This is a genomic window from Staphylococcus sp. GDY8P54P (assembly GCF_017892645.1).
GTDB lineage: Bacteria > Bacillota > Bacilli > Staphylococcales > Staphylococcaceae > Staphylococcus > Staphylococcus ureilyticus.
Genome location: NZ_JAESLN010000048.1, coordinates 1 through 57,671, shown reverse-complemented (window position 1 = coordinate 57,671; position 57,671 = coordinate 1). Strand labels below are relative to the sequence as shown.

The following is a 57,671-nucleotide window of genomic DNA, read 5'->3' as shown; positions in this document are numbered from 1 at the left end:
TAAACATTCTTCAACATATTTAAATTTAGTATTTGATATACATCCCACAAGAATGAGGTTCCGTAGTCGTAAATCCGAATTGTTCATACAATTGATCTGCAGGATAATCTGCCATTAAACTCACATAAGTACCATCTTCTGCAACAGATGATATATATTTCATAACATTAGTCATAACCTGTTTACCATAACCCTGACCTTGATAACGTGGTTCTACTGCTATGTCAATAATTTGAAAAGCAGTACCGCCATCTCCAATTACTCTGCCCATCGCTATTAATAAGTCATCATCATATATTGTAATGTCAAAGCATGCATTTGATATCCCTTTTTCTGTCGCCTTTTGTGATTTTTCACTTAACCCAGCTTTTTTTCTCATATTTCTATAATCTTGTACTGTTGGCGCTTCGTACTTTATTTTAACCATGTATTTTCATCCCCCAGACTGCTAAACCATGATTTATAAATATTTTTTCATCACTACTTTATTAGATTCTTTGAATGCATCATTATGACTCGATACATAACCTTCAGGAGCTGCTTCTGGTTCAACATAAAGCTTTGCTAGATTAGCTGCGTTTGCTGCGTCGCTAAAAGCACTCGCGATTAAGTGTGCTTTTGCTTCATGATAAATAATATCACCACAAGCGTATAGACCTTCAATACTCGTTGCAGTGTTACCAAACCCTTTAATATTATATTCACTATGCATATCAACTTGAGTTGTAGATTGTTCTAATAATGTATTTTCTCTATCGAATCCATGACTGACGATGACTTCATCAAAAGCACGTACCTCTTGTTCCCCTGTTTCAATATTTTCCAATATCACTTGTTCTATACGCGACTGGGTAACGTCTCCTATTAATTGATAGATATGTGTGTTGGGTAACTTTTCTACTGACAATCCATCTAATATATTTTTCATTACTTCATAACCCTTGATATCTGCTTTTCGATAAATTAATGTCACACTTTTAGCATAGCCACTTAAATCATTTGCCCAATCTAGAGCAGAGTTACCTGCCCCTGAAATCAATACGTTTTTGTTTTTAAAATGTTTTAAAGATTGCACAACATAATGTAAGTTTGTTAATTGATATCTTTCTGCTCCCTTGATATCAAGTTGTTTTGGATTAATGATGCCACCACCAATGGCGATAATAACAGATTTGGATTTATATATATTTCCTTTATTGGTCTCTACTTCAAAATGACGTTCAGCCAATTTCCTAATATCTATCACACGTTCCTCTAAATTTACTTTAGGATTAAAATGTAGTCCTTGATTAACAGTATCTTGTATAATTTCATAGCAAGGTTTCGGTGCCAATCCCCCGATATCCCAAATAATCTTTTCAGGATACACGTGCATTTTACCTCCTAGCTTATCTTGAATATCAATAATTCTTACATTCATCCCTCTTAATCCAGAATAAAAGCTCGCGAACAAACCGGCTGGTCCACCACCGATAATGATTACATCATCCATAATAATCCTCCTACATGTACTACTTATTAATACCTATTATCCTATTATTGATAATGCTTATCAATTAAAAAGGGTGACTTTTTAATAATTAATTACTTTATATGTATAATGGCTTTAAAATAAAATAAAAAGACGATCAAATTCGTATCGATCGTCTGCTATATCTATGATTGCTATATTTGTTTTAAAAATCTATTTAGAGAAATTATTTTTCTGATTTTTTGACAATGGCGTTTTTAAGCAAGAAGAATAATAAAATAAAACCAGCTGTAATCACTGTATGCCCCATTCCTGCATAGCCAGCAAATGATTCTGGAACTTTAAGTCCCATCACTTGGTAAGTGCCTTTCGTAAACATCATACCAATCGTTACCAATACACCTATATTATACACAATAAAGAACCAATTAAATAAATAATAACTACTCAAATTAAATACTTTTGTTACTGGTAATAAAATGAGATGCATAAACATTCCTAATATTAACGTATGCGTATGTACTACTACTAATTGTGTATCACCTGTAAAGTCATAAGCAAGTGTTAATTCACGATAATAAAAACCACTAAGCAATCCTAAGATTGTATAAATTAAAAAAGCGTATAATATTCTGCGCATTCAAAATCCTCCTTAAAAATTATTATAAAATAAATTTAATTAAAATACAGTGACAATTCACCAAACTTCACAAAAAAGCCAGTAATCAAAATCTGATTACTAGCTTAATCACTTATGCTTTATCTTTCTTTACGAGACTTTTTAAAAATTGCTATGAGCGCTAAAATAATAGCTATGATAGATACAATCCATAAAGCGATAGAATCATTGCCCGATTGATTATTTTCAGAATCAACATCAGCTTTTTTGGATACTTTAGTCATAGGTGATGGTTTTTCTGCGTCTTCATCACCATTCCATTTTACAGTTTCTCCATCGTCATAAGTTTGATAAGCATCCCATTTAAATTCGCCTTCTTTATCAGGATTTGCTACTTGAATAGGTAAATCGACAAATTCATTGGGTCCAATACCTTTATCTTTAGCTGTCCAAGTGATTTTGGTAATATTACCATCGTCATCTTTAGTTAATTTATGATCAAATGTTTCCTGTGGTGCAACACCTACAACATTTACACCTTTGGGTACTTTCAACTCTATTTTTGTCGTGTTCGCTTCTTTTTCTACTGGAACTCTAACATCATATTTTTCATAAGAACCTGGTTCACTTGTGTCAGGATTCATAGTCACATGTGCATGAGCACTTTTGGAAAATACTAAAACAGTAAAACAAACTGGGATGGCTAAAATAAATTGTCTTTTCATCTTTTAAACTCCTATCCTGGGATATTTAATTGACTCATAATTACACCTGCTAATATGAGTAAAATACCTATACTTAGTTCTATGATTAATGCAAATCTATTTGTCTGACGATGCTTACCAAGCGCTCTAGTTGTTTGATAAAATCCTAACGTCATCATCACAAATGTTAACAGAATCTTAATAAGTAATAAAACGCTCCACGTTTGAATATTTTTCCACAATGTTAAGACATTCGTTTGGTCAATTGACATAAGGACACCTGATATGACAATTAACATGACAGCGCTAATATTTACTTTTAATAAAAAAGGTCTCATTTGATTTACTGCAAATTGTTTTTTACCCAATACCATCACCACTAAGTATATCAAAGCGCCTAACCAAAATGAGATTCCAGTAATATGGATCACTCTGATAAAAATCGACCATATTGGTACAGATTGAGACCAAGCATGTCCAGACATACTAAGCGCAATTAATATTAGACTTGGAATGAATATATACCAACTTGTAGCCATATTTTTCAAAGTGAAAAGCAATAATAATATGATAACTGCAATCATTGTTAATATGAATGGTGTTTGCAATAAAGTTGCTTTTTGTAGACTTAACACATCTGACACAACATCAGAAGATAAAGTCATCATATAAATTAAAACTGTGATAACAGAAATCATGACCAACGTCAAAATGGTTGGCATCGTGTATGTTTTAAAATTTAAATGAGGTAAACTTTGTCTTTTAGCTAAGCGGTTGACAAAATAAAGGCCGGTAAGTGTAATCAATAATCCTTCTATTATAAAGCGCGTAACCCCAAACCAAAAATCTGCCTTTTCATAAAACGGTGGTGCTGTATCAATTCCATTTGCTGTCTGTTTTCCAACCGAAAATTCAAAACTATCATTGATCTCATGGCCATCTGCAGACATTGTATGCCATTTTATACTGTGCGTACCTTTATTTAAATTTTCAATAGGAAATGTCAATGTTTGAGAGGAACCTGTTGTACTTGGTTTTACTTCAGTCAATTCAGAACCATTGTCATCATAAATCTTTATGCTTGAATACTTTGAATGGACTGGTTCATTAAATTGTAATGTTATTTCTTTTGGCGCGTTTTCAACCACACTATTTTGTGCTGGAGTAACTTTTTCTAAAGTTGCATGTGCTGAAACTTGCTGAGAACAAGTAACTATCCCAATGATCAACGAAATTATAAATATAACATAAGAAAACTTATGAAGTTTAAATGTTAATTGCACTTTCATCCCCCTTTTTCAAAAAGTTTATATTATCAATGATATTAAATGAAATATATATTCACAATATAAATTTCATTTTGTCATTTTTTGGACAAATAATTATAAATTAAATATTATTGTTCCAATTAATTAGAAATAAAATATTAGTTTTGTTTCCATTAAAAATATTTATAATGTGTTGTTATAAAAATAAGTATTAAACTAATGCTAAATTTGTTTTTATTAGAAATGCTAAGTTACAAATTATGTATAAATTTAAATAGCAAAGGACTAATCCGTTGACTCTCACACGGACTAGTCCTTTGCTTTAATTATGCGCTTTAGGCCTCAACTTCTTATTCTTCAAGAATGATATGGTTTACATAAATATAACGCATTAAAATTCATCTTGTTCAACTTGCACAATTTTATCTACTTTACGTTGAGAACCGCCTTCCCAACTTACATTTAAGTAAGCTTCAACATTTTTTTTAGCAACTTCTATACCAATAATTTGTGCACCCATAGTCAGTATTTGAGCATTGTTACTTAACTGTGCACGCTCTGCAGAATAGTAATCATGCGCCAAAGCAGCGCGTATGCCTTTTAATTTGTTGGCTGTTATCGCAACGCCAATGCCAGTTCCACAAATAAGAATACCACGTTCATTATCTCCTTGTTGGATGCTTTTACCAACTTTAGCAGCAACATCTGGATAATCCGTCTCTGCACAATGATGACAACCAAAATCTTCGACTTCATGGCCCAGTGCTTCTATATGCGTTTTCACTGCCTCTTTTAAGTCATAACCATTGTGGTCTGCACCGATTGCTATTTTCATTCTAACTCCTCCTTATATACTTATCACTTCACTTATACATATGATTTAAATGTATTTAACATCAGATACGCTGACATCGCGCCAGGATCTACATGACCTTGCGCACGATAGCCTAATCGCTTAGAACGGCCTTTATTTGAAACAATATCCTTTGTACTTTCCATACCTTTTTTAGCCTCTAAAAGTGCAATCTCAAATGCTTCCTTGAAATTAATACTTTGATATTTAGATGTTTCTAATGAAAGATAGAATGGTTCAAGTGTATCAATCATCGTTTTATCACCTATTTCAGCTTTACCTCTTGCCTTAATTCCTTTACTGAATGCAATCCAAAATTGATATAAGTCTGTATCATCTAATTCAGTTTTATTTTTCACTGCAACTGCTGACTTTAAAAAACCTGAAGCATATAAAGGACCTACAGATGACCCGACTGCATCCAAAAAGCTTTTACCAACAGCAACACTGATTTTTGCAATATCATCTTGTACTTGTAACTCGTTATGAATCGTACTTTTTACAGCTTGATAACCAATATTCATCGTCACACCATGATCACCATCACCTATTTTTCTATCTAATTCACATAAGTTATCTTTTTGTTCTTCAAACAACTCAGCTAATGCTAGGATGAATGATTTATATGTTTCACTTGTTAATGTCATTACAATTTCCTCCTAGACTTCTTTAAAATTTGGACAATCGACAGGATGATCTATACATGACTTTAACGTCTCGTCCACCTTCATCAATGTTACTGAGAAGCCACCCATTTCCATTGATGTAATAAAATTACCAATATACGATTTGTATGTCTTTATATTATTTTCATTTAATATTGCATCAACTTCTTTATTGATAATATATAATTCCATTTGTGAGGTTGCACCCAACCCATTTACTAACACAACCACCTCATCATCTGATTGATAAAGGCCTTCTTTCAAAATGTTTTTCATAATAACTTGGACGGTTTCTTTTGCTGTGCGAATCGTTGTTTTTTCAATACCTGGTTCACCATGATGTCCTAATCCAATTTCCATCTCGTTATCTTCAAGATCAAAACTTGGTTTTCCTGTTTGCGGTAAATAACAAGGACTTAACCCAATGCCCATCGAACGTGTATAATCATTTGCCAGTTGTGCAATACGACGTACTTCCTTCAAATCATAGCCAAAATCAGCAGCAGCACCTGCAGCTTTATAAACCAGTAATTCACCTGCTATGCCACGTCTCTCTTCAATTTCCTTCGCTGAAGCAACATCATCATTTCCTATTACTACTGCTGTTTCAATATCATCTTCGACTTCTGTCATTTCGCTGGCCATTTCAAAATTCATTAAATCTCCTGCATAATTTCCATAAATATATAACACACCATTGCCGTCATGAATTTCTCTAGTTACAGCTTGTATAGGAATTGGTGAAGGTGAAGCGAAAATATTACCTACTGCCACACCATCAGCCATACCTTGACCAACATATCCGATAAAAGCTGGCTCATGTCCTGATCCTCCACCAATTAAAACACTCACTTTACGATTAGGGTGTCGTTTTTTTCCAATTAATGCTCTTTGATGCAAGTTTGAACGTCTAATATATTCAGGATAAGCAATTAAATATCCGGCCATTAATTCTTCTATAACGTCATCAGGATGATTAATCATCTTTTTCATTTAAAGTCTCTCCTTTTAACTATCTATGTTATCTATCACTTTGCTGTTTTAAGGTACAAGCACAATTTTCAATGACTTATCTCCTTTTTTCATCAATTCAAAGCCTTCTTCAAAATCTTGCAGTGGCAATTGATGTGTTACTACGCCTTCAGTTGGATAATCACCATTTTGTATACCATTTATCACAAGCGGATAAAAGTAAGGTCCTAAATGACTACCCATTAAATCTAGTTCTTTACGATCAGAAATGATGCTCCAATCAACAGTTACTGGATCCCCAAATACAGAAAATTCGACAAATCTTCCTAGTTTTCTAATTGCACTCAAACCCTGTTCAACAGATTTAGGATGTCCTGTCGCTTCAATGTAAGTATCACAACCATAGCCCTCAGTCATATCCTTAATTTCTTTTACTATGTCAACTTTTGCTGGATTCATTACAATGTCTGCACCAAACTGTTTCGCTAATTCTAAACGATCATCTTTCATATCTAGTACAACCAAAGTTTCAGCGCCAGATTTTTTAGCAGCTCCTATCATGCCAAGCCCCAGTGTTCCAGCACCAGATAATACAACGAAATCTCCTAATTTGATGTTTGCACGTTGCACTGCATGTAAACTACAAGCATATGGTTCAATTAGAATTGCTTTTTCTATAGGTAGATCTTCAGGAACTTTATAATTTATTGCTTCTTTAGTGAATTTCATGTATTCAGCCATACCGCCATTGACATTATTTTGGAAACCGTATAAATCGTGTTTTTCACACATCCAATACTCTCCACGTTTACAAAATCTACATTCCCAACAAGGTACAATCTGTTCAGAAATGACACGATCACCTATTTCAAAATCAGTCACATCTTCGCCTTTCTCAACAATACGTGCAATAAATTCGTGGCCCGGTATCATCGGTGCTTTAATATAAGAAGGTTGCGTTTCATCACCCCAAAAACTTGGTGCTCCGCCATACGCTTTAATATCTCCTGCACAAATACCACATGCTTCAACTTTCACTATAATTTCTTTTGAATTCTCAATTGTTGGCGTCTCTACTGTTTCATATTTATAATCCCCTGGCGCATATGCTACAACTGCATTCATTTTGTCTGGATAATTTTTATTCGTCATTTTCAACAACCCCTTCTTTTATTAGAAAACGCTTTCATTTATACCTATAATTCTAATATATATTTTCATTTCTTTCAAATATTTTTTCGTTTATTTTCGTTTTGCTTTTGTTTTGTTATTTTTATAAAAAATTGTGTTAAACTAAATTATGAACATAAGGAGGTTGCGAATCATATGAAAATGTATGCAGATGAACGACGAGAGCACATATATACTTATATAAAGTCACATAAAAGAGCTACTGTAAAACAACTTTCAGATTACTTAAGCGTGACAGAAGCAACAGTTCGGAGCGATTTAAGGCTTTTAGAAAGTGAAAATAAGATTACACGTACACATGGCGGAGCAAAATTAAATGATACGATGACTTCTAAATTAAACTTTTCTTACCGCTTAACACAAAAGCATCGTGAAAAACATAAAATAAGTGAGCATGCGTTAAATAAAATCGAACCGCAACAATGCATACTCATCGACGCAAGTTCAACTACATATGAGCTTGCAAAATTAATATCTGAGACAACAATGGAACTTACGATTATTACAAATGGATTGGAAAATGCAGTACTCTTAAAAGAAAATCCTAACTTAACAGTGCTCGTAGTTGGAGGGTTTGTATCACAAGATTCAAATGCAATTACTGGAAACATTGATTCACAAATTTTAGAAATGTATCATATTGATTATTTCTTTTTATCTGCAAACGGTTTCACCTTAGAAAATGGTTTGACTGATTTTTCATTACCTGAAGTTCAACTCAAAAAGCAGATGGTTCAAGAAAGTGAAAAAGTAATTGCTCTGATAGACCACAGTAAATTTGATATTTCATCTACTTTATCATTTGCTAAAATCACTGATATTACTGAAGTTATTACTGATGAACCCCCCCAAAAAAAATGGCTACAAAACATGCCATTTAAGTTAACTGTTGTTTAATTTCAAAATTAACAATTTAAAAAGCTGTATCAATTAGAATAATTTAATACCTAATTGATACAGCTTTTTTACTTAAAATAATTATCCAATCTTTTTATATACCACCTGACCATCCAACAGTAGTGAAGATATACAACACAATTGAACCTACGATGACCCAAATTAAAAACAATGGTGCCATAAATTTAAACCATGAACTAAAATTAGCTTTCGCAATAGCAATCGCACCTACTGTCGCACCCAATGTTGGCGTAATTAAATTACCTAATCCACCGCCAAAAGATAGTGAAGTTAACAGTATTTGGTCATTCACACCAAGTGTATGCGTAACTGGTTGTAATATTGGAACCATGACACTCATTAAACCTGAACCAGATGGTACTAAAAAATTAAATACTGTTGCTACTAAAAATATTAATATTGATACGACACCGGCTGAAGAACCATCAAGTTGTGTCGTTAATCCGTTGACAATCGTACTTAAAATCTTACCTTTTTCTAGAATGACGCTGATTGTGTTTGCCATGATAATAGCAAAAGCAACCACTAGCATTGGTTTAGCTCCTGCTAGAAATCCATCCACCATTTCACTAGGCCGTTTACTTTTTATTAAGTAAGCAAGCACAAAACTAATACCAAAAACAGTAATGAATACACCATTTCCATATTTCTCAGTCCAACTTAACATGCCGTTACCTATTGCTAATACTATAGGTGTAAAAATCACTAATCCTACTACAACCAAATCTCTCCAATTAATTGTTCTATCTTTCAAATCAATTTCTGTACTTGTTGTTTGCACATTATTTTGTTGCCAAGATGTAGTATTCATCAAACTTTTATTTGGTGATTTAATAACCCTTCTCGCATACCAGATAACATATAATAAAGTGACCAATAAAAACACTGTATACATAATTGCTCTCCCACCATATCCTGAATATAAAGTGACTTCCGGATAAACGATTTGACCAATTTTAGCCATACCTGAAGGAGAAACTGAAAATGCCATATACAAAGGTAGGAAGGTCATGCCAAGGGCAATAATTGGATCTAATTTTAACCTATTCGCTAAAATGACACCGAGCGTAACAAAAACAATCATCTGATCGCCACCTACAAAAAACCCTATAAACGCCATTAAAGAAAATAATCCTATAATGAGTGGTAAAGCACCTGCGTGTTCAAATCTATATATCATATAATTAGTTAACTTTGTCACTGAGTCCAATTGCAACATACCTCCAATTGCCCCACCAACAAATAGCAATAAAGTTACAGTTTGAGCTGATTGTATACCCCCATTTAATATTAAGGTAATTGCATAAAACGGATTAACTGGATTTTGTGAAATAGCATGATAAGTTCCTTGTACAATTTCACCACTTTTTGTCGTGTCAAATTCACCAGCTGGAATGACATATGTCAGTAAACATGCAAACATCATCATCATCAACATCATTAATAACACGTGTGGCAATTGAAATTTTCTTTTTTCTTTTATTTTTAATTGGTCTTGTTCAACATCTGTTTGCGAATGATGTGAAGTTGCACTATATTCAGACATTCTATTTCACTCCTTAAAAATCATTTAAATTAGATATGCTCTACTTTTGTGTTTCGATATCGATTTTCTTTAAACGGAATACCAAGATGATCACGTAATGTACTACCTTCATAAGATTTCGAATAATAACCTTTTGTTTCTAATATCGGTAACACTTCTCTTAAAAATTCATCATATATTTCACCATAGACATGTGGTCCAAAGATAAAGCCATCTGCTGCACCTTGTTCAAACCATTCAATTATTAATGCTGCTACTTCTTCATAAGTGCCTGTAAATGGTGAACGTCTTACAGTTTCTTCTAGAGCAACTTCTCTTAACGTTAAATTTTGTGATTTCGCACGTTCAGCAATTGCATCAGTAGTTGCACGAAAACTATTTTTCCCTACGTCACCTAACTCTGGAAATGGTGCATCTAATTCGTATTGAGTAAAGTCATGGTGATCATAATATCTTCCCAAGTAGTCTAAAGCCTCTTCAATTGTTGCTAATGATTTAAGTTCATTTAATCGTCGCTCTACTTCGGCTTTATCTTTTCCAATGACTGGTGCTAGCATTGGATAGACTTTAACATGGTCGGGATTACGCTCAAATGCTTGGGCTTGTTTTTTAATACTGTCATAATTACTTTTAGCAATTTCAAGTGACTCACCAAGTGTAAAAACGGCATCAGCATATTTAGCTGCATATGCCTGTCCTTTAGGAGAAGCTCCTGCTTGGAATATAACAGGTTGTCCTTGTTCTGACCGACTTGCATTCAAAGGACCTTTAACTTGGAAATATTGACCTTTGTAATCTAAAGTATGCATTTTACTTTTATCAACATATTCACCATTTTCAACATCGAACGTAAACGCGTCATCTTCATACGAATCCCATAATCCTTGTACAACTTGGATATGTTCTTCAGCAATATCATATCGAATATCATGTTCTGGATGTTCTCCTTTACTATAATTGTCAGCACTCCCAGCTAAAGGCGAAGTTACCACATTCCAGCCTGCACGACCTTTACTAATGTTATCAATGGTTGAAAGTTGTCTGGCCACTGTGAACGGTTCACTATACGAAGTTGAAATCGTACCAACTAATCCAATTTGCTGCGTTATAGGAGCAAGAGCTGCTAAAAATGTTAAAGGTTCATGTCTATCTAAAAAATGTGGTATCGATTTTTCATTGATATATAATCCATCTGCTACAAAAACGAAACTGAAGCCAGCTTTTTCTGCTTTGCGAGCAATTTCAAGTTGAAATTCAAAATTTGTACTTGCATCACTTGGAACCTCACTTGATTTCCAAGCATGCATATGACTACCAGGACCGTTCAACATAATTCCAAAATCTATTTTTTTATTTGTCATTTTACCCCTGCTTTCAAAGTCGATTTTTTATATACACGCGCTAATTGCTCTACTGTTTTTAATCGTAATGAATGATTTTGAACGGGCATATGAAACATAAATTCATCAACTTCATCATCTATATTTAATTCATGAATCTGTTGTTTTATGGACTCAGCTGTACCATTAAATACCTCTATTTGTTGTGCTTCAATTTCAAATGTCCTTGAACTTTGCTTTTTAAAATCATCAATTTGGTGTTCACTTGATACCGTTAATTTTTGACCGTCATCAAAGTGTAAAACATAGTTTGTACGCCCTTCTTCAATTAATGCGTACTCCGCTTCGCTATTCGATACAACAGCAGCCAAGGCAACAATTATTCTCCCCTCAGGGTAAAATGCTTTGTATGTACGAATGGCTTTTTGTAAAAGTTCATTATCCGAATTCAAAAAATATGCATAAATAAATCCTACTTTTTCTTCTGCTGCAAAACGCGCTGATCGTTCACTGCCACCTAAAAGAAAAACATGTGGTTTTTCAACCTCTTTATTACGAATCGTTGTTTTTAAATTTGAATATGGATTTTCTTTAGGAAAGTTTCCATTATTAAATTGATTTAATAGATGAAATTTATCATTGAAAGATGTAGGTGAACTTTTGATATCTTCTTGCAATGCTTGTGTCGCTAGAGGAAAACCACCAGGTGCTTTACCTATACCTAAATCTACTCTTCCCGGAGCGATTTGGCTCATAAAATGAAACTGCTCAATCACTTTAAATGGACTATAATGCTGTAGCATAACCCCACCAGAACCAATGTTTATTCTATTTGTTTGGTTTAATAGATGTGTAACTAATATTTCAGGACTCGTACCAACGACTTCTTGTATATTATGATGCTCTGCAACAAAATATCTTGTATAATTCAGGTTTTCTGCTAATTGAGCGAGTTCAACTGTTCTCTTTATCCCGTCGCTAACTGCTTCATTATGATCTATCGGACTTTGATCTAGTATACTAATAGATGTCATAAACAATCCCCCAATCGATTTCTGAAAATTATATTAGTTTCAATCTTATGCTCACGGTAACATTTTGTCAAGTATCCTTATCGTTTTACTAAGGATTAAGAGAGGGATTGCTTTTGCCATCTCGAGTACTCCATTTTTTACATACCATTTATCATTTAAATTGAAAATTGTTAACCAAGTACACTTTTCTCATAAAAAAAGAGCAGAGTAACATCACCCTTTAATAAAGTGATGTTATTCCGCTCTAATTTAAAAGACTAAGCATAAAATTTATTTCTGTTATGGCTTGCCTCATTATATGATATTAAATTTTGCATACATTGTGGTTAAAATAACTTTTTAATATGACCAACCCAAAGTATGTTCCACTTCATCATCCTCATGTTCAATATTATCTATATCAATCATAGATTCTGAAATGTTTCTAGAATGGTAACCAATACGCTCTAAGATAGCTATCATATCTAGATATAGCAAACCACCTTCTAAAGAACATTCTCCAGAACTTAAGCGCTTGATATGTTTCTTCCTAAGATCATGTTCTAATGTATACGAATCGTTACTCAAACGAACGATTTCATCTTTTTTAACTCTGTCATATACGTTAAACATATCAATTGTTTTTTCAAGTGACGCATCGACATGGTCATATAGTCTTTCAATACTTTGTTCTGCTTTTGCAGATATTTGAATTGATTCTGTTTCTTTTTTCTTTAAATCCAATAAATAAGCTTCTGTTAAACTTGCTACTTTAATAAACGTTCGATTAACATCGAATAACACAGACATTCTTTCTGCATCTTGTTTGGATATCTTCTTCTCAGAGATTTTTGTTAAATATTGTCTTACATTGTCATACATACTTTCCACAGCTGCATGCTTCTGAATTATATCTTTTTCTGTTTTATCATCATAGTTCTTAGCATATCTAAACATATCGAAAGTCATATGACCTATATTTTGAATTTCATCTTGAGCTTCTTGTAATGCAATGTTAGGAGCTCTGTTGATTAAATTTTTATCTAACATTCTTGGTTTATATTTTTCATTCAAGTCTTCGCCTGGTACTAACTTCGTCACTATCCATGCTAGGATGAAAATAAATGGCAATTGAATAATTGTGTTTGTTACATTGAACGTACCGTGTGCAAATGCAATAACCATTTCAGGCTTTAAATTCATAATCCCTTGCATCCATTCAATAACTAATTGATAGAGAGGCATGATTATTAAGAAAATGATAGCGCCAATTACATTGAAAAGTACATGTACAGCTGCCACACGTTTTGCCGCCAACGAGCCTGCTAAACTGGCAAGTACTGCCGTGATTGTCGTACCAATATTATCGCCTAAAAGTACAGGAAGTGCACCGTGTAAACTAATTAAATCATTGGCAAAGAATCCTTGTAAAATACCAATTGTGGCACTTGAACTTTGGATAATTACTGTTAATAATGTACCTGCTACCACACCATATAATGGATTCGAAGACATATCTAACATAATTTGTTTAAAAGAGTCTAAATTTGCTAATGGTTTAACTGCACCACTCATAAGTTCTAAACCATAGAACAATGCACCAAAACCAAATAAAATCATACCCACATTTTTCACTTTACGTTTTTGAATAAAGAAAATTAGAAATGCACCAATTGCTAAAATTGGCAGCGAATACTCACCGATATCAATACCTATAATAAATGCAGTAACTGTAGTACCAATATTCGCTCCCATAACTACTCCAATTGCCTGACGCATTGTCATAAAGCCTGCACTAACAAGACCTATAGTAATTACTGTTGTGCCCGAACTACTTTGAATTAATATCGTTACAATCATACCAGCCAAGACACCCATTAAAGGGTTACTTGTAAAAGTATTTAAAATGCTTCTTAATCTATCACCAGCTGCGGCTTGTAAACCGTCTCCCATTTGTTTAATACCATATAGAAAAATACCTAATCCACCAATAAAGGTAAAAATAATCTCCATTACAGAAGAATCCATCGTTACACCTCTTTAAAATATTTGTAAACTATGTGAAGTATAACTAATTTTTGTTAAGCTAATGTTAATTTATCATTAAAATTACATCGTATTTTCTCAACATTTCTGTAATCTTATTTCACCAATACATGCAAACCTTTCCAAATTCGTTAACCATGCAGATTTTACAATATGATACTTATAACATCCTTAAATTAATTCTTTTTATAAGTATTACAATTAAAATTGAAAGATACTTGTCAACCGCTCTAATCTTCGCTAATATAATTAAGAATTTAATGAAGGGAAGATTTGTATTGTGATTACTGCTTATAAACATACTCAAACACAAGAAATAATAACATCAACTTTAGACCATGATGCTTCATGGATCAATGTCGTTGACCCAAATTGGGAAGAAATAGAACATTTAATAGATTTATACCATTTACCAGAAGATTTTATTAGAGACCCTCTAGATACTGAGGAAAGTTCTCGTGTTGAATACGATGAAGAAACAGGCTATTCCCTCATAATCCTTGATTTGCCAGTTGTTAATGATACAAATCTTAATGTGCTCTCGTTTATAACAATTCCTCTAGGTATTATTATTGGTAATAAAAAAATATTTACTGTATGTAATGTGGAGAACGAATTTCTAGAAAAATTTAGCCATCAAAATTTAAATTTACATTTTCATAGCCGATTCGCGCTCAATATATTATTAACGATCGCGAATCATTATAATAGAAACCTTAGATTATTAAATAAAACGAGATTACGTATAGAACGTGATTTAAAAAATAATGTTACAAACAAACAACTATATAATTTAATGGAAGTTGAAAAGAGTTTAGTTTATTTCTTAGCAGCATTAAAAGGTAATGAAACGATAGTAAAGAAACTTTTCAGATTACCTGCAATTAAACGATTTGAAGAAGATGAAGATTTGTTGGAAGATTTAGTCATAGAAAATAATCAAGCTTTAGAGACCACAAGATTATACACGGATATATTAGAAAGTATTACAACTTCATATGCATCACTACTTTCAAATGAAATGAATAATACGATGAAAACATTGACATTATTTACTGTCTTTTTAACATTACCAACTTTAGTATTTAGCTTTTTCGGCATGAATGTTCCATTACCTATTGATGAACATAGCTATGTCTCTTGGGTTATCGTGATCGCTATTTCACTAATTATCGTTTCATGTGTAGGTGCATTTCTATGGCGAAAGCAAAAGTTTTGATATAGAGCAAACACACATTTAAAAATAACTAGATATAAAGCTTATGCTCAATATGAAAGATTCTATCATGTGTTATTGTACTGAATCTTGAAATTTGTACTTTGGTTTTCTGTAATATTCTAAAAGCTTGTTTCCTCAAAAATTTAGGAGACATGCCTTTTAAATTTATTTCACTTTTTTTATTAAAATTTATATATTGAGAATAGCTTGTCACATCAGGTTAATTTTCAAAAATAAAAACGTCAATTTCTATATGATTAGAATTGACGTTTTTAAATATTATAATCCAAACTATTTTTTGCTGATGGTAAAAATGAATATTAGCTGACTTTAATTTGATACTGGCCTTAACCTAAAGGCATAATATCTTCTTTAGTAATATCATCGTAATAATATTTTATTTTATAGATAAAATAATCTTTCAATCTATTCATGTTTTCCAATGTGCTTGAAGCTTGTTCCAAATGAATTAACCACGATCTTGCTGGACACTCAGTATCATAAAATTCTTTATGGATTCTTACTGTTTCTCTATTAACAGGCAATTGATATTTCTTTAAAATTGCAGCTGCTAGCCAAAAGCTAACCTCTTCTACCTTCATAAATGCACTATCTGTTAATATACCATTGATTTTAGACTGACATCTCTCGATACCAATATAATGCGTATTGGCAAATATATTTCCGCAGTGCCATTCAGTATATTGTGTTGGATGAAACCAGTAACATGTGTCTTGGTCGATGTAGACGCTCGCCCATCCTTTTTCTAATTCGTTTTTTTCAATGCGCTTATTTAACCATGTAATGTAATTTTTGGCACAATAATTTTCGGCATCATCGTGTAGAACGACACCTAAAATATCTTTTTTTCGTTCAGTGATTTTCTCTTCTATTTCATAATAATTTGAGTATATATGCTCCATTATTTTCCCTCTTTAATATTTAAATATTTAAATTTTTACATCATTAGTTCGTTTAATTTATTTACTCCAAATTTAATGATGTGCACAATTTAATTTTATCGATTGAATTAGCGCTTAAAATAAGAAAATAGTTATATTTAATATATTAATATTCACAACTATTTATTATATAATGTAATTTAGTCAATATAACAATATGTTATCAGGAGTTGCTAGATAGAATGGAACATGCCACATTATGTATCCACGATTTTTTAACTACAGACACGCAACGTTGTATCAACCAAGTCATACTGTTATTTTCATTAAATAGTAAATTGAATATCAATATTAATGGTAAACAAACTTCGGTTGAAAACAATATCGCTATCATCAATCATAGTGATTTATTTTGTATAACTCACGCAGAACAACTTGTTGAACTAAAAATACCAATACAACAAATCATCCCGCTTAATCAATTATTTTTTAATTGTTATTATGATGCAAAAGCATTGCATGCTCAAGAATACTTGAAGTATTTAATACTAAACATGATTGAAAAATTAAATACTATGAATTCAATGGAATTACCTCAATTAACTGAGCTTATTTCTACCTTAGAGCAAGAAACTAAAAAATCAACTGATTATGCTTATATACCGACAATCCATTCTGAAAATGAACTTTTAAATAAAATATCAGATTATATTCAAAAGCACATTACACAACATATCATGTCCAAAGAAATTTCTTCAATTTTTTATATTTCTAGTTCATACATATCGATTTTATTTAAAAAATATTTAGGTATTAGCTTTAAACATTATGTAGTAAGTTTAAAAATTGCGCTTTCTCTTAATGAACTTATTAATAGTAACAAAACCATTTATCTTATTTCTGAAAATATGGGTTTCAATCATTATGCTAACTATACTCATCAATTCAAATATCATCTCAAGTTAACACCGCTTGCTTACAGAAAAAAGCTTAATATATTGCACAATAATCCTATTACGTTATTAACTACTGATATTAGCGGATATTCACACTATTTCAAAGCCTACTTAGATGACCATAATCAATCACTTGATAACGAAATTATCAATTTAGACCACTTAATGTATAATGATTTGGCAAAACAACCTACCATCTTTATTCATATTGATAATCTAATGGATATAATTCAAACAAATTTAAATCAAAAACTTAATTTTAGTGACCTTACAAACTGCTATTTACTTATAAATAATGTGAGCAATCTAGCATCAGCTTCACTCAATTTAAATGGAATTGTCAATTTTATCGATGCTATTTTTTCTAACTGTATAGGCGTAGTTATTAGAATTAAATCCATGGAAGAATATAAAAAAATAGAACAAGTGATTTCCCAATTTTTAATATTCAAACCTAAATATCATGCTAATGGTAATATGTATAACTTTATGATTCTATTTGATTCAGAATACTTAAAGTTAAATGATATAAACAGATTGTACATTAAAGTCAGAAGTTTAAATATTAATATCAAATTAGCAATCAATGTAGAAGGCGTGTTAACCCAAACTCAAAGCCTTAAACACACTTTTACACTCTTACATAGATTTAATTTTGACTTTAATTTTATTGATGTAGAACGTAGCGAATTACGTACAATGTTATTAAAGCATAGCCATCAATTCGATAATGTATCAAGTTATAGTGATTATTATAATAAATTCGTCACACTTTCTAAGCTACAACCTAATAAATGTGTGTACTCAAAACTTACTAAAAATCACTTCACTCAATATAATCAAAAAGCGCCTTTAGGAATATCAGAAATTATGCAACATACAATACAATTGATTAAAAATGGTTCTGCTGTTGGCTATGAACTAATGAATAAATGTATATATGACGTTGCATTAATGAATCATCACGGCATATATGAACCCATTGTATATATAATGCAATTCTTAAAGCCATTTTATGGAAAAGCGATATTAATGCAACCTAATTATTTAGTTGCAAAAGATAAACAATGTACACATTTACTATTATTCAATGCCAATACGCACACAACGTTAAACAAGCGAAAGTTTATATTAAAACAACAAACAATTATTTCAAAATTAATTTTATTTATACGTACGTTAAATAGAGAACATGGTTTTATAGATTATGCTTTACCTCCTATATTTAATGATATTTTCATTGAACAATCACTGTTAAAAAATATAGAGCGTTCAAATATGCCGAAATCAGAATTACGACATACTACCTATCCACACACACCTATTGAGTTTGATATTGGTCGAGATGAGGTGAAATACATTCGCTTATCACCTACAAATAAATAATAGTGTAGCATAGACATGAAACTTTAAAAATAAGTACATATTAGCACAATTTAATTTAAAAGTTTTGTCATCGCTTATACTTCAATTGCATTATGCTAAAATATCAGATATAACTGAAGTAAAGATATATAAAGGAGAATCTAATTTTGAAAAATAAAATGTTTGCAATTATTATCAGTGCAGTAATGGTGATTGTAGCTATTGTCTTAGTTATTATGATGGTTTCTGGTGGTCAAAAAGAGACATACTTCGGCTACATGAAAAATAGTACAACTGCTGATAAAGTAGTGAGTGAAAAAGACCATGAAGTAGAGGAAAATGTAAAAATACCTTCTAAATCAGGATTTAATCCTAAAAAAGGTGATTTTGTAAAACTTATTAAATCTGAGGACGAAGACACTTATAGTAAAATGGAAGTCGTTGATCACGATGACATTCCGCATGGTCTAATGATGAAAATTCACGATATGGACATGAAAGGCATGTAAATAAGTAAAACCGCGTCACAAAACAGCCCCAAAAGCACTGCTTAGAAGTGAAGTGCTTATGGGGCTGTTTGTGCCTTAAATAACATTAATTTTGTTTAACCCATCACTTGTTTTCAAAAACATCCTACTGTTGTTGTTTTATAATTAACATAATATAACCGTAATTAACAAAAAAGCACTGAATAGATTTATTTTCTATTCAGTGCAAAATGTCAGAATTTTAATTTAGTTTATATCGATTTTAGATAGGCTTGACCCTTCTCTTTGTCATAAGCATTTTCCCATTTTGCAATAACAATGGTAGATAATGCGTTACCTAATACATTTACACAAGTTCGTACCATATCTAATAGTCTATCGACACCGATAATCAATGCCAGTCCTTCAGCTGGTAATCCCATTGTTGTCAATGTTGTAATAAGTACTACAATTGATACTCCTGGTACGCCCGCCATACCTTTTGAAGCAACCATCAAAGTAACCATTAACATGATTTGTTGGCCGATGGACATATCGATGCCATACATCTGAGCAACAAATAAGGCTGCTATTGATTGATATAATGCAGATCCATCAAGGTTAAATGTATATCCAATTGGTACTACAAATGAAGTAATATCTTTTGGAGAACCAAAGTTTTCCATTTTTTTCATTATTATTGGTAACACAGATTCAGAACTTGATGTTGAAAATGCTAATACTAGTTCATTTTTTAGTATTTTAATAATAGAGAAAATACTAATACCGCATAATCTAGCTACGATACCAAGTACAACAATAATAAAGAATATCATTGCACCGATAACCACTAATAGTAATTTTAATAATGGTATTAATGCTGAAGCACCAAAAGTCATAATTGTCGTACAAATAAATGCGAATACGCCAATAGGTGCTAATTTCAATATTTTATTAATCATCCAAAACACAGCTTCTAATGAACCACTTAAAACCGCTTTTACAGGTTCTGCTTTTTTACCAATTGCTGATAATGCAACACCAAAAAACACTGCAAAGAAAATGATTGGTAGTAATTCACCTGAAGTCAATGCCTCGAAAAGATTTTGAGGCACAATGTTTACAATTGTATCGATAAAGTGATTTCCATATGTAGATGATTCGGCAGCTTTTGCCGAGGATTCATATGTTGAAATATCACCTTTGGGTAATTTATCTGGATCTAAACCTTTCCCTGGTTTAAATATATTCGCAAAAAGTATACCTAGTCCTATAGCTATTGTTGTTATAATTTCAAAATATAAAATTGTTTTAAAACCGTAACGTCCCACTGTTTTAGATTCACCTACATTGGATATAGATAATGCTAGTGAACAAAAAACAACTGGAATTACAATCATTTTTATTAAATTCAAGAAGACATCGCCAAAAGGCTTAATGTAATTTGCAATTTCATCGTGCCCATAAAGTAATAGGCCTACGATAACACCTAATACCAAAGCGATAATAACTTGCATTGGTAAACTGATTCTTCTTATAATTGCCATGATGTTTCTCCCCTTTTTCTGACATTGCTTAATTATATCAAAATAATTTTTATATAGATATAAATTTTTTCAGCAAAAAGAGTTGATATTACACTTAATTTTTATTTTTACTCATTTTATATATATATAAGTAACATAATTATTTTGACAAATATACAAAATTGGCGTTAAAGACTATGATATCACGCTATGATCGCTTACTAAAAGTTAGATATAATGATATAATCACAAATAAAACCACTACTCTTTTAGTCTATTTTTTATTTGAGTAACATAAGAAATCGGTATGATTTTTATATACATTTCACTTGGAATAGTGCTCAAAATGCTTATGTTTTTTAATTTTTACTAAAGTAATCTATACGATAAAAGCATTCAATAAAAAATGGCTGATGCCATAAATAAATACGGTACCAGCCAACTTTATCTTGTTTTGCTTTAATCTATAAAATAATAACATCATTAAAAATAACTTTTATTCTTTAGGTTGATATTTTTCTTTAAAAGCATTATGTTTTGCGCCTTTGACATTTTTCTTAGTTTCTGGATCAAAACCTTGCACCAAAATACCTTTATATGTACTAATCGGTTGAACGACATAAGTATGATCTGAATCATCTTTAAATTTAATTTCTTTATAATACAAACCTTTTTTAGCACTATATAATGTTTTCTCTGTTTGGATTTTATCAGTTAGATGAGTTTCATCTAAATAGTTATCAACTAACTCTAAATTTTTGTGACCTTGATAAGTTCTTAAACCAAAGAAAAAAATTACAGCCAAAATTAACGAAATAATTAATAGTCCTAGTATTTTCAAAAACGTCTTCATTATTTATCTCCTTTTAAGTAAAAACAATTATTATACATACTCCATTGTTAATCCTCATACTCTTAAATTCCTAGACTACTTATTAAAATTCATAATATTAATATTATGAACGATAACAAATAAATTATAAAGTATTATTACCTTTTGTAACAAAATGTTCTTAATTTTTCGCTTATGTATAACTGTATATATTATAAAATATACATATATTCTTTATTACTTTTTGAATAATCCGTTCAGGACAATTTCACCTAACTTTAATATGAATGAAATTAATAAAATAACTCAAATAACACTTTCACAACAGTATAAAAATATTATGAATAAAGACACAACTGTTCCTTGACAATGTACGTAGTTCATAATAAGGTTAAATTTCAAAAGGGGTGATTAAATGGAGGACAAATTAAGTTACTTAGAAGAACAACTGTGCTTTCTATTTTATGTTTCATCAAAAGAAATAATAAAAAAATATACTTCATATTTAAAAGAGTATGATTTAACATATACTGGTTATATTGTTATGCTCGCAATTAAAAAAAATGAAAAAATCAACATCAAAACACTTGGACAACGCGTTTATCTTGATTCAGGTACGCTAACACCATTACTAAAAAAATTAGAAAAAAAAGGGTTTGTTAGTAGAACACGTGAGATTGATGATGAACGTAATTTACAAATTGCACTTACCGAACATGGTGCAAAAGTTCAAGATTCATTATCCGGTGTCTCTAGAAAAGTTTTTGGTGAATTTGATATGGATATCGATGAAGCCGTTCACTTAAAAGAAACACTACAAAATTTTGTGAATAAACATTTCACTAAAGAAATTTAATATATTAAGAGGCAAAGAAACGTTTAAAGTGTGTAGTTTATTTATGCTATTTTAAACTTAAACTTGCCTCTTTTTTATTTTTTCTAATTATACTTATGTTAACAATCATTGATACGCCATTTTTGATATGATCATACATTTAGAATAATCAACGCTCATAGTTTGACTTTGACTTTCTTTGACTAATGTATTATAATATTAATATAAGGTTAAAGGAGAGGTGAAAAATGATGAAAAACACTCAAAATCTTTCTACAGATATTCTAGAAAATTTATTAACCGAGCATCATGATTTTAACGTAGATGTATATGAATCAAGTAATGCATATCAAGTCATGGCTGAACTGCCAGGTTACAGTAAAGAAGATATAGATATTCAATTTGATGAAAAGACTTTAACAATCAGTGTTACAAATACTTCTACAACAACTCAAAACCAAGATAATTACTTGATTAAAGAGCGCAATTTTAATAATCAAAGTAGACAATTTATATTTAAAAATGTAGATGAACCTAATATTAAAGCAATGCTAAACGATGGTATATTAAATGTTACGTTACCTATTAAACATACAAAAAAACAAATTAATATTGATTAAATCGTAACAAAATAAATTTATTATATAAGGAGAGATGCTTTATGGCATTCAATATGAAACCATTCGATAATTCATTTTTCGATGCAAATCCTAGTGATTTATTCAGAGACTTTGGACGTCAATTTTTCGATCAATTTCCAGGAAGTAATAGCATTAAAACAGATGTCAAAGAACTTGAAGATGCTTACGTAGTAGAAGCAGAATTACCAGGTATGAAAAAAGAAAATATTAATCTTCAATTTGAAAATAATGTTTTAACAATAGAAGGTAAACAATCATTTGAAAATAATAAAGAAGATGAAAATGGACGCATGATTCATCAAGAACGCAGCTTTAGTGATGTAAAACGTCAATATCAATTTGATAATGTTGATGAAAATGGCATTAAAGCTGCTTACGAAAATGGCATGCTAAATGTGACGCTACCTAAAAAAGAGAAAAAAGAGTCTTCTTATAATATTCAAATTGATTAAACATTAAAAGCAACACTTCATAAAAGTGAAGTGTTGCTTTTTTTATGAAATTTATAGTTTTAGTTTACATTTTTAACCATTCTCGACATTGTTATTAATGCTATAATTCCAAATATCGCTAATAATAAAAAACGCTAAATGACTGGAACCTGTGACTATTGTGACATAAGAAATAACAATGGGTGGGAAGAATCCCCCCAAACCGCCCATCATAGAAACAATACCGTTTGCAGTACCTGCCTCTTTACTAAAATATAAAAATAGGAAATTCCCTTAGCTAAAACCTAAAGGAATCCCCTACTACAAATCATCGCTTAAAATGGCGGTTGTCCTAATACTTCTTCATCAAAACGATCTGGAATTAATACTTTTCTCATAATAACGCCTAAATCACCATCGTCATTTTCATGTTCTGCATATACTTCATAACCTCTTCTTTTGTATATATCTAATAGCCATGGATGTTTGCGTGCAGATGTACCCAATGTCACTGCTGGTACCTTAAGCGTATCTCTAAGGAAGGTTTCTTCAACGTATTTTAATAACTTGCCGCCCAATCCTTGACCATCATACGAAGGTTTTGTAGCAAACCACCATACAAACGGATAAATAGAAATACGTCGTTTTGCCTCCCAAGGATAACGTACAGTTATCGTTGAAATAATTTCCGTGTTATTTTCCAAGACAAAAGTCGTACCCGTTTGTAAATTTTTTTCGACCATTTCAACACTAGCGTTGACAGATGGCCAATCAATACCTAATTCTCTTAATGGTGTAAATGCTTCATGCATTAATTTTTGCAATGCTTCAGCATCATCTATTTCAGCAATTCTAATATTATAGTCAGACATTTTGTCACTCCTTAGCGTTTCTCTTAAAGCTTCATTTTATTAAATCTCAAACATTAATTTACAGTAATACAATATGGTTTCTTGATAAATGAGTCAATTTTTTTGTTTTATAGATAAAAAATAAAAGACAATACGATTTCATTAACGAAACCGCATTGTCTTTCTACTTTATCTTAAAATCAACTGCGCAAACTATCGCGTTTACCGTTTAAATAAGCATAAACCAGCCCAACAAATATACCTCCACCAATATAATTACCTATAAAAGCAAAGACTATATTTTTTAAAACGTGTAGCCATGCGACAGCGTCAAGATTATAAAAAACCATACCAGCATATAAACCTGCATTAAATACTACGTGTTCATAACCCATAAATACAAAGACAATAACACCACAGGCTATGAAGAAAGCTTTAGATAAACCATCTTTAAATTGAATTGATACGTAAATTCCAATATTTATGAAGAAATTACAGAAAATGGCTTTTACTAAAATGGCATACCATGTCGTATCTATGGTCTTTCCATCTACAAGCGTTGTTAAACTTGTCACCATTTCCGTTGTCATTATAGGCGTAAACTTCATTAACCCAAATAATACAATACCTCCAATAATATTAAAAAAGAAGCATACTAACATGATGAGTAACGCCTTGTTCATACCGATAAGTTTATAATACCATCCAACTGTTAAATACATAAAATTACTCGTTAATAATTCTGAATGTGTTAGTACGATTAATACTAAGGCTAAACTGAATGAAATAGCGCCTATTAAGTTAATGAGTCCTTCATTTGCACCATCAAATTGTGTTTTTATTGCAAGCATGAAAACTGTTACAATGGCTAACAAAAATCCAGACATAATCGATTTTAATGCATAACGTCCAGGTGTTTGGTCAAACATTACATCCTTCATTTGAACTTGATTATTAATGTTCTTAATTGTTTCGCCTGACATATATGTATCTTTGATGGCTTTATTATTCTCTATCAACATCGACACCCTTCCCCTTTAAAATATTTAGATTTCAAACTTACAGATTCATTGTATTATTTTTTATTCAAATTTAATAGACGTACTTCTATTTTACATAAAAAAACACCTCCGTATAAATTCTTATTAATGTGAATTCAACGAAAGTGTCTTTATTTCACTCCAAATATTAGAGACAGTTCATAACGAATTTGCGCTCATATTGGAGCGTGGATAGCTCTAACTTAATCGCGCTGCTTGCTGTTATTTTTTAAATTTTGTTAATATATGTAGGCCATAAGCAAAAATACCATAGCCTGTTAAAGTACGTAATAACCATTTGAATGTACTGCTACTTAAACATTTTTCATTTAACATCATAGCTGGTACAAGCGTACTTATCGTATATAACCCTAATACTTTTAAATAACGTTTATTCAATACACTCACCTCTTTTCACTTTTATTATAACTAAAAGCTAAAGTGTACAAGTGTTTCAATTCTTACATATCTATGACTATTTATTTTTTAAAAGTGTTTCTAAATTATCAAATGTGCTATTCATACCCGCTTCTACACCCATATCAAGTAATTGTTGTGCTGATTTAGGATCTGGTAGTTCTGCAGTGGATATAATACGTGTTGAATTCTCACCTTTCTGTTCTAATTGAATGACATTACGCATACTAGCCATATTTTTATCAATATTACCTTCTTTATCAGTAAAGTAATCGTTATAATCAATTAAATAAGGTGCTTTGACTTCATTATACTTTGTTAATGTATAACTTGTACCTTGATCAGTATATATTGCAAAAAACGCTTGACCTCCAGTCACAATATTAAATTCGAACACTTTTGTTGTTGCACCTTGAGGGTGAAACCATTGTTCAAATAAAGACTGCTCAGTATATGCGTCAAATATTTCTTCTGCAGTTGCTTCAAAATCTCTTTTAAATATAATTTTATTTTCATTTACTTCTATACTCACTTAAAACGCTCCTTTTTATTCATCATTCATAATTACATAAGATGTCACTGTTTTAATTTTGGCATTTTTACGATTGCTTTCAAACTCAATAAAATCCGCAAAGTAGACTGCTGTGCCATCACTATTTAACTGAGTACCATGCATTGCACCAAACTTTCCGTGTGTTAAATTATGCGTCACTTCTATTCTTTTAATATCTACTTTATGCGCTTCAATTTCATTGTGAAATTCATCTAAACTGTTCAATTCAAAAGCACCAGGCACTTGCCACTTGAAATTTGACACAACTGTTTGTGATAACTTATTCTTATCAGCTAATGCAGATCCAATTAGAAAATCTAACATGATTCGCCGTTTGGGTGCATTATCACACCCTAAATCTCCAACCATTTCAAATGGAAATTCTGAAGCCGCTTCATTTTTAAATGATAGTCCTGCTTCTGTTAACGCATTTTCTAATATGCTGATCGCTTTAGGTCCTACGCCATGAGTATCTAATATAGTAGTTCGTTCATATTTTGCTAATTCTTCTAAAGTATTTATACCGATCGAAGCTAACGCATTCGTTGCTGGACGACCAATTTTAGGTAACATTGTTGCCACTGAAATCCCCCTTTTTAATACTTTATACCCGCATAAGAAGATTTTAAATTTTATATAACAAAAAAAGATCCAAGACAAACATCAGTCTTGGACCTTTTTACTATAATTTTTGTTATTAATCTTCTAATGCAAATTCAAGGCTTACTTGGAAGTTTATATACTTACCAATCATTACGCCACCAGTTTCAAGTGGTTGGTTAAATGTCACACCATATTTTTCACGGTTAATTGTGCCATTAGCGATGAATCCTGCTGTTGTAGCTCCATTTAATGGGTTTTTACTTTGACCTTCATATGATAATTCAAAAGTTTCTTCTTCAGTTACATCTTTAATTGTTAAATTACCAGTAACTGAATTTCCATCTACTTTTGTTACATCAAATTTAATTTCAGGGTAGTTTTCAACATCTAAGAAATCACCACTTTTTAAGTGATTATCACGATCACCAACGCGAGTGTCAATTGAATCTGCTTTGATTGTTAAACCACCTTTAATTGTACTTAAATCATTTAAATCTCCTTCAAGTGAAGCTTCGAATTCATTAAATCTACCTTTTATATTTGAAATCACCAGGTGTTTAACTGAAAATTCTACTACTGAATGTGCTGGATCAAAATTAAATTTTGTCATAAAAATTCATACCTCCAAATTATTAACTTTCTATTGATACATTTATTATATCAGGTATATTTTATATATCAATAGAAAAGCTCATATTTGTGTTTCTATGAAAAATATTCCCGTAAAACAAAATTTTACTCATTATCTATATAAATAATTAATTTCACTTAAATCCACACATTGATTTAGACTTTAATGTGCTAACATTTCTTTTTTAATTTGTGCTTTTGTTAATTCACTTGAGTAATATGTTGGCCAATTGTCTAATTCTTTTAATACTTTTTGTTTATTATCTCCCATAAATATATGGAAATGTTCTGCTTTTTTAGGTGCAATATTATGATCGCTAAATTGTACATATTTTGGTAAATCTTTATTATCGCCTACTCGTTTAAATGAATATCTGACACCTCTATTACCTTTTTCATATTTCAAAATATCTTTCCCATCGTATTTGTATTGGCCAGTTAAGGTCTTACCGTCTTTTTTAAAAGTAATCGTATCCTCCGTAATATTTATATTACTAATATTTGTCTTATATCCTTTTTGGTAATATGCTTTATATTCTTTTGCAGTCATTTGATTATCTTCTTTTGCTTTGTGTTTCATGACATCATCTAACGTGCCATCTTTTAAAAACGGATAAACTGATTGCCATTCTCCTTCATAATCAGTTAATTTTCTATCTTTTACTTGACTATCCTTAAAGTAGCCATCAGCAATTGCTTTTTCATGTTTATTATGTGCGTGTTCATCATCTGTTTTAACATCGTCATTTAATGCCATATCAAGATGTTTTATATTTTTTTCCATTAGGGATTGATATGTCAGTTTATTATCTTCTGCTTGTTCTTTTGATAATGACTCCATGTTATTAAACTTCAATGGTTTTGCTTTTGTTTCTTTGCGAATCGTATCTGTGACTTTATTAGAAACATTGGCTTCATACAAAATGTATTTTGCGCCTGAATCATTAATCTCTTTCACAATTTTTGCTAATGCTTTTTGAGATGGATCTTCAGCATTCATGTTTTGTATACCTTTTTGGACAAATCCATATCTTTCTGAAAGATAACCAATAGATTCATGTGATATATATACGGTATTACCTTGCTTATCTTCAGTGATGTTTTGCATTTTTTGATCTATGCCCATCAAATCTTCTTTCAACTTATTATAGTTCTTTTCATAATAAGATTTGTGTTTAGGGTCTTGCTTTATTAATTTATCTTTGATCTCTTTTGCAAAGACTTGATTAAATTTTGGGTCTAACCATACATGAGGGTCATAGCCGCCATGATGATGTCCATGTTCATGATGGTGACCATGTTCTTCGTCGTGTTGATCAGTTAATAATTCGCTTTTATCAATTTTATCTCCTAACGATACCTTTTTATCATCCTTTTTAATTGTTGCTGCCACTTTTTTAGCAATAGGATCCAAATCGTCACCTGTATACAGGAACATATCTGCTTTACTCGCATTCATAATATCTTTTTGTGTTGGCTCATATGTATGTAAATCTGCACCAGTAGGATAAATAGATTTAACTGAAACATACTTTCCTCCTATTTGATTGGCAAATGATTTTAATGGAAATACAGTAGTATTAATTTTTATTTTGTCATTATCTTTTGATTCGTTAGACTTTGTGGCACTACAAGCAGTAACGATGATCGCTAATATAATGACAAATGACAGTATGTATATTGACTTTTTCATTCTTATTCCTCCTCAGATAGTAATCATTACGATTTAAAATTATAACTGTACTTTTCGAGATATGCAATACATATTTTGATTTTTTCGTAATTGTTTCGATTTAATAAGTTAGTCCTTCTTTTTCATATAAACTAAAAAGCCCGTTCCTAAATGTTTTATAAAACGTTCAGGAACGGGCTTTTGATATTAAAGTTTAAATCTAAATTTTAATATTTAACTTTCTTCAAGTATTTTTTTATAGTTCTTATATTTATACGGGTCCTCTACTTTTTTACCTGCTACAAAAACTGTAGGTGCTGTTTCAATATGGTTTTCTTTATATTGTTTTTGATCTTGTTCGGCTGCTTTCCATGATTTACTATCTTTTGTTTTATAACTCGCTTTTATCTTTTCTTTTTTATCATTTGAAATTTCCAATTGATTTATTTGTTGATCAACGAGTTGTTCGGTAATCCATTTTTTTTCTGAGTTCGGTTGTTGCTTAAACATTAACTTTTGAAATTTTAAATATTGTTTAGGTGCATATTGCCTTACTGCATGACCTGCCCTTGAACCTATAATTGAATCTTTTCCTAAAAATGCCATATTAACAAATTGATAATCTACTTTTTTCGTATCAATATATTCTTTTTTTAATTTAGGCATAATATGTTCTTCTACTTTTTTACAATATGGGCACTTAAAATCACCATACTCAATAATTTTAATCTTTCCACCTTTTCCATATTTGTCATCTTGATGTACATTTTGATTGTCATTCGAACATGCGGAAACAAAAATGACTACTGCCATTAATAACAAACTTAACCAACATTTCTTCATTTGTTAAAAACACACCTTCTTATCTTGTTTTATTCTTCTAAGTTCATATTTTCTTCTTTATAATCCGCATCATGTGCATGTGAATATGATTTTGAATTAAAGTTTTTTAAGTAATGTGCTTTACCATCTGTTATTTTATATGTATAAAAATGAACTTCATCATCATCTTTTAATGGTTTATAAGCAATAGTCACATATTTACCTTTGTCATACACATAGATATTCGCATTCTTTTTTTCAAACTTAGATTCCACATCGCCATTTTGCTTATCAGCTAAAATCTTTTGTTGTTTTTTCTGTTGATGCACTGCTTTGTCAATCTCATCAGCATATTTCCCACTACTGCACCCAGCTATAATGATTATTGAAATGAACACCATCGTCATTAATTTTTTCATATTTACACTCCTAATATTACTTCTCATATCTAATATTATTTAACCATAAGTTTTATCTTACAACGAAAATCTTTGATGTGCTAGAACTATAACATTATTTTTATATTTATATAAAAACACTTCCGAAAAATTCATTCATAAATGAATTTAACGAAAGTGTCATATTTACCGTAAAAAATTAAATTTTCACCTATGGTACAACTTTATCCTAGCTATAACTCAATTAATTTCATTTTCATCATATTAGTGCCACTTTGATTGCTAATGCACCGTAATTAAGTTCATCTGTTTGTGAATAAATTTGATATATAGCCGCTAATTTTTGAGAAAGTTGATCATCTGCTTTCGCTCCAACTTCTTCATTTGTATATTGATTCAACAGTGACTGAAACGAAGAAAACACTACAATTTCCTTAACTTGGACTGTTAATGTTTCTTCATTCATTAAATTTTGGAATACAATATAATCGCCGCTTTTAATTTCTTGTCTTTTTTCATCATTCAATCTAATTTCAATCGTTTTGACTTCGTTTTTCATTAATTGAAAAGGTTCATTATTTAAATGCATCGAGTGTTCTATAATCCATACGCTCCATTCATAATATTTATATTGATATCAAAGTATCATAATATTAATATCATTTACAAGACAATTTCGCTTAATGCAGTACGATGTCGCAAATTTAATTATTCAGCATTCTTTTCTTCTAATTTAAGTTGTCTTTTGCTTTTCAACATAAACACACTTATTAAACTGATAATTGATATAATGACTGCAAACCAAAAGGCACCGTGATACCCACTTAACAATGCTTGATGTTGAATTTCTGCTGTCATTTGTTTTTGGCTCATATCTTTAAACTCAGACATATTTGGTGTGTAGTTTTTAGCAACCTGACTCATAATTGTAATCAAACCTGCTGTACCAATTGATGCAGATATTTGTTGTATAGTATTTGTCATCGATGAACCATGGGCATTCATTTCTGGCGCTAATTGATTCATTGTATGTGTCATTAATGGCATTAAACCAAGTGCGATACCAATCATACGAATAGCATATACAGTTGCTAATATCGCTGATGAAGTATGTTCATCCATGATTACAAAATAAGAAGTTGTTACAACTACAATAAACATACCAATGAATGCTAATATTTTAGCACCATATTTTTCATAGAGTAAACCTGAAATCACTGACATAATCCCCATTACGATAGCTCCAGGTAATAAAATCAATCCTGATTGAAGTGCTGAGTCATTCATAATATTCTGCACAAACATCGGTAACACAGTTTCAGAACCAATCATTGAAATCATGGTAAAAGCCATTATGATAATACCTACGGCAAATTGACTATCTTTGAATACTGAAAAATCAAGCAGTGGATTTTCCAAACGTGTTTGACGAAATATAAAAGCAGCAACTAAAATAATGCCACCAATTACAGTAGTCCATACAATTGGATCGTTCCAGCCATCACGAGAAATTGAACTTGTACCGTATAGCAAACCACCAAAACCGAACACAGATAAGATTATTGATAAAATATCAATACGTGTCTTTCGATTAGTACCAACATTTTTGACGAATTTAAGTGCACCAATGAAAGTAAGTGCAGCTATTGGAGCAACGACATGGAATAATGAACGCCAATTTAAATACTCTACTAAATAACCAGACAGTGTCGGACCAATTGCTGGAGCTAAACCAATCACCAAACCAAAAGTCCCCATATATTTACCTCTTTCATGAGGTTCAAATACATCTAAGATCGTCGTCATCATCAGTGGCATCATGATACCAGAACCAAGTGCTTGAACAATTCTTGCACTTAATAAAACAGAAAAGTTTGGACTAAATCCTGCAATTAAAGTCCCGAAAAAAAAGATAAATATTGCAGTTAAAAATACTTTTCTTGTTGAGTATCTTTGAATAATCATTGCTGACAATGGGATTATTACACCATTGGTCAATAAAAAGGCCGTAGTAAGCCACTGTACTTGTGTGTAATCTATTTTAAAATCTTTCATTATGCTTGGTAATGCTGTAGTTAATAAGGTTTCATTTAATAATCCGAAAAATCCACCACACAACATCATCAAAATCATTATAATTTTCGTCTTTTGATCCATTTTTGTACTCCTATTTTCTATTAATTTATCAACTCTTTTTAGTCGCATTTCTGCATTATACATATTTTAGTTTAATTTATCATTAAAAATACTTAAAATATTAGTTTTATTTTAATCTTTTATTTTGAGAGATTTAAAAAATAGTTATAAATCGTAATAATTACTATTTACATTTCAGGTTTTTTCTTACATAATATCTATAGATAAAGGAGGTCCTCACCATGAAATTAGATTTACAAACAGCACGTCGTAATTTAAATAGTCCTAATATTAAAACACGGAAACGTGCACGCAAAATTATCCAACAACATAAGCGCAATAAATAAAAATAGAAGTAACACTTCAAAACCAATGGTAATTTGTTTCTGGTTTTGTCGCATTACTTCTAAAATGTGGCTTGATTCCTGAAAATATACATTTATATACTTCAGGATCAGCCATTATTTTATTTAAACGATTCATTATCTATTTATGAGGTCTTTTTTTACTTACATTTATTGAAAAACTATAAGTAATATTTATTTATTACTTTTAAATCATCTGTTAAATCATAAATCAAAGGCGCTCCAGTTTTAATTTCATATCCTACAATATCTTCATCTGATACATCTTCTAAATACTTAATTAATGCACGTAATGAATTTCCATGTGCAGAAACAAGCACAGTTTTTCCATCTAATAACTGTTGTGAAATTTGGTCGTTCCAATAAGGAATCACCCTAATTAACGTGTCTTTCAAACTTTCTGATTCAGGCATAACTCTTCTATCTAAATGTTCATATTTTCTATCATTTAAATAGTCTTTTCTTTGTTCTTCACTTTGTTCAGGTGGTGCTATGTCATATGAACGTCTCCATATATGTACTTGTTCTTCTCCAAATTTTTCTCTTGCTTTATCTTTGTTTAAACCTTGCAATCCACCATAATGACGCTCATTTAAGCGCCAAGATTTAATAACAGGAATAAATAACTGTTGAGATTCATCTAATAAGTGAAATGTAGTTTTAATGGCGCGTTGTAATAAAGACGTAAAGGCGATATCAATCTCTATACCCTGTTCTTTTAATTTTTTTCCCGACGTTACTGCCTCAGTTCTTCCCTGTTCTGATAAATCTACATCAGCCCAACCTGTAAATAGATTCTCAGCATTCCAAACACTTTGTCCATGTCTACATAAAATTAATTTTGGCATAATATTCCTTCTTTCCATTGAATAAAATTATATTATCACCCGTTTTACAAAAATATTACAGTGATATACAGATATAAATCTTGTTACGACAATACTTTATCTATAATTTCTCATGCCATACATTAAAATTATAACAATTTACACTAAATTTTGAAATGATTGTATTCATTTATTCATAAATGACTTTTTATTTTTATTTTACTGTAACCTGTCTATAAAAAAATGATGTTATAGTTGTAAACGTTGATAAACCGAGCAATACGACAGACAAAAATAAGCACTTTTAAAACAACTATGCAGATTAACAAATACAATTTGAAATTATTTAAAACAAACAATTATTAGGAGGATTTTTCAAATGAAAAAATTATTATTAGCTTCATTCGCATCAGTAACAATCGCTACTGCTGGTGTTGGTTTAACTTCAAATACATCTACAGCTGATGCTGCAGAAACTACTCAAGCAAACAATGATGTATATAGTGAATTTATTGCTGCTGGTGGTACAAAAGCACTTTGGGATAACATTGTAATGCCAGAATCAAGCGGTAACCCAGATGCGGTGAATGAATTAGGATATAGAGGTTTAGGACAAACGAAGGAAGCTTGGGGTACTGGATCTGTAACTGAACAAACAAAAGGTATGATTCAATACGCTGAAGAACGTTATGGCTCAATTGATGCAGCAATTGAATTCCGTGCTGCAAATGGTTGGTGGTAAAACGAATTTTATGCATTTCTTCAATATGTAAAAAAATAAAGCCCCACTTCTCAATTTATTGAGTTAGTGGGGCTTATGCATGGGCTGAATCTCAGGTGTTCCTCTATATTTTTTTAAAATTCTAGTCATTCTTGCCAGGGTGGAGCAGTGAAATCTTTTTGATAAAAATAGATTTCTGTTCCACTCGTTTTTTTTACTATAAAATAAGCTAATAAAATTTCAGTTTATACATCAATATTCATTAAATACCTTAATTCAGGTTATCCTTTAGTAGTTTATTAACTTAATATGAATATAAGTCATGATAATAATCAAAATTATTTACTTTCTCGACATCTTAGTTACTGTATTGACTGTGGCTCAGGATGCACATAAACTGAAGAAATGCCTTTGCTATGCATATGTTGTTCTACTTTGTCGCAAATGTGATGTGCTTCCTCTAAAGACAAATCTGATTTTACTACAATCGTTACATCTACAAAAACACTACTACCGTGGTAACGACCTTTAATATTTTGTACTTCTATTACATCTTCAATTTCTAACACATAATTTTTATAAGCTTCTAATTCTTGCTCGTTAAAACCGTCACTTAATGTAAAAATTGATTCTTTAAAGATACCAAAACCAGTATATATTATAAGTAAGCCTAAAATAATGGCTAATATCGTATCAATGATTGGAAATCCAAATTGTGTAAATACTAAACCAATTGCAGTTCCTAAACTCACTAACGCATCCGACAAATTGTCCTTAGCTGCAGAATTCAGAGAACTACTTTGGGTATGATTAGCAATTCTTTGATTAATATAAAACACAGCTAGCATAATCAAACCACTAATGACACTGACATAAATATTTATAATATTAGGAGTATGATGTTCGTTTGTGAATAATTCAGGAACATTCTCTATAATGACTTGAATACCTACAAACATTATAATAAATGACACGAGTAATGATGATATATTTTCAGATTTCAAATGTCCATATGGATGGTTTTGGTCTGCAGGTTTAATAGAAATTTTCAACCCAATAATTACGGCCAAAGAAACAATAATATCTGTCATGTTATTTAAACTATCTGCTTTTACAGCTGCAGAATCATATAAATAACCTACAATAAATTTAGTCACTGATAATATGATATAGACGATTAAACTTAAAAAGGCACCTTTTTGTGCTGTTTCCAATTTTTCTTTTTGACTCATCTTACGTTCCACCTTCAGTATGATTGAATACTTATTATGACTCAATACAAACATATTTACAACGATTTTTATTCAAAAATTATTTAATATAAATAAACTAATTATTTTTTTAGCCAATCCTAATATTAATTATAAAATTGAGCAAAAATAAGAGACCAAGTTTGAAACAAATCATATTTTTGATTCCGAAACTTGATCTCATAAAAATAACTATATTTAAAATGTTGGTCTATTAATCATTTAACTAATCTCTCAAAATATATTTAGAGAGCACAAATGTTATAGGTATCGTAATGATAAGCCCTGCAAAAGGTGCTATCACAGATGATATACCAAACCATTGTACAAAAATGTACAATAATAAAGTTTGCATGCCCATATTGACAACTTGAGTTAATGGAAACTTTAGGAATTTACTCCAAGTTGGTGTCACTTTATAAACAAAGTAACAATTTAAATAATAAGAAATAACAAAACTAATGATAAATCCACTGATATGACTAACTAAATAATTCATTTCTAATAACTTCAATAAACAAAGATAGACAATGTAATAATTTAAAGTATTCATACCGCCTACAATCACAAATTTAATCACTTCATAGTGTGTTTTAGTCAAATTCATTTTTTACTCCTTAGTAAATTTCCATGTCTTTTTGAATAATTGCTATTAAAAACATATTATTAACGCGCTATATCTAGTATAATACTTTATCATATAAATGTATGTTTTGTATTATATTAATAATTACAACGAGCTCAATTAATATGCTCGCTTTTAAGTATACATGGTATTTAATATATTACTTTTATAAGTAGTTACAAAACGAGATAACATGTTTATAATTAAGTATTAGAGAGTATTTTAAAGGAGTTTCAAACATGGACAAGATTTCAAATCGTCAACTGCCAATTATGGTCATTATTGTGTTAGGTATCATGACTACATTTGGTCCTTTAACCATAGATATGTATGTGCCATCATTACCGAATGTGCAACATGACTTTAGTACATCTGTATCTCAAGCACAGCTTACTTTATCATTTGCAATGATTGGTCTTGCTATTGGACAATTTATATTTGGACCTTTGTCTGATACATACGGACGAAAAAAAGTTGCTTTATTTATCATTTCAATCTATGCGCTCGCTTCTTTACTGGCGGTTTTCACAGCTTCCATGGGTGTCTTACTCACTTTGCGACTAGTTCAAGGTTTAACTGGCGGAGGTGCAATAGTAATCGCCAAAGCTACTATGGGGGATCAGCATGAAGGAAAAGCGTTAGCTAAAGGACTAGCATCATTACTCGTAATTAATGGAATCATTACGATTATTGCGCCAATCATAGGTGGATACGCACTAACGATATCCAATTGGAAAGCAGTATTTGTAATTCTGACCATCGTAAGTGTTATTATTTTATTTTTGTCGATTCGCCATTTAGAAGAAACACATCAACCAAATCGAGCAAAACTTAATTTCAAAGTTATTTTTAAAGATTTTGCTCATTTGTTAAAAACACCTGCATTTATTATTCCAATGATTTTACAAGGTTTAACGTACGTAATGTTATTTAGTTTTTCATCAGCGGCACCGTTTATTACACAAAAAATTTATGACATGACGCCTCAACAATTTAGTTATTTGTTTGCTTTTAACGGCATTGGCCTTATTATTATGAGTCAACTTACAGCCAAACTTGTGGCATATATGAATCGCTACTTTTTGCTAATTATGTTAACAATCGTTCAAATAATTGGCGTTGTACTTATTATTGTGGCATTAACACTGCATTTGCCGTTATGGGTATTAATTATCGCATTCTTTTTAAATGTATGTCCTGTAACAGGTATCGGACCTTTAAGCTTTGCATTAGCAATGGAAGCTCGTACTGGTGGTAGTGGTAATGCTTCCAGTTTACTAGGTCTATTTCAATTTATACTTGGTGGTATTATGTCTCCATTAGTAGGATTACAAGGTGAATACAGTATCTTACCATATACGATTATTTTACTAATCACTGCAGTGTTAATCATTGCGTTAGAAATTGGGTTAAAATCCTTTCTTATTAATAAGCATATAACATGAATTACAGCTTAAAAAATACATTCAAAGCATTACCAACATTCACAATTAATTTAATAACATATGTATTGATTTGGAAAACTTAGGTTAAAAAATTAATATAGACGCCGCTAAATTCATGTTTCAACATGCCATTTAGTGGCGTCTTTTCTTTTGCTTGCTCAATATACCAATCTATAAAATACTATAAACACAATAAATGTCCAATTCTACTTGACTTGAAATAGAAATGGACGATTACATGACATAATTGTGTTTATATTTCCAACATCGTTGATTTCAAACTTCTATTCTACTATTTGATTGGAAACCAAATTTCAGTAATATAGTCGTTTGAATGTAATTCACCTGGTTTATACAACTCAAAAAAAGGAGCGCTTCGCAATTCATAATCTAGAGTATGTAAGATTTTTCTATGAATGGTTTGCATTGCTTGTTTAATCGATTCTGGAACTGGACCTTTGGCATCAAATACTAAGTATCTGCCTTCTACTAATTCTACTTGTTCCCAATCACTTTGCGTTTCCTCATTTGTCACACCTATTAAATAATGCATTTCGCCATTTTCTTTAGGAAGACAAACACCTAATAACCCTTCGAGGTATTGATTACTTTGTGATATCAAGTGATTTTTGTAACCCATTGCTTCAAATTCCATCCAAAACTTAAAAATATTTTCTTGTGCTTTTTGTCCAGTTGCATATGCTCTTTTTACCCCTACAACTGGCACTGGAATGTCGGATAATGTTTCTATTCTATAATCCATTGTTTTCAACCCCTTTCGCACATTATAACCATTTTTATTAAAATATATCTAATATTAACTATGATTTAAGCATCTTTGTAGTCACTTAAATCGATATAGATATATAATAAAAGCAATCATCAATGTTAATAAATCTTTAATATTCGATACAGGAGTCTCTATCTATGAATAAAAAAATATTAGCCGTTAAACCAATTAGCCAATTGTTCCCGATACCTATGATTATGGGGTGCGAAGGCATAGCAAGTGCAATGATATTACAATTCAATAATCACAAAATACCAGCAACACATATCATGAAACACTGGCCGAAACACGCCAATAATCCATATAAAGGCTATGTAGGTCATCACTTATGGGTAAAATGGGGTTATCATCAAACGATTTTCCCTACAGCCTTAGCACCCTATTTACAAACGTATGATAAACGTATTGTTAATAGTACTGGGAAATCACTGGCTTCATTATGTGACGTCATTGATAAAGGGCAACCTGTCATCATTTATCACACTGTTTTAGGTCAAAAGCCTTTTAGCAAAACATTTAAAATTGATAATACACATCATCAATTGGTATCAAACATTCATGTTACCGTGCTGATTGGTTATGACGATAACCATTATTATTATATTGATCCATTATGGTCTAATTTATGGAAATCAATTATTATACCTGCTATTTTTCCGAATAAATATCAAATTATAAAAATTAACAAACAGAAATTAGAAAGCAGTTATAATGCTCCTGGACGTATGAGCATTCATTTACAAAAATGATTAATTAATTTCTATTTTGTGTAACGCATGGTTGATTTCCTGTTCTATATCTGGTGTACGCCATTCCCGTTGATAGCCTAAACACGGACAAATATATGTCACGTTGTTTTCTTCAAAAACATTTCGAAAATGAACATGGCCCATAATACTATATCTAATATCATATTGGGTATAAATTTCATCAAAATCCGAAGTACCTATAAATGCATTAAAATAATCAAATATTCTATGTGGCATTGGTACTGCGAATTTACGATGAGTCACGATGTGTGTCATTAATATAATTTTTTTATCTTTTACTTTTTCAATATCCTTCATCGCTTGTTTGGCCGCTATCATTGATAATTTTTGGTCTTCAATTTGCCAGTCTATTTTCACTTTATCTTGCCAAGTAGCGCCATAATATTTCCTACGTGCAATGCGTTCCAAAGAGAATTTAGAGTGTGCATATGTATAGTCATACCAACCTGTATTACCTACAATCGCCCACGCTTCATTTATGACAAAAGGATCATCTATTAAGCAATTATCCATTTTGATATAAGTATCCAAGATTTCAGAAGAAGTCGCCCCAGTATCCGTTGACCAAAAATCATGATTTCCCGGTACAAACAGTACTTTTATCATTGTTTGTATCTCGATTTCCTTCACAAATGATTGCGTTAACTTATAATGATTTGAAACATCTCCAGCGATAAGTAATAATTCAATTTTTTGTTGCTTAATTACTGTAACTAATGCCTGTTCATAATCTTTGGGCGTTAGTTTATTATGTCTATCGATATGTAAATCTGAAATCATGCCTATTAACATATTTATCACATTCCTCTACTCGTTTAACAATTTCATTATGACACAACTTCACTTTATTCTTTAAATGTTCCGCTTGTATTCATATAAGTTTCGTTCAGCAAATCATTCTGTATATCAAACATACCTGTAAGTCATTCATTAAAATGTTTTTCGAAATTATTTAAATAATATTTAAAAATTGTATGCAATTGTGTTAAAGTTACATTGTTCAAAACCCGAGCAGGAGGAAATAACATATGAAGAAAAATTGGATTGTCTTAATGATGACGATGCTACCTTTACTTTTAACTGCTTGTGATTATTCAAAACAAGAGGATAGAAGTGGCTGGTTTTACTTTATTTTTGTAAAACCCATTGATATGTTTTTGCATGGATTGGGAAAGTTGTTTAACGACAATTATGGGTTAGCCATCATCATGATTGTACTGACCATACGCCTTATCTTAATGCCGTTTATGTTAATACAAGTTAAAAACATGCATCTGATCAGAGAAAAAACAAAGATAGTACAACCGCAAATTGATAACATCAAACAACGCGTAAGAGATGCGCAAACACAGGAGGAAAAACGTGAAGCTAATAGAGATTTGATGACCACTTATAAGCGTTATGACATTAATCCAATAAAAAGCGTTATCGGTTGTTTACCAATTTTAATACAGTTACCCATATTATTTGGTTTAATCGTGACACTTAAATTTCCTAGCAGTGGTGGAATAGATCAATTCCCTCATTTTTTATGGTTCAATTTAACAAAACCTGATTTATGGATGTCATTAATTGCAGCTGCTATTTATTTCATACAACCTCTTGTAAATGCAATGCATTACCCTAAAAATCAACGCAAAACATATTATGTGATGATGATATTATCACCTATTTTTATAACTTACATATCTTTACATTCTGCAGCAGCACTTGGTTTGTATTGGACATTTAGTGGTTTGTTTTTAATTTTACAAATGCACTTTGCTCATTCATATTACAGTAAACAAGCAAAACAAGAAGCTTTAAAACTTGCGGATTCCCTCAATTAAACAAATATTGACTAAACAATGAGTCATGTTACTTTATTGAATTTTAAAATGCTTTCATTTACTTGTAATGAATTCAAAAATTTCTTTTACACATCGTTAGATGCTATAATAATTACAATTTGATAAACAAAGGGGGAAGATGTATGGAGTTTACAATAAGAGCATTAACTGAAGCAGATAAGTATGGTAAAGCACTTGTCCACTATGAAAGTTGGTTGGAAACTTATGACCATTTATCTAAAAATAATTACTTAGAAAACCTAGACAAAGCTCAATTTATCAGAAAGTCTTATTTGCACAATGTTCCGACATTAGTTGCCCTCGTCGAAAACGAAGTAGTAGGTTTCATATCTTATGGCAAAACGGAATCCTCATCTTCTTCTGACGACTGGAGTGAAATCTTCGCACTTTATTTATTGGAAGATTATCAGCGTCATATGATTGGTTATGCACTTACACAACGTGCCTTGGAATTATCTTATCCTGACAATGTAACCCTATGGGTAGTTGAAGAAAATAAAAATGCAATTCATTTTTATGAGCAAGTTGGATTTAAGTTGAGCAATGATAAACAAGCTACTTATTTTGGAAAAACTTATTATGAAGTTCGTATGAATTATTCAAGAAATGAACACGATTATTAAAATAACAAGTTACGACTTTATTACTACATTGTTTTACGCACTTAAAAAAGCAATGACACCCGCTATCATCATAGTATGTGTCACTGCTTTTTTATTTTAATATATATTCTAAAAATAATTTAATGCGTTTCACCTAAAGCAATTTTAATATCCTCATCTGATTCTATAATCGCTTTGAGAGCAGCTTCCAAACCTTCTGCAATCGTTTGAATAGACATGGATGGTTTTTCAGGTTTGTCTGTGACTTGTTGAGGAATAAAAGGCACATGTATAAATCCAAATTTAATATTTGGAAATTGTGTTGCTTGTAAAAATCCAAGTTGATACAAAATATGATTACATACAAAAGTACCTGCTGTATTAGACAATCTCGCTGGTACCCCTGCAGACTTAATCGCCTCTGTCATACGTTTAACTGGTAAATTGGAAAAATATGCGGCATCACCTGATGATTGAATAACTTCATCTATCGGCTGGTTACCTTCATTATCAGGTATACGCGCATCATCAATGTTTATTCCTACACGTTCTGGCGTCAATTCAAATCTTCCACCTGCTTGTCCAATTGCCAATACAACATCATATTGTTCTTGTTTTAATTTATTAACTATAGTTTCTTTGCTTTTATTAAAAACTGTAGGTATTTCTATCTTATCAATCTGATGTGTTTCAATTTCATTTGGCAATAATTTAACAGCTTCCAATGCTGGATTAATCTCTTCTCCACCAAAAGGATCAAACCCTGTTACTAATATTTTCATCATTAACATCCCCTTTTCATTTTTTAATTTATACTTTTTACATTTTAAAACGCCCAAACATACATTAATCCTATATGCACCAAAATTAATATAAGTGCAATGGGCGCTTGCGCTTTAATCACGCCGAATTCTTGTTTCATTTCTAATAAAGCAACTGGTAAAGTATTAAAATTAGCTGCCATAGGTGTCAATAATGTACCACAAAATCCACCAGTCATAGCCAGTGCACCGGCTATAACAGGATCTCCACCTTGGGCGATAACAAATGGAATACCGATACTCGCTGTGATAACGGTAAATGCAGCAAATGCATTACCCATTAACATTGTAAAAAGCACCATGCCAATGACATATGCTGCCGCACCTATAAGATGATTGCCCTCTGGTAAAAAAGAGGATATGCCTTTGGAAATAACATCCCCCACACCACTCACTGTAAAAAGTACGCCTAATGCAGCCAAGAATTGCGGTAGTATACCAACTGTTCCAATTTGTTGGGTTAGACGGTCACTGTCATAAAGTATATATTTACCATTTGGCTTAATAACAAAATATGCAGCAAGTAACCCTAATATCGAAGAAACACCTAAACCTATTGCTCCTCCTAATGGTGTCCAATTAGAAACGATAATCGCAGCTATAGCTAAAACAATAGCGGGGATAAATAATTTATTTCCATATTTTTGTGAACCTAAATTTCCCTGTGCTTCGTTGACATCTATAATATTTTTAATAACCACTTGTTTACATAGCGTTAATATTCCCATAACTATGATAAATATGCCATTGATTACGTTAGGTATATAAGGACCGGCAATAAATAAAATAGCTAATAAAATCCAAAATAAAGCTGTACCATATTTTTTGCTATTTGTTGATGCTTTTAACACGCGATATGCCGTATAAAGTAATTGTAAACCAATTAATATGTAAAATAGTTCTAAAATTTGATTTAATGTATGCTCACTCATGTCTTTCCACCTGCTTTTTACCATATTTCCGATCTAAATATTTATCAAATCTAATATTATTTATCCACACAATAAAAAAGACAATAACAGCTATAGGTAATGACGCTAATACAAGATCAATGGCATTCACTTTAATATCTAAAGACTGAAACGTACCAACCATTAACAATACACCCGCTGCCCCTACAAACAAATTTTGACCGAAGAAATTACCATAATTTTCCATCGCAGAAGTCTGCGCTTTAATCTTTTCGATATCCTTTTCGTCTACTTCATGTTCTTGCAAATGATAGCGTGTTCTTAACGCACCCTGTACCATTGGATTAATCAATGGACGTACAAACTGTGGATGTCCTCCGATACGTATTGATGCAACACCTGCTAATTCTCTAATGAATAAATAGATAGTCATCAATCGCCCACTCGTAACTTTATTCACCTTACCGATCATATTCGAGGCCTGCTTTTTTAAACCAAAACGCTCAATTAACCCCACCATAGGTAATGTTAAAATAAAAAGTGTAACTAAACGATTATCAACAAAAGCTTTTCCTAATGTGTCAAGAATAACGTACAAATTTAAACCTGATACAAGTCCCGTCGCTACAGCGGCGATTAAAATCACAGCAATCGTATCAATCTTGAATAAAAAACCAAGTACTATAATTAAAATTCCAATCAATTTTAACCATTCCATGTTATCTCCACCTTTCTTCTTTTATATTAAAGGTTTACTTTTTTTAATACAATGAATTTTCAGATAATTTTTATACCCTAACAACATAAACAAAAAAGTCCAAAACATCTTTTACATGTTTCAGACTTTTAATGACAACGGCTTATAAGCGATAAATTTTAATTTTTCATTTTTGGAAAATTACTTGAACATCTTTGTTAAAACGCGTGTCTTACAGTTATTTCTCTACTACGACATTAAAGTTCGCCATAATTCATACATCTAAACACTTGCTATCTCATATCTTCATTCGCATTTAAAATGCTATAACCATTTTAAAGTGGCATCCGATTCATTACGAGAAGGTAGCAATGTTTCAATGATTAATAAAATCGTACATATCCATGCAATCACATTAAGTAAGATGGCTATGCTATTGATTTGAATCAAATCAAATGAAATGTTCATAATAATAGACACAACTATAAGAATGATGGCAGAAGTTCTTCTTCTCCCTGCATCATAAAATCGTCGCAATGTTATAGCAAACATTGGTATAATCATTGCCAATACAAAAATCCCAACCAATATTGACAGGATTGTAGCAACAATAAAAGCACCTGAAATAAAAGCAATAACACCAATAATAGCTACAATAAATATACTAACAATATGAATCAGCACTGGTGTCCAGAACTCTAATCTATTGGATTTACTTTGAAAATCTATATATTTTTTCCAAAAATCTTTATACGCCTCTATCATATTTGACACTCCATTTTTCAATTAAAGTTATTTAAACATTTATTATTCATAATAGCGTAATCGCACACCTTCTAACAAGTACTAGCTACATATCTAGTTTAAATATATGACTTAACTACTTTTTCTAGCACGACAGGTAATTCTATTAATGCGCTCTGCTTATGCAGACGCTCACTTAATTTATGAGCATCTTTGCCGATGGGTCCTATCAATAATGTAGGTGCACTGATGGCTTTCATTGATTCAAAAGGAATAGTGTATGTACGATTGAAATTTGGCGTATTTTGCTCATATATAACCATCTGTTCCATATCTCCATCAAACTTTAAATAACTCGTATCACTGATGCCATTAAAATAATATACTTGTTCACTACTACGCTGAAATTGTTCATTTAGTGTATGTTTCACTAATTCTATAGTTGAGGATACGTGCTTGTCAGATGAAGCATTAACAGCTGGATAATAAGGTGAAGCAAAAAATGTCACTACAGCTGGCGCTATATTCTTACATATTTGCATCAGCTTATCTGCAACATGAATATTCTGTAAATGTAACTCTGACGTTTCTTGAAGTGTTTGATCTATAAGATTAGTGATTGCTTCTTCACCGTACTGTTTAACAGCATATTGCCTAAGTTGCTCATATGTCAGAACATTAATTTTTTTATCGAATTGGTAATCTTCTGTTTCTAATACAGATAGCCAATCCGATTCACAACGCTCAACAGCAGTGATGACCGTATTTATGAATTCTCTAAAAACATCTTTAGGTGTTTTGTTAAATAGAAAGAAGTTAAATAATCCTATGGTTTTGTATGGCGTTTGCACATCATATGTATCTTTAATATCTTTCATCATTAATGTTACAGGTACAGGTGTGGATTCATTTTCAAAATGTTCTTTTAGCTGTGTGTTATATTCTACCGCTTGTGTAATATAACTCATCATAAAGTTAGCACTCAAACCTTCAAGAGGCTGACCGACATGTGTTTCCTTTCCATAGCACAGTACTGCTGGCATGATTTTACCAATTGATCCTGAATATATATAATGTTTTTCATCTGAAGTAGCTTGCTGAAAAGTAGGTTCACTATTCAAATGTAATTGTATATCTAAATCGTAGTTAGCTTTTAATTCTGCTAATTTTTCTACCGCTTTTCTCATACCAGAAGAATTTACTTCCTCGTCTGGAACCGTAACTAAAATCAAATTAATATCCCATTGTTCAATGGATGCTAATTCAATTAAAGACATATGCAACATGAGACCTGCTTTCATATCCATAATCCCACGACCAAATAAGTAATCTTCACTAAGTAAGTCTTCTACAGCCCCTTTATCTAAATAATTTTGGTTTTCTAAAAAATACTGCTTTAATTTATCAGGATTACAAGCTAAATCATGAGCTAAACCAAATTCCGACACATCGACCGTATCATAATGACTAACAAGTACAATAGTTTTACCGGATTGGGAACCCTGATAAAAAGCAATTAATGCTTCTTTATCATCATCCGTTAGTATTTTTTGAATTTGATTGGGATTGGTCTTAAAATATTTAAGTTGAAATAACAATTGGTTTACCAGATTAGGGAATGTTTTCTCTCCTTGTGTATTCGTAATTGATTGGTGATTTACAAGTTGTTTTAGTAAAGTTAAACGATCTTGTTCATTTTGCCATAAAGTTTGCATCAATCCAGACCTCCTTGTAAGCGTTTACTAAATTATAATATGATTTCCCAATGATAACCAATAATTTTACTGTACATTTCAAACTAATTTACGCATATGAGGTTTGTCTATATCCTAATTTTTTCATATATACTACTCTAAAAAATGCACCCTTCTATGCTTGATGCTTAATCTAGCATAGAGGATGCATTTCATTTTGTTATTTACTTCAAAAATCTTATTACCATAACTAATTATTAAATTGCTTTTTCGGAACTAATAACCATACAAATACAAATGCAATGATTGCTAATGCAGCATTAAACCACAGTCCATACATGGCACCAACATGAATATTGTCACGAGCTGACATAATCGTAAATATTGTCCCTGAAATAGCTACACCAAATGAGTTACCAAGTGAAGATGCCATTTTATATACACCAGACGCGACACCTACCTTATCTTCTGGCGCAGTAGTAACAGCTGTATCTGTTGAAGGTGTGGCATACATACCTAAGCCCACACCATAAATTAAGTAACCTAACACACAACTGATGACATAAACAGGTGTAGGTAAAAAGGTTAACGAGATTAATAGAATCCCTATCGCATTAAGCCCTGCACCTATAAGCATTGGTTTTTTAGGACCGATTTCCTGTAGGATTTTTTCTCCGACTCTAATCATGATTAAAACAGCTACTAAGTAAGTAATAGTCATCATACCAGATTGGAATGAGGTGAAATGTAATCCCGATTGAAAATAAGTATTCGCAACAATAAGCGTCCCTGCTACAGCATTTAGTAAAAAGTTTGACACTGTAGCACCACTGTATGCTTTATGTTTAAAAAGTTTAAAATCTATCAATGGGTTTTTAACTTTGTTTTCAAATAATATAAATACAATAATTGAAATGATGAATATCACAATTAACATCAAAATAAGCGGTGAAAAGAAACCATAATTTGAAGATTGTGTAATGATTAAATTGACACTCAGCATTGCAACTATTAATATAATTAGCCCTACAAAATCAAATTTAGCACGCTTTGATGCCTCAGTTTGAACGGCTTTCGTTTCTGGCGTGTGTTTGATTAAATACATAGACACTAAAGCTACTATTATCGAAATAATAAATATAGATCGCCATCCTACAAAGGTAGCCATGATGCCACCAAAAAACGAACAAATTCCAGTACCACCCCATGAACCGATAGACCAGTAACTTAACGCACGTTGTCGCCTTCTTCCAATATAGTATTCATTTATAATTGCTAATGTCGAAGGCATGATACATGCTGCAGATAGCCCCTGTATTGCTCTCCCAAGTACTAACAAAGGGACAAATCCTGGAATGATAATAAGTAATGATCCAAGAACGCTTAAAGTCAAACCGATATAAGTCATTTTGACCCTACCATATCGATCTGCAAGTCCTCCTGTACCTACAACAAACAAACCACATAATAATGCGGTTAAACTTACGGCTACGTTAATCGTTCCATAACTAGTTGTGAAAGATGTTTCTAATGCAGGAACGATATTAACGAGCGATTGAGCAAACAACCAAAATGTTATTACGCTTAAAAAAATACCTGAAAGAAGTCTGTTATCTCCTTCAAATGGTTGTTCTGATTCCATATTATTTTGCCTCCTAAATCCCCGTAAAACAACCATAATCATTATTAATGATTTAACTTGTCCAGCTCTAAAACATTTTCTCTTGCCTTATAATAATGATTACATGGTAAACATGACTTTTTAAAATTCAAAACATTTTTTAAAAAAGTCAATAAGATAAAAATAACATTTACTTCAATTTATTGCTAAAAAAAGAGCACGCAAAGTGTATTAAGTAACTTTTTAATTATTCCACAAAATATATTGATAGCGTTTAGAAATTTTATTTTTTCTATAAGAATAATTAATACATAATCAAAATTATGTATTATACTAGATAGACAAATTATCTATAAAGGTGTATGAGATGTTAAATTTATTTATTTTATTACTAGAACGTGTAGGTCTTATTATTATTATCGCTTATATATTAATGAATATTAATCACTTTAAAACAATGATGAATCAAAGAGATAAACGAAGTTCACAATGGCAGCTCATCATCATTTTCGGGTGTTTCTCTATGATTTCAAACTTCACAGGTATACAAATCAATGGCAATGAAGTCGTTAATGGCAGTGTCTATAATCACTTAGATCCTGAGGCTTCTCTCGCAAATACGCGCGTACTTACCATAGGCGTTTCAGGGTTAATTGGAGGACCATTCGTCGCTATTTTTGTCGCAATAATTTCAGGCATTTATCGTGTTTATATTGGTGGTGCTGATGCTTATATTTATCTGATTTCATCTATATTTATTGCGCTAGTATCCGGTTATTTTGGTTATAGAGCAATGCGTGCACGTCAGTATCCTACCATAGTTAAAGGTACTATCATTGGAGGTACTACAGAAGTTATTCAAATGATTTGTATCTTAATCTTTTCTGATAATACGGAGCATGCTTGGTCACTAGTTAAATTAATTGCTTTACCTATGATTTCAATCAACTCAATCGGTACAGCAATTTTTTTATCAATTATATTATCGACAATCAAACAAGAAGAAGAAACACGTGCTATTCAAACACACGATGTTTTACAACTAGCAAATGAAACATTACCATTTTTCCGCTCAGGATTAAATGAGCATTCTGCCAAACAAGCAGCTACCATTATTTTAGATCTTATGCGTGTTTCGGCAGTCGCTATCACTAATCGTAAAGATATATTAACGCATGTAGGTGCAGCAAGTGATCATCATGTTGCCCAAAAACAAATCATTACCAATCTTTCAAAACAGGCAATACAAGCAGGTACTTTAAAAGAAGCATATTCAAGGGAAGATATTGGTTGCAATCATCCTGAATGCCCGCTTGAAGCAGCCATTGTCGTTCCATTAAGAGTCAAGAATGATGTTATTGGTACTTTAAAACTATATTTTACTAACAGGCACGATGTTTCTCATTCCGACAAACAGTTAGCATCTGGTCTTGCAGAGATATTTTCTAGTCAACTTGAATTAGGACAAGCTGAAACACAAAGCGCTTTAGTTAGAGATGCCGAAATCAAATCACTACAAGCACAAGTAAATCCGCACTTCTTTTTCAATGCCATTAACACAATTTCTGCCTTAGTCAGAATTGATAGTGAAAAAGCAAGAAAGTTACTGTTACAGCTCAGCCAATTTTTCCGCTCAAATTTACAAGGTGCACGTAACAATACGATTTCACTTGAAAAGGAATTGCAACAAGTTGAGGCTTATTTATCACTGGAACAAGCACGTTATCCAGATCGTTTTGATGTTTCATTCAATATTGAAGATTCATGTTATGGTGCACTTGTACCACCATTTGCAATACAAATACTTATAGAAAATGCCATCAAACATGCCTTTAAAAACCGTAAATATAACAATCGTATTATCGTAACCGCTTATAAAACAGCAGATGGATTATATATATCAGTTGAAGATAATGGTTCAGGAATCCCTGATGATAAAATTAATAATATAGGTAAAACACGTGTTTATTCTGATTTAGGCACAGGTAGCGCCTTAGAGAATTTAAATCACAGATTGGAAGGCTTATTTGGTATTACAGCTAAAATGCATATTCATTCCAGCAAAGAAGGTACCAACGTAAGTTATACTATTCCATTTTTCATAAGAGAGGACGAAAAACATTGAAAGCAATTATTGTAGATGATGAACCTTTAGCGCGTAACGAACTTCATTACTTATTAAATGAAATTCGTACGTTTGATGTAATTAATGAAGCAGAAAATGTTTCAGAAACATTAGAACTCTTACTTTATGATCGTTATGATGTAATTTTTTTAGATATTAATTTAATGGAAGAGAGTGGACTCGATTTAGCAAATAAAATTAACAAAATGCAAAACCCACCACATATTATTTTTGCTACGGCACATGATACTTTCGCCGTTAAAGCTTTTGAGCTAGATGCGACGGATTATATTTTAAAACCATTCGAACAAAAGCGTATTGCACAGGCCATCCATAAAGTTGAAACAGCGCTCGATCACGATACTTATAAACAAGCAAATGATGTCAGCCAGCATCAAAATGATGCACACAAAGAAAATACGCCAACTTCACAAATGGTTTTACCTATTGAAGTAGATGAGCGTATTCATATCATTAATTTAGAAGATATTATTGCTATTTCTGTTAATAACGGTATTACTACGATCAACACCTTACAAGAAAATTATCATACAACTGAACCACTTAACCATTACGAAAAAAAAATTGCGGATCCTTTGTTTATGAGAATTCACCGTGCCACGCTTGTTAATAAAGTACACATACAAACAATAGAACATTGGTTTAACTATACCTATCAACTTACGATGACAAATGCATTAAAATTCCAAGTCAGTCGCTCATATATGAAAACGTTCAAGCAGAATATGGGCTTACTTTGAATGTCACATCGTAATTAATGCAACTCAGTATATACGTTTCGTAATTCACCTTTAAAACGACTAGTAGCAACCGTTTTCATATTATAATTAACTCAAGATTAATTCGGGAGGAAATACATTATGGAAACAAACAAAAAACAAGCTGAGAAGCAGCCTAGTCATTCAAAAACGTATAACTTTTTTCATCAAGTACTAGTGTTGGCAATCATCATGCTTTTATCAAATATTATCGAAAGTTTCATGCCTATTCCAATGCCAGCATCAGTGATAGGTCTAGTCTTATTATTTATCGCTTTATGTACAGGGATTGTTAAACTTGGGGAAGTTGAAAAAGTGGGTACGACGCTAACAAATAATATCGGTTTCTTATTTGTACCTGCAGGTATTTCAGTTATTAATTCTTTAGGCGTATTAAGCCAAAGTCCGATCTTGATTATATTGCTAATTATCATTTCTACAATCTTATTATTACTATGCACAGGATTTTTCTCACAAATGTTAATTACAAAATCATTTATACCTAAGAAAAGAAAACCTAAACAGTTAGCGGAGGAAAAATTATGATTGAACATTTAGGCATTAACACACCATATTTTGGAATTTTATTATCTATTATACCTTTTATCGTAGCAACGATATTATTCAAGAAGACGAATGGCTTCTTTTTATTTACACCATTATTTGTCAGCATGGTCTTCGGTATAGCATTTCTAAAGTTAACAGGTATAGATTATGCAAATTATAAAATCGGTGGCGACATCATCAATTTCTTTTTAGAACCTGCAACTATCTGTTTTGCGATTCCGTTATATAAAAGACGTGACGTGCTTAAGAAATATTGGAAACAGATCCTTGGTGGTATTGCTTTCGGAACGACAGCTGCTTTGGTATTTATCTATTTCATTGCAAGTGCTTTCCAATTTTCAAATGAAATCATTGCATCTATGTTACCACAAGGTGCTACCACTGCCATTGCTTTACCAGTATCAGCCGATATTGGTGGTATTAAAGAACTAACATCATTGGCAGTAATCTTAAATGGTGTCATTATTTATGCTTTAGGTTCCAAACTCATTAAATTATTTAACATTACAAACCCTATTGCTCGTGGGCTCGCACTTGGTACAAGTGGCCATTCATTAGGAGTGTCATCTGCACAAGAATTTGGTGAGACAGAAGCTTCAATGGCCTCTATTTCACTAGTAATCGTAGGTGTAATCGTAGTCGTTGTTGCACCAATTTTAGCAACAGTCTTACTATAATATCTAAAATCACAACGATAAAAAGTTAGAACATAAACAATGCTTGCTCAAGCTTAAGCGTCAATTTCTATGATAAATATAGAAGTTGACGTTTTCTTTAGTTTTATGAAACCTAAAATTTTCTCCCCCCGTTTTTTCTTATATTTAATACAGTTTAATTAAATATAAATGTTTATATCATTTTATATACGTTTTGAAATTTTTTAAAAATTAACGTTAGATGTTTCCCGAAAGATTTTACTTTACATAGAATATAATTTTTAACAATTATCAGAAAATTAAAATAACATCCTTTTATATCCTTGTATTTTGATAAGAATTATAGTACTATGCATTTATTATAAACATTGGAGGTTCTATTAAATGACATTATATTTACTCGAAGCAAATAATCTTGATTTCGCAAAGTCTAAAAAAGACTTAGAAGATAAAGCAGCAAAACTCACTACTGGTGAAGTACCAACACTAATTGAAGTACAAGCAACAGAAGATTTAACACATGGCTATTTTATTGTAGAAGCGAACAGTGATACAGAAGCTAAACAATTTCTTGAAGATGCATCTATCAACATTAATTTAGTTAAAGAAGTGCGTTTAGTAGGTAAAGACTTAGAAGAAGTTAAAAAAGGTGATGCACACGTTGATTATCTTGTTACGTGGAACATCCCAGAAGGTATCACAATGGATCAATATTTAGCGCGTAAAAAGAAAAATTCTGTCCACTATGAAGAAGTCCCTGAAGTTCAATTCCAACGTACTTATGTATGTGAAGATATGTCAAAATGTATCTGCTTATATGATGCACCTGATGAAGACGCCGTTCGTCGTGCAAGAAAAGCTGTAGATACACCTATTGATGATATTGAAAAATTATAACTAAACTTTCTCTTTATATTTATAATTCCATAGGTTTAGTTAGCAAAAGTTATTTATAAGTATGTATCATACTCGTCACACCATTGCTAGCTAACAATCTTATTTAAGCTAAAAATTGGGGTAAACTTATAAATAACCTAAACACTATTCAAGGAGCGGCAATATGAAATCAAATGATACATTTTAGATTTCTGCCGCTTTTTTTTCATCAAAAAAACATATTAATTAGATAGGAATAATAGAGGTGTTGCCATGATTCGCATTAATCACATCCAACATCAATTTGGAGACCATCGTGTTATCGATGATTTTAATTTAAATATTGAAAAAGGTAAAATAGTTACTTTTCTAGGTAAAAGTGGTTGTGGAAAGTCTACCATGTTAAACATTATAGGCGGATTTTTAACACCTTCGTCAGGTACTGTTAAAATTGAAGATCAATTAAAACAAAATCCATCACCTGATTGTTTAATGATTTTTCAACATCATAATTTACTGCCGTGGAAAAACATTAATGACAACATTCGTTTAGGATTAAATCGAGAATTGAGTGATGGTGAAATCAATAATTATTTAAAATATGTTGATTTAGATCATAAAGGAAAGACGTTTCCAGAGCAATTATCTGGAGGAATGAAACAACGCGTAGCACTTTGCCGTGCACAAGTCCATCAACCCAAAGTCATATTGATGGATGAACCATTAGGCGCACTGGATGCTTTTACACGTTATAAATTACAAGATCAACTTGTACAACTCCAAAAACAATCTACAGCTACGATTATATTAGTTACGCATGACATTGATGAAGCCATTTACCTTTCTGATCACATTATCTTACTCGGCGATGGCTGTAATATTATAAGCCAATATTCAATTGAACAATCACATCCGAGAAATAGAAATGATAGTTATTTATTAACTTTAAGAAATAATATTATGGAAAAATTCGCATTAAACCACCATCAAGCAGAACCTGAATATTACATATAAGGAGTTGTAACTATTGAAAAAAATAATCATCTTTCCAATAATTATGATCCTTATACTAAGTGCATGTAATAATCAATCTATACAGAAGAATAATCAACATAATCAACCACAAAAGACTTTAAAAATTGGTTATTTACCAATTACACATTCTGCTAACTTAATGATGACTCAAAAAGTAAAAGCACAAGCTAAACATAATGGTTATAAATTAAAATTAATTAAGTTTAATAATTGGCCAGATCTTATGGATGCATTAAATAGTGGGAGAATTGATGGCGCATCAACCTTAATAGAATTAGCTATGAAATCTAAACAAAAGGGTGCTGATATTAAAGCAGTTGCGCTAGGACACCACGAAGGTAACGTCATTATGGGACAAAAAGGTGAAACGGTAAACAATTTTAATAATGAGCATCAATATCGATTTGCCATCCCTCATCGTTATTCAACGCACTACTTATTATTGGAAGAAATGAGAAAACAATTAAATTTGAATGCTCAAACATTCAGTTATCATGAAATGGCTCCAGCAGAAATGCCAGCTGCCCTAAATGAACATAGAATTTCTGGATATTCTGTGGCCGAACCTTTTGGCGCATTAGGAGAAAAGTTAGGCAAAGGAAAAACTTTAAAACATGGTAATGAAGTGATTCCCGATGCATACTGTTGTGCTTTAGTACTTAGAACTGACTTAATAAAAGATCAAAAACATGTTGCTCAAAGTTTTATATCTGATTATAAAAAAGCTGGATATCGAATGAATGATAAATCACAAAGTGTTGATATTATGTCTAAGCACTTTAAACAAGATCGAAAAGTATTGGAACAATCTGCAGAATGGACATCATATGGCAATTTATCAATTAATGAAGATGGTTATCAAAAAATTACACAGTTGATTAACCAACATCAACTTTTCGAAACACCATCTTATAAATCATTCGTTGATCCAACACTGTATAAGGAGGCATAAGCAGCATGTCAGGTAATTTAATTAAAAAGCAAACTTTACCTATACTAACATTCATACTTTTCTTATTTATTTGGCAATGTGTCATTTGGATTGGAGATTATAAACCGATATTACTACCAGGTCCTATCCTAGTAGCTCAGAGTATTTGGCATTTTATTATTACCGGGGAAATATTTACCCATTTGGGCATCAGTTTATTTCGATTTTTTATTGGATTTAGTATCGCAATTTTAATTGGTGTCCCAACAGGTTTTATTTTAGGTCGAAGCACCTTATTGCACACTGCAATAGAACCGTTATTTCAACTTATACGACCTATTTCACCTATAGCTTGGTCGCCATTTGTTGTTTTATGGTTTGGTATTGGCAGTTTACCAGCAATGGCTATCATCTTTATCGCTGCTTTTTTCCCGATTGTATTTAGTACGATTAAAGGCGTTAGGAATGTTGAGCCACAATACTTAAAAATTGCGTCAAATATGAATTTAAGTGGTTGGACGTTATATCGTAACATCTTATTCCCTGCTTCATTTAAGCATATTATGGCTGGTATTCACATGGCAGTGGGAACAAGTTGGATTTTCTTAGTTTCAGGTGAAATGATTGGAGCCCAATCTGGACTAGGATTTTTAATCGTAGATGCGCGTAATATGTTAAATTTAGAAGATGTATTATCAGCGATCTTCTTTATTGGACTCTTTGGATTTTTGATAGATAGAATAATTAGTTATTTAGAAAAATTAATTTTAATCAGATTTGGAGAATAAAGGAGTAATTTATATGACTTTACAAAAACGTATTGAAACAGAATTAGATCCCTATGTTATTGAAATTGATGAAGGGAGTTATTACCCACGACCATTCATTCAAGGCTTATTTAGAGATGGCTATTTTTCTGAAAATGACTTAAAAAATAATCTAGAAGTCATTGAAGAAGTCTCAAAATCCTGCTTAACTACAGGTTTTTGTCTATGGTGTCAATTAGCATTTTCAACTTATTTACAACACGCAAATCAACCACATTTAAATAAAACTTTACAGCAACAGTTGTTAAATGGAGAAATTTTAGGAGCAACAGGTTTATCTAACCCTATGAAATCTTTTAACGATTTAGAATCATTCAATTTAACACATCATTATAATGACAACACATTAATTATTAATGGCAAATTACCTGCAATAAGTAATATTGCGTCTGATCATTATTTTGGAGCAATTTCTAAAGCAAATGATACAGATGAGTTAGTGATGTTTATTGTAAAAGCGAATCAAAAAGGTATAACTTTAGATGAAAAATCAAATTTCTTAGGTGTCAATGGGTCGGCTACATTTGCTATTGAAATGAAAAACGTAGAGATCCCTGAATCACAAATTATAACAAAAGAAGCAAAAAGTTTTGCTTCTGCCATTCGACCACAATTTGTAGCTTTACAAATTCCTATAGCGCTCGGTTCAATCAGAGCTTCGTTAGATTTAATTCATAAATTTTCTGACGCACAAAATGGCATCAATAAATATTTAGAATTCGATATCAATGCGTATGAAAACCAATATAAACAGCTTAAAAACGCGTTTTATCATATTATTGAAAACGATGATTTAGACGATAATTTTGCTGAACTGATCAAAATTAAAAAAGAAGCTGGTTACCTATTATTAGAAGTAAATCAAGCTTCGATGGTAAACGGTGGTTCTAGAGCATATTCTCCACGTGCGCCACAAGCTCGTAAATTGAAAGAAGGTTTCTTTTTCGCTGCACTTACACCTACATTGAGACATTTAGGAAAATTAGAAGAAGAATACCGCACTACAGTTTAGTAAACGAGTATAGATGGAAAATCAAAATCATCGAAACATAATGACGACATCAAAAATTCGACAATGATATAAAATGATCGTCTAATATAAAAATAAATGGCTAATCCCTATCATCATGAACTGCACCCTGTCAAGTAGACAGTGAAAAAAACAAAATGTTTATGGCTACCTTATATTTACGATATAAGGGTAGCCATTTTTAATGTTTTCTTTCTTGATTAAAAAATT

The 57,671-nt window shown here is 31.4% G+C and carries 60 protein-coding genes and 1 pseudogene; 22 read left to right on the top strand and 39 right to left on the bottom strand.

Annotated elements, in window-relative coordinates:
- Window positions 1-25 precede the first annotated feature (25 nt).
- From KA883_RS13185 to KA883_RS13145, 9 genes are all read right to left on the bottom strand, one after another.
- Window positions 26-427, bottom strand: a complete 402-nt coding sequence (locus KA883_RS13185) for a GNAT family N-acetyltransferase (RefSeq protein ID WP_046207595.1) — start codon at window positions 425-427, stop codon at window positions 26-28.
- A gap of 33 nt (window positions 428-460) precedes the next feature.
- Window positions 461-1,492 carry an NAD(P)/FAD-dependent oxidoreductase gene (locus KA883_RS13180; protein WP_210140016.1) on the bottom strand — a complete coding sequence of 344 codons (1,032 nt, stop codon included), beginning with the start codon at window positions 1,490-1,492 and terminating at the stop codon, window positions 461-463.
- A 205-nt stretch (window positions 1,493-1,697) separates the two neighbouring features.
- The gene (locus tag KA883_RS13175) at window positions 1,698-2,111 is read right to left on the bottom strand and encodes a DUF2871 domain-containing protein (protein WP_019468851.1); all 414 of its coding nucleotides are present in this window, start codon (window positions 2,109-2,111) and stop codon (window positions 1,698-1,700) included.
- A gap of 119 nt (window positions 2,112-2,230) precedes the next feature.
- On the bottom strand, window positions 2,231-2,815 hold the full coding sequence (locus tag KA883_RS13170; RefSeq protein WP_210140015.1) for a YcnI family copper-binding membrane protein: 585 nt from the start codon (window positions 2,813-2,815) through the stop codon (window positions 2,231-2,233).
- An 11-nt stretch (window positions 2,816-2,826) separates the two neighbouring features.
- Window positions 2,827-4,083 (bottom strand): copper resistance CopC/CopD family protein, encoded by a 1,257-nt coding sequence (locus KA883_RS13165; RefSeq protein WP_046207593.1) that lies wholly within the window; start codon window positions 4,081-4,083, stop codon window positions 2,827-2,829.
- A 370-nt stretch (window positions 4,084-4,453) separates the two neighbouring features.
- Window positions 4,454-4,897 carry a ribose 5-phosphate isomerase B gene (rpiB, locus tag KA883_RS13160; RefSeq protein WP_019468849.1) on the bottom strand — a complete coding sequence of 148 codons (444 nt, stop codon included), beginning with the start codon at window positions 4,895-4,897 and terminating at the stop codon, window positions 4,454-4,456.
- Window positions 4,898-4,929: 32 nt separating this feature from the next.
- Complete coding sequence (dhaL, locus tag KA883_RS13155) at window positions 4,930-5,562, bottom strand: dihydroxyacetone kinase subunit DhaL (protein ID WP_019468848.1); 633 nt, start codon at window positions 5,560-5,562, stop codon at window positions 4,930-4,932.
- Between the two features lie 12 nt (window positions 5,563-5,574).
- The gene (locus tag KA883_RS13150) at window positions 5,575-6,573 is read right to left on the bottom strand and encodes a dihydroxyacetone kinase subunit DhaK (protein ID WP_046207592.1); all 999 of its coding nucleotides are present in this window, start codon (window positions 6,571-6,573) and stop codon (window positions 5,575-5,577) included.
- A gap of 48 nt (window positions 6,574-6,621) precedes the next feature.
- Window positions 6,622-7,704, bottom strand: a complete 1,083-nt coding sequence (locus tag KA883_RS13145) for an MDR/zinc-dependent alcohol dehydrogenase-like family protein (protein ID WP_046207591.1) — start codon at window positions 7,702-7,704, stop codon at window positions 6,622-6,624.
- A gap of 174 nt (window positions 7,705-7,878) precedes the next feature.
- Here KA883_RS13145 and KA883_RS13140 point away from each other — a divergent pair, with 174 nt between their 5' ends.
- Window positions 7,879-8,640, top strand: a complete 762-nt coding sequence (locus tag KA883_RS13140; protein ID WP_210140014.1) for a DeoR/GlpR family DNA-binding transcription regulator — start codon at window positions 7,879-7,881, stop codon at window positions 8,638-8,640.
- Between the two features lie 94 nt (window positions 8,641-8,734).
- Here KA883_RS13140 and KA883_RS13135 read toward each other — a convergent pair whose 3' ends face one another.
- From KA883_RS13135 to KA883_RS13120, 4 genes are all read right to left on the bottom strand, one after another.
- Window positions 8,735-10,207, bottom strand: a complete 1,473-nt coding sequence (locus KA883_RS13135; RefSeq protein ID WP_046207590.1) for a Na+/H+ antiporter NhaC family protein — start codon at window positions 10,205-10,207, stop codon at window positions 8,735-8,737.
- Between the two features lie 29 nt (window positions 10,208-10,236).
- The gene (locus tag KA883_RS13130) at window positions 10,237-11,568 is read right to left on the bottom strand and encodes an LLM class flavin-dependent oxidoreductase (protein WP_046207589.1); all 1,332 of its coding nucleotides are present in this window, start codon (window positions 11,566-11,568) and stop codon (window positions 10,237-10,239) included.
- Window positions 11,565-12,581 carry an MsnO8 family LLM class oxidoreductase gene (locus KA883_RS13125; protein WP_046207588.1) on the bottom strand — a complete coding sequence of 339 codons (1,017 nt, stop codon included), beginning with the start codon at window positions 12,579-12,581 and terminating at the stop codon, window positions 11,565-11,567. The genes KA883_RS13130 and KA883_RS13125 overlap by 4 nt, the downstream gene beginning before the upstream one ends.
- Window positions 12,582-12,920: 339 nt before the next feature.
- Window positions 12,921-14,588, bottom strand: coding sequence for a Na/Pi cotransporter family protein (locus tag KA883_RS13120; protein WP_046207587.1), 1,668 nt, complete (start codon window positions 14,586-14,588; stop codon window positions 12,921-12,923).
- Between the two features lie 298 nt (window positions 14,589-14,886).
- On the opposite strand from KA883_RS13120, the gene KA883_RS13115 reads away from it, so the two are divergent.
- Entirely contained in the window at window positions 14,887-15,825 is a 939-nt protein-coding gene (locus KA883_RS13115) for a magnesium transporter CorA family protein (protein WP_046207586.1), read from the top strand.
- Between the two features lie 347 nt (window positions 15,826-16,172).
- On the opposite strand, the gene KA883_RS13110 is transcribed toward KA883_RS13115, so the two are convergent.
- Entirely contained in the window at window positions 16,173-16,748 is a 576-nt protein-coding gene (locus tag KA883_RS13110; RefSeq protein WP_046207585.1) for a peptidoglycan recognition protein family protein, read from the bottom strand.
- A 221-nt stretch (window positions 16,749-16,969) separates the two neighbouring features.
- Here KA883_RS13110 and rsp point away from each other — a divergent pair, with 221 nt between their 5' ends.
- Window positions 16,970-19,069 (top strand): AraC family transcriptional regulator Rsp, encoded by a 2,100-nt coding sequence (gene rsp / locus KA883_RS13105; RefSeq protein WP_046207584.1) that lies wholly within the window; start codon window positions 16,970-16,972, stop codon window positions 19,067-19,069.
- A 146-nt stretch (window positions 19,070-19,215) separates the two neighbouring features.
- Window positions 19,216-19,557 carry a DUF4889 domain-containing protein gene (locus KA883_RS13100; RefSeq protein ID WP_019468837.1) on the top strand — a complete coding sequence of 114 codons (342 nt, stop codon included), beginning with the start codon at window positions 19,216-19,218 and terminating at the stop codon, window positions 19,555-19,557.
- 230 nt (window positions 19,558-19,787) lie between these two features.
- Here KA883_RS13100 and KA883_RS13095 read toward each other — a convergent pair whose 3' ends face one another.
- Together KA883_RS13095 and KA883_RS13090 are read right to left on the bottom strand one after the other, a co-directional pair.
- Window positions 19,788-21,062 carry a cation:dicarboxylate symporter family transporter gene (locus KA883_RS13095; protein ID WP_019468836.1) on the bottom strand — a complete coding sequence of 425 codons (1,275 nt, stop codon included), beginning with the start codon at window positions 21,060-21,062 and terminating at the stop codon, window positions 19,788-19,790.
- A 475-nt stretch (window positions 21,063-21,537) separates the two neighbouring features.
- Window positions 21,538-21,894: a DUF3139 domain-containing protein gene (locus KA883_RS13090; RefSeq protein WP_046207583.1), complete on the bottom strand. Its 357-nt coding sequence runs from the start codon at window positions 21,892-21,894 to the stop codon at window positions 21,538-21,540.
- A gap of 394 nt (window positions 21,895-22,288) precedes the next feature.
- Between KA883_RS13090 and KA883_RS13085 the strand changes: the two genes are divergently transcribed.
- The 3 genes from KA883_RS13085 to KA883_RS13075 all read left to right on the top strand — a co-directional run bounded on the left by KA883_RS13085 (window position 22,289) and on the right by KA883_RS13075 (window position 23,801).
- Complete coding sequence (locus KA883_RS13085) at window positions 22,289-22,729, top strand: MarR family winged helix-turn-helix transcriptional regulator (protein WP_046207582.1); 441 nt, start codon at window positions 22,289-22,291, stop codon at window positions 22,727-22,729.
- Window positions 22,730-22,956: 227 nt separating this feature from the next.
- The gene (locus KA883_RS13080) at window positions 22,957-23,328 is read left to right on the top strand and encodes an Hsp20 family protein (RefSeq protein ID WP_210140013.1); all 372 of its coding nucleotides are present in this window, start codon (window positions 22,957-22,959) and stop codon (window positions 23,326-23,328) included.
- A gap of 41 nt (window positions 23,329-23,369) precedes the next feature.
- Window positions 23,370-23,801, top strand: coding sequence for an Hsp20/alpha crystallin family protein (locus KA883_RS13075; protein WP_019468832.1), 432 nt, complete (start codon window positions 23,370-23,372; stop codon window positions 23,799-23,801).
- Between the two features lie 59 nt (window positions 23,802-23,860).
- On the opposite strand, the pseudogene KA883_RS13070 reads toward KA883_RS13075, so the two are convergent.
- The 12 genes and pseudogenes from KA883_RS13070 to KA883_RS13015 all read right to left on the bottom strand — a co-directional run.
- Window positions 23,861-24,056, bottom strand: a pseudogene (locus KA883_RS13070) (MFS transporter); the annotation flags it as partial.
- Window positions 24,057-24,115: 59 nt separating this feature from the next.
- Window positions 24,116-24,652, bottom strand: coding sequence for a GNAT family N-acetyltransferase (locus KA883_RS13065; protein ID WP_046207580.1), 537 nt, complete (start codon window positions 24,650-24,652; stop codon window positions 24,116-24,118).
- Between the two features lie 179 nt (window positions 24,653-24,831).
- Entirely contained in the window at window positions 24,832-25,650 is an 819-nt protein-coding gene (locus KA883_RS13060) for a formate/nitrite transporter family protein (RefSeq protein ID WP_046207643.1), read from the bottom strand.
- A 243-nt stretch (window positions 25,651-25,893) separates the two neighbouring features.
- Window positions 25,894-26,070 carry a hypothetical protein gene (locus KA883_RS13055; protein WP_046207579.1) on the bottom strand — a complete coding sequence of 59 codons (177 nt, stop codon included), beginning with the start codon at window positions 26,068-26,070 and terminating at the stop codon, window positions 25,894-25,896.
- 76 nt (window positions 26,071-26,146) lie between these two features.
- Window positions 26,147-26,620 carry an SRPBCC family protein gene (locus KA883_RS13050; protein ID WP_046207578.1) on the bottom strand — a complete coding sequence of 158 codons (474 nt, stop codon included), beginning with the start codon at window positions 26,618-26,620 and terminating at the stop codon, window positions 26,147-26,149.
- Window positions 26,621-26,635: 15 nt separating this feature from the next.
- Window positions 26,636-27,214: a helix-hairpin-helix domain-containing protein gene (locus KA883_RS13045; protein ID WP_037539911.1), complete on the bottom strand. Its 579-nt coding sequence runs from the start codon at window positions 27,212-27,214 to the stop codon at window positions 26,636-26,638.
- 124 nt (window positions 27,215-27,338) lie between these two features.
- Window positions 27,339-27,854 (bottom strand): YceI family protein, encoded by a 516-nt coding sequence (locus KA883_RS13040; protein ID WP_210140012.1) that lies wholly within the window; start codon window positions 27,852-27,854, stop codon window positions 27,339-27,341.
- A 183-nt stretch (window positions 27,855-28,037) separates the two neighbouring features.
- Window positions 28,038-29,567, bottom strand: coding sequence for a zinc ABC transporter substrate-binding lipoprotein AdcA (gene adcA / locus KA883_RS13035; protein ID WP_046207577.1), 1,530 nt, complete (start codon window positions 29,565-29,567; stop codon window positions 28,038-28,040).
- Between the two features lie 213 nt (window positions 29,568-29,780).
- On the bottom strand, window positions 29,781-30,389 hold the full coding sequence (locus KA883_RS13030; RefSeq protein ID WP_046207576.1) for a DsbA family protein: 609 nt from the start codon (window positions 30,387-30,389) through the stop codon (window positions 29,781-29,783).
- Window positions 30,390-30,418: 29 nt separating this feature from the next.
- Window positions 30,419-30,787, bottom strand: coding sequence for a DUF4467 domain-containing protein (locus KA883_RS13025; protein ID WP_019468823.1), 369 nt, complete (start codon window positions 30,785-30,787; stop codon window positions 30,419-30,421).
- A 238-nt stretch (window positions 30,788-31,025) separates the two neighbouring features.
- Entirely contained in the window at window positions 31,026-31,355 is a 330-nt protein-coding gene (locus tag KA883_RS13020; RefSeq protein ID WP_019468822.1) for an ASCH domain-containing protein, read from the bottom strand.
- A gap of 119 nt (window positions 31,356-31,474) precedes the next feature.
- The gene (locus KA883_RS13015) at window positions 31,475-32,923 is read right to left on the bottom strand and encodes an MDR family MFS transporter (RefSeq protein WP_210140011.1); all 1,449 of its coding nucleotides are present in this window, start codon (window positions 32,921-32,923) and stop codon (window positions 31,475-31,477) included.
- Between the two features lie 221 nt (window positions 32,924-33,144).
- On the opposite strand from KA883_RS13015, the gene KA883_RS13010 reads away from it, so the two are divergent.
- Entirely contained in the window at window positions 33,145-33,249 is a 105-nt protein-coding gene (locus KA883_RS13010) for a putative metal homeostasis protein (RefSeq protein ID WP_017722768.1), read from the top strand.
- Window positions 33,250-33,428: 179 nt separating this feature from the next.
- On the opposite strand, the gene KA883_RS13005 is transcribed toward KA883_RS13010, so the two are convergent.
- Complete coding sequence (locus KA883_RS13005) at window positions 33,429-34,115, bottom strand: 2,3-diphosphoglycerate-dependent phosphoglycerate mutase (RefSeq protein WP_040030126.1); 687 nt, start codon at window positions 34,113-34,115, stop codon at window positions 33,429-33,431.
- A 358-nt stretch (window positions 34,116-34,473) separates the two neighbouring features.
- Between KA883_RS13005 and KA883_RS13000 the strand changes: the two genes are divergently transcribed.
- Complete coding sequence (locus tag KA883_RS13000) at window positions 34,474-34,836, top strand: aggregation-promoting factor C-terminal-like domain-containing protein (protein ID WP_019468819.1); 363 nt, start codon at window positions 34,474-34,476, stop codon at window positions 34,834-34,836.
- Between the two features lie 341 nt (window positions 34,837-35,177).
- Here KA883_RS13000 and KA883_RS12995 read toward each other — a convergent pair whose 3' ends face one another.
- Window positions 35,178-36,047: a cation diffusion facilitator family transporter gene (locus tag KA883_RS12995; protein ID WP_019468818.1), complete on the bottom strand. Its 870-nt coding sequence runs from the start codon at window positions 36,045-36,047 to the stop codon at window positions 35,178-35,180.
- A 244-nt stretch (window positions 36,048-36,291) separates the two neighbouring features.
- Window positions 36,292-36,672, bottom strand: a complete 381-nt coding sequence (locus KA883_RS12990) for a GtrA family protein (RefSeq protein ID WP_019468817.1) — start codon at window positions 36,670-36,672, stop codon at window positions 36,292-36,294.
- A 257-nt stretch (window positions 36,673-36,929) separates the two neighbouring features.
- On the opposite strand from KA883_RS12990, the gene KA883_RS12985 reads away from it, so the two are divergent.
- On the top strand, window positions 36,930-38,135 hold the full coding sequence (locus tag KA883_RS12985) for a putative multidrug effflux MFS transporter TcaB (protein WP_046207574.1): 1,206 nt from the start codon (window positions 36,930-36,932) through the stop codon (window positions 38,133-38,135).
- Window positions 38,136-38,427: 292 nt separating this feature from the next.
- Here the strand turns inward: KA883_RS12985 and KA883_RS12980 are convergent, their stop codons facing one another.
- On the bottom strand, window positions 38,428-38,898 hold the full coding sequence (locus KA883_RS12980) for a GyrI-like domain-containing protein (RefSeq protein ID WP_046207573.1): 471 nt from the start codon (window positions 38,896-38,898) through the stop codon (window positions 38,428-38,430).
- 164 nt (window positions 38,899-39,062) lie between these two features.
- Between KA883_RS12980 and KA883_RS12975 the strand changes: the two genes are divergently transcribed.
- Window positions 39,063-39,674, top strand: coding sequence for a C39 family peptidase (locus tag KA883_RS12975; RefSeq protein WP_019468814.1), 612 nt, complete (start codon window positions 39,063-39,065; stop codon window positions 39,672-39,674).
- Here the strand turns inward: KA883_RS12975 and KA883_RS12970 are convergent, their stop codons facing one another.
- Complete coding sequence (locus tag KA883_RS12970; RefSeq protein ID WP_046207572.1) at window positions 39,675-40,487, bottom strand: metallophosphoesterase; 813 nt, start codon at window positions 40,485-40,487, stop codon at window positions 39,675-39,677.
- Window positions 40,488-40,723: 236 nt separating this feature from the next.
- Between KA883_RS12970 and yidC the strand changes: the two genes are divergently transcribed.
- Both yidC and KA883_RS12960 read left to right on the top strand, forming a co-directional pair.
- Window positions 40,724-41,524, top strand: a complete 801-nt coding sequence (yidC, locus tag KA883_RS12965; protein ID WP_019468812.1) for a membrane protein insertase YidC — start codon at window positions 40,724-40,726, stop codon at window positions 41,522-41,524.
- A gap of 143 nt (window positions 41,525-41,667) precedes the next feature.
- Entirely contained in the window at window positions 41,668-42,168 is a 501-nt protein-coding gene (locus tag KA883_RS12960) for a GNAT family N-acetyltransferase (protein WP_046207571.1), read from the top strand.
- A gap of 119 nt (window positions 42,169-42,287) precedes the next feature.
- Here the strand turns inward: KA883_RS12960 and pcp are convergent, their stop codons facing one another.
- The 6 genes from pcp to KA883_RS12930 form a co-directional block, all read right to left on the bottom strand.
- Window positions 42,288-42,929 (bottom strand): pyroglutamyl-peptidase I, encoded by a 642-nt coding sequence (pcp, locus tag KA883_RS12955; RefSeq protein ID WP_046207570.1) that lies wholly within the window; start codon window positions 42,927-42,929, stop codon window positions 42,288-42,290.
- Between the two features lie 44 nt (window positions 42,930-42,973).
- Entirely contained in the window at window positions 42,974-43,900 is a 927-nt protein-coding gene (locus KA883_RS12950) for a DUF979 domain-containing protein (protein ID WP_046207569.1), read from the bottom strand.
- Complete coding sequence (locus KA883_RS12945) at window positions 43,893-44,597, bottom strand: DUF969 domain-containing protein (RefSeq protein ID WP_046207568.1); 705 nt, start codon at window positions 44,595-44,597, stop codon at window positions 43,893-43,895. The genes KA883_RS12950 and KA883_RS12945 overlap by 8 nt, the downstream gene beginning before the upstream one ends.
- 303 nt (window positions 44,598-44,900) lie before the next feature.
- Complete coding sequence (locus KA883_RS12940; RefSeq protein ID WP_046207567.1) at window positions 44,901-45,341, bottom strand: DUF805 domain-containing protein; 441 nt, start codon at window positions 45,339-45,341, stop codon at window positions 44,901-44,903.
- Between the two features lie 98 nt (window positions 45,342-45,439).
- Entirely contained in the window at window positions 45,440-47,035 is a 1,596-nt protein-coding gene (locus KA883_RS12935; protein WP_196296353.1) for a M20/M25/M40 family metallo-hydrolase, read from the bottom strand.
- A gap of 229 nt (window positions 47,036-47,264) precedes the next feature.
- Window positions 47,265-48,656, bottom strand: a complete 1,392-nt coding sequence (locus tag KA883_RS12930; RefSeq protein WP_046207565.1) for an MFS transporter — start codon at window positions 48,654-48,656, stop codon at window positions 47,265-47,267.
- 346 nt (window positions 48,657-49,002) lie between these two features.
- On the opposite strand from KA883_RS12930, the gene KA883_RS12925 reads away from it, so the two are divergent.
- From KA883_RS12925 to KA883_RS12885, 9 genes are all read left to right on the top strand, one after another.
- Window positions 49,003-50,760, top strand: coding sequence for a sensor histidine kinase (locus tag KA883_RS12925; protein ID WP_046207564.1), 1,758 nt, complete (start codon window positions 49,003-49,005; stop codon window positions 50,758-50,760).
- Entirely contained in the window at window positions 50,757-51,521 is a 765-nt protein-coding gene (locus KA883_RS12920) for a response regulator transcription factor LytR (protein WP_046207563.1), read from the top strand. Before KA883_RS12925 ends, KA883_RS12920 begins: the two co-directional genes overlap by 4 nt.
- Window positions 51,522-51,641: 120 nt before the next feature.
- The gene (gene lrgA, locus KA883_RS12915) at window positions 51,642-52,085 is read left to right on the top strand and encodes an antiholin-like murein hydrolase modulator LrgA (protein ID WP_046207562.1); all 444 of its coding nucleotides are present in this window, start codon (window positions 51,642-51,644) and stop codon (window positions 52,083-52,085) included.
- On the top strand, window positions 52,082-52,783 hold the full coding sequence (lrgB, locus tag KA883_RS12910) for an antiholin-like protein LrgB (protein WP_019468801.1): 702 nt from the start codon (window positions 52,082-52,084) through the stop codon (window positions 52,781-52,783). The genes lrgA and lrgB overlap by 4 nt, the downstream gene beginning before the upstream one ends.
- A gap of 363 nt (window positions 52,784-53,146) precedes the next feature.
- Entirely contained in the window at window positions 53,147-53,659 is a 513-nt protein-coding gene (locus KA883_RS12905) for a DUF4242 domain-containing protein (protein ID WP_019468800.1), read from the top strand.
- Between the two features lie 252 nt (window positions 53,660-53,911).
- A complete protein-coding gene (locus KA883_RS12900) occupies window positions 53,912-54,652 on the top strand; it encodes an ABC transporter ATP-binding protein (protein WP_046207561.1) in 741 nt (246 codons plus the stop codon).
- 13 nt (window positions 54,653-54,665) lie between these two features.
- The gene (locus KA883_RS12895) at window positions 54,666-55,625 is read left to right on the top strand and encodes an ABC transporter substrate-binding protein (protein ID WP_046207560.1); all 960 of its coding nucleotides are present in this window, start codon (window positions 54,666-54,668) and stop codon (window positions 55,623-55,625) included.
- A 5-nt stretch (window positions 55,626-55,630) separates the two neighbouring features.
- Window positions 55,631-56,392 carry an ABC transporter permease gene (locus KA883_RS12890; protein ID WP_046207559.1) on the top strand — a complete coding sequence of 254 codons (762 nt, stop codon included), beginning with the start codon at window positions 55,631-55,633 and terminating at the stop codon, window positions 56,390-56,392.
- Between the two features lie 13 nt (window positions 56,393-56,405).
- On the top strand, window positions 56,406-57,443 hold the full coding sequence (locus KA883_RS12885) for an acyl-CoA dehydrogenase family protein (protein ID WP_046207558.1): 1,038 nt from the start codon (window positions 56,406-56,408) through the stop codon (window positions 57,441-57,443).
- The last annotated feature ends 228 nt before the right edge of the window (window positions 57,444-57,671 follow it).

Excerpts from the sequence above, each read along its gene's own strand:
- KA883_RS12960 (WP_046207571.1), top strand. The coding sequence starts at position 41,668 with ATGGAGTTTACAATAAGAGCATTAACTGAAGCAGATAAGTATGGTAAA.
- KA883_RS12930 (WP_046207565.1), bottom strand. The coding sequence starts at position 48,656 with ATGGAATCAGAACAACCATTTGAAGGAGATAACAGACTTCTTTCAGGT.
- KA883_RS12945 (WP_046207568.1), bottom strand. The coding sequence starts at position 44,597 with ATGGAATGGTTAAAATTGATTGGAATTTTAATTATAGTACTTGGTTTT.
- KA883_RS12885 (WP_046207558.1), top strand. The coding sequence starts at position 56,406 with ATGACTTTACAAAAACGTATTGAAACAGAATTAGATCCCTATGTTATT.
- KA883_RS13030 (WP_046207576.1), bottom strand. The coding sequence starts at position 30,389 with ATGAAGAAATGTTGGTTAAGTTTGTTATTAATGGCAGTAGTCATTTTT.
- KA883_RS12975 (WP_019468814.1), top strand. The coding sequence starts at position 39,063 with ATGAATAAAAAAATATTAGCCGTTAAACCAATTAGCCAATTGTTCCCG.
- rpiB (WP_019468849.1), bottom strand. The coding sequence starts at position 4,897 with ATGAAAATAGCAATCGGTGCAGACCACAATGGTTATGACTTAAAAGAG.
- KA883_RS13010 (WP_017722768.1), top strand. The coding sequence starts at position 33,145 with ATGAAATTAGATTTACAAACAGCACGTCGTAATTTAAATAGTCCTAAT.
- KA883_RS13025 (WP_019468823.1), bottom strand. The coding sequence starts at position 30,787 with ATGAAAAAATTAATGACGATGGTGTTCATTTCAATAATCATTATAGCT.
- KA883_RS13110 (WP_046207585.1), bottom strand. The coding sequence starts at position 16,748 with ATGGAGCATATATACTCAAATTATTATGAAATAGAAGAGAAAATCACT.
- KA883_RS13085 (WP_046207582.1), top strand. The coding sequence starts at position 22,289 with ATGGAGGACAAATTAAGTTACTTAGAAGAACAACTGTGCTTTCTATTT.
- KA883_RS13095 (WP_019468836.1), bottom strand. The coding sequence starts at position 21,062 with ATGGCAATTATAAGAAGAATCAGTTTACCAATGCAAGTTATTATCGCT.
- KA883_RS13170 (WP_210140015.1), bottom strand. The coding sequence starts at position 2,815 with ATGAAAAGACAATTTATTTTAGCCATCCCAGTTTGTTTTACTGTTTTA.
- KA883_RS13130 (WP_046207589.1), bottom strand. The coding sequence starts at position 11,568 with ATGACAAATAAAAAAATAGATTTTGGAATTATGTTGAACGGTCCTGGT.
- KA883_RS12950 (WP_046207569.1), bottom strand. The coding sequence starts at position 43,900 with ATGAGTGAGCATACATTAAATCAAATTTTAGAACTATTTTACATATTA.
- KA883_RS13065 (WP_046207580.1), bottom strand. The coding sequence starts at position 24,652 with ATGTCTGACTATAATATTAGAATTGCTGAAATAGATGATGCTGAAGCA.
- KA883_RS13180 (WP_210140016.1), bottom strand. The coding sequence starts at position 1,492 with ATGGATGATGTAATCATTATCGGTGGTGGACCAGCCGGTTTGTTCGCG.
- lrgA (WP_046207562.1), top strand. The coding sequence starts at position 51,642 with ATGGAAACAAACAAAAAACAAGCTGAGAAGCAGCCTAGTCATTCAAAA.
- KA883_RS13020 (WP_019468822.1), bottom strand. The coding sequence starts at position 31,355 with ATGCATTTAAATAATGAACCTTTTCAATTAATGAAAAACGAAGTCAAA.
- KA883_RS13000 (WP_019468819.1), top strand. The coding sequence starts at position 34,474 with ATGAAAAAATTATTATTAGCTTCATTCGCATCAGTAACAATCGCTACT.
- KA883_RS13175 (WP_019468851.1), bottom strand. The coding sequence starts at position 2,111 with ATGCGCAGAATATTATACGCTTTTTTAATTTATACAATCTTAGGATTG.
- KA883_RS12925 (WP_046207564.1), top strand. The coding sequence starts at position 49,003 with ATGTTAAATTTATTTATTTTATTACTAGAACGTGTAGGTCTTATTATT.
- KA883_RS13080 (WP_210140013.1), top strand. The coding sequence starts at position 22,957 with ATGATGAAAAACACTCAAAATCTTTCTACAGATATTCTAGAAAATTTA.
- adcA (WP_046207577.1), bottom strand. The coding sequence starts at position 29,567 with ATGAAAAAGTCAATATACATACTGTCATTTGTCATTATATTAGCGATC.
- KA883_RS12890 (WP_046207559.1), top strand. The coding sequence starts at position 55,631 with ATGTCAGGTAATTTAATTAAAAAGCAAACTTTACCTATACTAACATTC.
- KA883_RS13040 (WP_210140012.1), bottom strand. The coding sequence starts at position 27,854 with ATGACAAAATTTAATTTTGATCCAGCACATTCAGTAGTAGAATTTTCA.
- KA883_RS13075 (WP_019468832.1), top strand. The coding sequence starts at position 23,370 with ATGGCATTCAATATGAAACCATTCGATAATTCATTTTTCGATGCAAAT.
- KA883_RS13165 (WP_046207593.1), bottom strand. The coding sequence starts at position 4,083 with ATGAAAGTGCAATTAACATTTAAACTTCATAAGTTTTCTTATGTTATA.
- pcp (WP_046207570.1), bottom strand. The coding sequence starts at position 42,929 with ATGAAAATATTAGTAACAGGGTTTGATCCTTTTGGTGGAGAAGAGATT.
- KA883_RS13120 (WP_046207587.1), bottom strand. The coding sequence starts at position 14,588 with ATGGATTCTTCTGTAATGGAGATTATTTTTACCTTTATTGGTGGATTA.
- yidC (WP_019468812.1), top strand. The coding sequence starts at position 40,724 with ATGAAGAAAAATTGGATTGTCTTAATGATGACGATGCTACCTTTACTT.
- KA883_RS13015 (WP_210140011.1), bottom strand. The coding sequence starts at position 32,923 with ATGGATCAAAAGACGAAAATTATAATGATTTTGATGATGTTGTGTGGT.
- KA883_RS13145 (WP_046207591.1), bottom strand. The coding sequence starts at position 7,704 with ATGACGAATAAAAATTATCCAGACAAAATGAATGCAGTTGTAGCATAT.
- KA883_RS13150 (WP_046207592.1), bottom strand. The coding sequence starts at position 6,573 with ATGAAAAAGATGATTAATCATCCTGATGACGTTATAGAAGAATTAATG.
- KA883_RS12985 (WP_046207574.1), top strand. The coding sequence starts at position 36,930 with ATGGACAAGATTTCAAATCGTCAACTGCCAATTATGGTCATTATTGTG.
- KA883_RS13090 (WP_046207583.1), bottom strand. The coding sequence starts at position 21,894 with ATGAAGACGTTTTTGAAAATACTAGGACTATTAATTATTTCGTTAATT.
- rsp (WP_046207584.1), top strand. The coding sequence starts at position 16,970 with ATGGAACATGCCACATTATGTATCCACGATTTTTTAACTACAGACACG.
- lrgB (WP_019468801.1), top strand. The coding sequence starts at position 52,082 with ATGATTGAACATTTAGGCATTAACACACCATATTTTGGAATTTTATTA.
- KA883_RS13140 (WP_210140014.1), top strand. The coding sequence starts at position 7,879 with ATGAAAATGTATGCAGATGAACGACGAGAGCACATATATACTTATATA.
- KA883_RS13005 (WP_040030126.1), bottom strand. The coding sequence starts at position 34,115 with ATGCCAAAATTAATTTTATGTAGACATGGACAAAGTGTTTGGAATGCT.
- KA883_RS12970 (WP_046207572.1), bottom strand. The coding sequence starts at position 40,487 with ATGTTAATAGGCATGATTTCAGATTTACATATCGATAGACATAATAAA.
- KA883_RS12995 (WP_019468818.1), bottom strand. The coding sequence starts at position 36,047 with ATGAGTCAAAAAGAAAAATTGGAAACAGCACAAAAAGGTGCCTTTTTA.
- KA883_RS12940 (WP_046207567.1), bottom strand. The coding sequence starts at position 45,341 with ATGATAGAGGCGTATAAAGATTTTTGGAAAAAATATATAGATTTTCAA.
- KA883_RS13125 (WP_046207588.1), bottom strand. The coding sequence starts at position 12,581 with ATGACATCTATTAGTATACTAGATCAAAGTCCGATAGATCATAATGAA.
- KA883_RS12905 (WP_019468800.1), top strand. The coding sequence starts at position 53,147 with ATGACATTATATTTACTCGAAGCAAATAATCTTGATTTCGCAAAGTCT.
- KA883_RS12980 (WP_046207573.1), bottom strand. The coding sequence starts at position 38,898 with ATGGATTATAGAATAGAAACATTATCCGACATTCCAGTGCCAGTTGTA.
- KA883_RS12935 (WP_196296353.1), bottom strand. The coding sequence starts at position 47,035 with ATGCAAACTTTATGGCAAAATGAACAAGATCGTTTAACTTTACTAAAA.
- KA883_RS12900 (WP_046207561.1), top strand. The coding sequence starts at position 53,912 with ATGATTCGCATTAATCACATCCAACATCAATTTGGAGACCATCGTGTT.
- KA883_RS13045 (WP_037539911.1), bottom strand. The coding sequence starts at position 27,214 with ATGTTACCTAAAATTGGTCGTCCAGCAACGAATGCGTTAGCTTCGATC.
- KA883_RS13135 (WP_046207590.1), bottom strand. The coding sequence starts at position 10,207 with ATGTCTGAATATAGTGCAACTTCACATCATTCGCAAACAGATGTTGAA.
- dhaL (WP_019468848.1), bottom strand. The coding sequence starts at position 5,562 with ATGACATTAACAAGTGAAACATATAAATCATTCATCCTAGCATTAGCT.
- KA883_RS13185 (WP_046207595.1), bottom strand. The coding sequence starts at position 427 with ATGGTTAAAATAAAGTACGAAGCGCCAACAGTACAAGATTATAGAAAT.
- KA883_RS12990 (WP_019468817.1), bottom strand. The coding sequence starts at position 36,672 with ATGAATTTGACTAAAACACACTATGAAGTGATTAAATTTGTGATTGTA.